The organism is Gramella jeungdoensis, assembly GCF_023805255.1.
GTDB lineage: Bacteria > Bacteroidota > Bacteroidia > Flavobacteriales > Flavobacteriaceae > Christiangramia > Christiangramia jeungdoensis.
This window is the reverse complement of the sequence record NZ_JAMSCK010000001.1, coordinates 865,072-922,742: the sequence shown is the minus strand read 5'-3', so window position 1 is coordinate 922,742 and position 57,671 is coordinate 865,072. Positions and strand designations below refer to the sequence as shown.

Here is a 57,671-nt window from a genome sequence, read left to right as displayed (position 1 = left end):
TAAAATTTCAGATATCAAAATTCCCGTTCTCGTTATCCAGGGAGAGAAGGATTATTCAGTTGGAATTAATCAAGCAAAGTTAATGTACAAGGCATTAAATAAAGAATATAGCGAAAATAAACACTTGGAAATAATTAAAAACGCCGGGCATAGTACCACAGGTGAACAACCTGGAATAACAATTCCTATCATAAAACAGTTTTTAGATAATTACAACAAATAATAAAAAATACTAACAGCAGCGAATCTTCTCAAATTACAAGTATTGTAGAAAAAGTGTAATTTTAGAAACCAGGAAAAAAAGTTAATCCAACATCCCGATAGCTATCGGGACCGCATCCCATACTCCTGAAACTTGCGATAACCGTTGTGCTCAATTATTGTCAAATGCTTAAATATCAAAATTTCTTTTTTTATTAACCCAGTCATGTCTAAGCTTTTAACCTACAGAGAAAATTTAAATCTTACCCAAAAAGAATTATCTGAAAAATCAGGGCTATCCATTAGAACAATTCAGCGCATTGAATCTGGAACTGAGCCAAAAGGTCATACCCTGAAGGTTCTTCTGAATACATTGAATATTACCAAAGAAGAGTTTCTGGGTGAACCTAAGCCTAATATGAATAAGAATATTATTAAATGGATCAATTTTTCTTCTCTAATGTTCATAATCCCCTTGGCTAACATCCTTTTACCACTTCTAATAATGAAAAAGAAGAAACAGGTAAATTCTATTACCAAACAGATAATTTCCATTCAAATTCTGTGGACCCTTCTAACCATCGTATTTGTAGGAATTAGTCCTTTTTTCGTGAGATGGTTTGGAACAAGCAGGCAATTAACTTTAATACTTCTAGTAATCTCTATTCTCATAAACCTGTATATAATATTCAGAAATGCAATAGAAATCGAAAATAAGGACAGGTTATATATAAAACTGAAAAGCAGCATCATATAAGGATTGTCATCTTTTTGGCGTTTTTTTGGCGGGTGTTTTTTATGGCAGAATTGCTCAAATAACAGAATTTTGCCTACCTCAAAAACATTCTTCAATTAATATGAAATTTTATAAATCAATTTTTTATCTACTGTTCCTTATAGGTCTGAATTATTCCTATTCACAAACGCAATCTTATTCTGAATTGGAGGATAAGATTTTAAAAGCTGATAGCTTACTCTTCCAGGAGGGATTCAATAACTGTGATTTTTACGCCCTCTCAAAACTAACCGATGACAGCCTTAAATTCTACCATGATATTTCTGGAGTAATCACCGGAAACGAAGAATTTATCCAGAGTATAAAAAATAATATTTGTTCGATTGATTACCACCCGGTAAGAAAGTTACTTTCTGAAAATCATAGAATTTATCCTTTAAAACAAAATGGAGAAATCTATGGCGCTATTCAAATTGGAAAACATGAATTTTATGCCGTTGGAAAGGGCAAAAAAGAATATCTTACCAGTATTGCAGATTTTACCCATCTCTGGCTCAAAAAGGAAGGAAACTGGATACTTCAGAATGTTCTGAGCTATAATCATCAAAAGCCAGGGACATCGGTTCAGGCTACGAACGAAAAACGTAGCATTCAACAGCTATTAATTAAAAATAGAGTTCCGGCACTCGGCTTGGCACTTCTCGAGAAAGGAAAACTCACAAAACTGGAAATGTATGGAAATCTTTTTGATAAGCAGGTGGCACCCATCGACGCTGTTTTTAATGTAGCCTCCCTTACCAAGCCAATCGTTACGATGCTTACTCTAAAACTGGTAGAAAACGGCAACTGGGATCTGGATGAGCCGGTGTACCTGTATTGGACAGATCCGGATGTAAAGAATTTATCATACAGCAAACTACTTACAACCAGACATATACTTACCCATCAGAGCGGTTTCCCTAATTGGCGATGGGAAAATGAAGACAAGAAGTTAAAATTCAAATTCAAACCTGGCGAAGGATATGGTTACTCTGGAGAAGGTTATGAGTATTTAAAGAAAGCGTTAGAAACGAAATTTGAAAAACCGATTGAAAACCTGGCTGACTCTTTACTTTTTACCCCCCTTGGAATGGATAATACATTTTTTAAATGGAATGCTTCCATAGATGAAGATAAGTTTGCAAAGTGGCACGATTCAGAAGGCCAACTTTATAAGCAGGAATACAAAAATAAAAATGTAAGCGCTGCAGATAATCTATTAACCACAATTTATGACTATGGAAAGTTTGCTGAATATGTACTTGCAAAAGTTACCAGTGGCGATTCATTATACAAAAGAATGGTAACTCGGGGAAACGGAAAGGACAACCAAACTGTCATTGGTTTAGGTTGGGAACTTTTACCTGAACTTAAAAATGATGAATATGCCTTACTACATACCGGAGGAGATATTGGTGTTAACACTTTAATTATGTTTTTACCTAAAACCATGGAAGGCATCATCATATTTACCAATGGTGACAATGGTAACAAGCTGTTTTTCGATTTGATTGAAAGAAACCTTTCTTTAGGAAGCCTTATTAATAAAACAGCCCAATAATTAATTTGCTTTTATTCAATATCTTCAAAATTGATCTTCGCTAACAAATCAGGTATACGCCGACATCCCGATAGCTATTGGGACCGCATCCCATACTCCTGAAACTTGCAATAACCGAGACCGTTGGAGATAAAATCACAAAGTCTGTAACAAAAAATGAAAAATGGAATCTTTAAGGGAAATGAAAATATTTTATAATGAAAAAATTAACTTCCCTTATTGTGGTTTTAATCCTATTGACTTCTTGTAAAAAGCAAATAGATCAAACTGCTGAAAAAAATCAAGAAGCAGGAAAATTAAATAGGATAGCTGCCCCGAACCAATTCATCGGAAAAAATAAATCACAGGCCATGGTCCTAGGGGTTTTCCATTTTAGCAATGCTAGCATGGATAGTTACAAAAAAAAATTCTCATTCAATATCCTAGAAGAAAAGAGACAAGCGGAATTGGACACACTTATAGAAAAAATAGCCGCTTACCGTCCGACTAAAATACTCATTGAAGTTAACAGAGTTAAGTATGATAGCATTATCAACAGCCGTTTTGAACATTATTTAAGTAATTCTTACAGCATAGAAGACAAAAGTAACGAGGTTTATCAAATAGGATTTAAACTCGCTAAAAAACTTGGACATCATAAAGTCTATTGCTCAGATGCCACTGCGGAATGGTTTGGAGTGCAACTCGATTGGGATAATTATGATGGAGAAGAATATATGAAGTCACGAGGGCAATATTTAAAAGCAAATAGATATGACTATAATGCAATTTACAGGATGCACGATTCTTTAAAAACTCAACAAAGTTTAACAGATCATTTGATTATGTTGAACCATCCTGAAAGCAGATTAAAAGACCATCAAGCTTATTTGACTGGAACTATTCTGGCAGGTGCAGGCGACAATTATCTAGGTGCTGACTCGGTTGGTAAATGGTATCGACGTAATTTAAGAATTTTTGCAAATGCCTATGATTTAACCGATTTCGAAAATGAAGAAAGGCTCCTACTAATTTATGGTTCGGGACATGTATGGCAATTAAGGCAATTTTTTATGGATTCGCCAGATTATGATTATGTGGAGCCAAACGACTACCTTACGGAATAGGTAATGTTGTCAGCACCTATTAACATCCCAATATGTGATATTCCTGGAAAAAGAATAACTTAGAGTTCAGAACATTAAAACAATAAGCTGCCACCTCGATAGCTATCGGGACCATGCGCTGATTTCCATACACTGGGCGCTAATCGCAACCCCTGGTGTACATTTTGAGAACGGGAGACCTGATATAAACCAAATAAATACAAAATAATAATCGGGAACAATACAACGCACAAAAAAAGGACGACACTGAAAATTCAAACGAGTAGGAAATAAAAAGAATTAATATGTCAAATAACAGCCTAACATTACACAGAGTGCTTAAGGCAAGTCCCGAAAAGGTATTTCGTGCTTTTTCTGACCAGAAAGCCTTATCCTGGTGGATTCCACCTTATGGATTTTTATGTGAAGTACATCAAATGGAGTTTAAAGAAGGTGGCAGTTACAAAATGTCTTTTATAAATTTCTCAACCGGCAACGGACATTCCTTTGGCGGAAAATATTTAGAAATCAAACCGAACGAATTCATTAAAAACACTGATACTTTTGATGATCCAAACTTGCCAGGTGAAATGATCACTTATGTTTGGCTGAAAAAAGTTTCCTGTGGAACGGAAATTAAGATCACTCAGGAAGGCATTCCGTCTGCTATACCATCAGAAATGTGTTATTTAGGATGGCAGGAATCACTGGACAAATTGAAGAAATTAGTTGAACCGGAAATTCCTGATGCGTGATAAAAAAGATAAAAGTCATGAAAAAACTACAATTCAGGAAAGACATTAATGCTTCTGCCGAAAAGGTTTATAATACCATGCTCGGCATTGAGGATATTGAGACATACCAACAATGGACATCAGAATTTAATCCAACTTCAACCTATGAAGGAAGTTGGGAAAAAGGAGCCAAAATCTACTTTATCGGAACTGACGAAAATGGTAAACGTGGCGGGATGGTATCTGAAATTGCGGATAATATTCCATTTCGGTTTGTTTCCATACGCCACTACGGAATTTTAGATGGTGAAAAGGAAATTACAAAGGGTGCCGAAGTTGACAAATGGGCAGGTGGATTGGAAAACTATTCTTTTGAAGAAAACAACGGAGTGACAACCGTAACTATAGAGGTAGATGCAATGGAAGATTATATTGATTTTTTCAATAAGACTTTTCCAAAGGCTTTAGATAAGCTTAAAGAAATTGTTGAAAAATAGTACCAAAAAAACGACACACCAACAGCAATTAACGAGGCCTATATGCGGTTTTCCAGGACAAAGAATAACTTAGAACTTATCAAAAAGCCTACATCCCGATAGCTATCGGGACCACGTCCTTATTCCCGTAACTTGGGATAATCCTAACTGTAAAAACCAATTGACGTAAAAATGACGTTAACATGACGTAACTGGTAGATAAGTTTCCAATATACATTTGCTGAAACAATAAATAACATTAAAAATGGAAACAAAAAATTTGGCACAAAGCTTAAAAGAATTAAGAGCAAGAAGAGGAATGTCCCAAGAATATTTAGCCGACGAATCTAAAGTTAGTTTAAGAACAATTCAGCGGATTGAAAATAATGAATCAAATCCAACAGGTGAAACAATTAAAAGAATTGCAGTCGCCTTAGGTGTTGAATTAAATGAATTAATTGATTCAAACCTTACAAACCAAACAGATGATTTAAACGCTACAATAATTTTTCTCAAAAAACAGCTTTCTAAAACCGATAAAAAAACGGAAATTAAAACTTTCGAGAATTTTATAGCAATATTGCAAAGAATAAAAGAGAAAGAATTAACCACGGAGCAACTGGAAGGAGTTGAAAGTTACATTCAATATTTAGAACTTGAGAAAATACCATCATTTAGCAATGAAATTTTCAAACAAAAACTGATTAAATTCAAAAAATACCTGAAAAACAAATTAGGTTTGGTACCTCAATATCATTATACCACCTGGGCGGCTAGTTTCGGAATTGCATTTGCCATTGGATTTGCTCTTCAAAGTAATTTAGATACAATGATTGAGATAGGAGTCCTGTCAATTGTACTTTTAATGATTGGAGTAGGAATAATTATGGATCTAAGAATTAAAAAACAAGAACGTTCATTTCGTTTCTAAAAAACAAGTGGTTGCAAAATAGAATAAATTAATTGAGAAAATACATATTTTGTTTAATTTTCGCGAGGTCTATGTATTTCAGTGGCTAACCACTTAATAGTGGTTTCACCTACATTTTTTGCAGCATCCTTTAGAGGACCACTAACAAAACCTTCACCTGCTTTTAAATTCATTTCTACAGGCTCGGTACCATTAACATAAACCTGTAAAGTCCCTCCTTCGAGTACGTAGATAGTATGATCTAAATGTTGATGCAAACCTACAGAATCACCTGGCTTCATAGTAAACTCATACATTTGTACATTCAATGTATCTGCAAACACTTTAGAAAACTCCTTTCCAATCACTAAAGGATCTAAAGAGGGATCAAAAACTGGCATTGCTTCCATGCTATCAACATTTGTTTGCGGTACTGTTTTTTCTTCCATAGGGTTATTCTCCACAGGATTCTCTTTGGTTCCTTTCTCTTTACAACCAAAGGTTAACAGACTTACAAATACTATAAGGATTAGGCTTAGGATAATATTAGTTTTCATGATTAATTAGAATTAAAAAGAATCTTTTAATTTACTAAAAAATCACTAAACACTGATAATGAAACAGTTAACTAACAAAGACGACGTGCCAACAGCGGTTTATCTCAAATTACGGGTACAGTAGAATAAGTGTAATTTTAAAAACCGGGAAAGAAAATGGTTAATCCGACATCCCGATAGCTATCAGGCCACGTCCCTACTCTCGCTTCTTGTGTTAACCGAGACCGTTGGTAACAATTGCGCATATCAAAAACTATATTAATTTTTACTTCCCCTGACTAGAATAGAAAAAAAGCTTTAAATTAGAAACAACTTAATGTGCTGATATACAGGGATTAATGTTACCTAGACTAAAAACCAATCAAATTCTAAGATAATGTTTACAGTTTCTAATTTTAAAAAGTCATTTTTAATATTATCATTATTTCTAATTCCTTTGATAAGTTGTAAAAATGACAAAGAGGATAGTCAGAATCAAAAAGAGACTACTACTAAAACCAATAAAGCTAAAAAGGTTATTGAAGTAGTCACCAATGATATGGATTTCCAAATACCATCTCGCATTAAATCTGGATGGACAACTTTTAAATACAATAATAAATCTCCAGAAACTCATTTCTTCATTTTCGAAAAAATGCCAGAGGGTGTAACTATTGAGAATTATAATAATGAATTAGTCCCCCCCTTCAAAGCAGCTTTTAACCATTTATTAAACGATGAGATGGAAAAAGCAATGCAAGAATTTGAAAAGGTCCCTGCCTGGTGGAATGACGTAAAATTGGGTGGAGGTGTTGGTTTAATTTCTCCAAAAAGTGTAGCTGAATCCACGATTTACATGCACCCAGGAACCTATGTAATGGAATGTTATGTTAGAATGCCAAATGGTATGCCTCACGCATTTTATGGAATGTTAAAAGAAATTGAGGTAACTGAAGAAAAAAACGACAACAGGGAGCCCTCATATGACCACAAAATAAGTATCTCAAGTATAGAAGGAATTACATTTCAAGATTCAATTAAAGCAGGTGATTACCAGTTAGCTATTAACTTTAAGGACCAAAAACAATACGAAACACTTTTAGGCCATGATGTGAATTTAGTTAGACTTGACACTATTTCAAAACTGGATACATTAGGTAACTGGATTAATGCCGCTAATATTAAAGCTTTTAGAACACCAGTCCCGAAAGGTTTGAAATTTTTAGGGGGTGTAGAAGATTTAGAAGAAGGTGAAACAGGATATTTTAAAACTCAGCTTAAGAAAGGTACATATGTTCTAATCTCGGAAATCCCGAATGTTCTTGAAAGAAAAATGTATAAGACCTTTAAGGTCTATTAAAGCAACAGTTGCCTACATCGAGTAACATCCAATATGTGGTATTCCAGGAAAAAGAATAATTTAGGACTCCAAACAACCAATCAACAGGCCGACTACTCCGCGTGCTTAATTCCGCACACTGGCGTTAATCGCAACCCTCGGCATTCATTGTTTAATTAAACTGAGACCTTAGATGAAAAAACTAATAAACAATAGAAATCTGACTATAATAAATTTTACTATAGTATCCTATTTTCTATTAATTTGGTGGATTAATTTTTTGAAAACAGATTCATTATTGATTGGTTTTTTTCGAGAATTGCTAACAATACCATTTTTGATTGCTCAATTAGTTTTTCTATTTATTGGATTAAAGTTTTTAATTCATAATAAAAGAAAAGTCTATACAATAATAAGTTTAGTTGCATTAATTATTTGCTCAATCATAACAATTGGAAGCTTCTTTTAAATTTTATGAAAAATGGGCTTTGAATCTGCCAATTTAGCTTCAAAAAACCGCTTGCAGGCAATTTAAATAGCCTCCTATTATGAAAAGCCAGTTAAAAGATAAATGGAATGATGGTGACTCCTATGAACTCTTTATGGGAAGATGAAGTTCATTAATGGCTGTAAAATTTCTTCAGTGGCTCAACATGCCTTCAGGAAAGAACTGGCTTGATATAGGATGTGGAACAGGTGCGCTAAGCGAAGCAATCGAGAACCATATGAATCCCTCAAATTTATCGGGTATAGATACTTCAATGGGCTATATTGAAAGGGCTAAGCAACGAATTTCTATGAACCAGAATTTCAAAACCGGCAGTGTGGACAATTTGCCATTTGAGGAGAAATCATTTGATGTGGTGGTGTCTGGTCTGGCCCTCAATTTTTTTCCGAATACCGGGAATGCTTTATTGGAAATGAAACGAGTAACCAAACCTGAAGGTGTTATTGGAGCTTACGTTTGGGACTATTCTAAGAAAATGGAGTTCTTAAGGTACTTTTGGGATGCAGCTTACCAATTTGATTCATTTTCTAAAAATATCGACGAAGGGGTTAGATTCCCTATTTGTAATTCAGAAAATCTTTTGGAGGAGTTTGAGAAGGCTGGTTTGAAAGAAGTGGAATCTACTTTTCTTGATATTGAAACGCTGTTTAAGGATTTTGATGATTACTGGAGTCCTTTTTTAGGCGGACAGGGACCTGCACCCGGCTTTTTACAGTCTCTAAGTAAGACCTCTCAAAATAAGTTAAAAGACAAGATTCTGGAGCGGGTAAATTTTGAGTCTGATGGATCGATAAAGTTAATAGCCAGAGCTCTTGTGGTTAAAGCAAATAGATAAGTCCAAAACGCTTTAATACAAATAACCGCAAACCTTTGAAAGAAAATAACTAATTTTACAAAACGATCCATTTTTGGGTAAACATCCCTACGGTTACCCGCACCGCGTCCCCCCACTCCGCCCCTTCAATTAGCTAAAAGCATTGTGCATAATTTAGGATATGAAAATTTATAAGTGCCTAATATTGATACTTTTCATTGTAAGTTTAATTCCATTTAAAGCTACTGCCCAAATTGATCGGGTTTTGGAAACCGGAATTGTTGAATTTGAGGGTGAATATGCACTTCCGGCATCTGTTGGTCACGTAAATGATTTTGAAGGAATTTTAAGTTTCAACCAAATCATGGATCTTGAAAAGATTATATCAGATTATGAAAAGGAAACAACACGGGAGATTGCGGTTATTACGGTTGAATCTATAGGACCTTTTGACCATATCACAGAATATGCTTCCGATCGTTCAAAACATGGTCCAGTCGGTAATCCTGATGGGAATAACGGCCTAACTATCGTGATTAGCTGCACTCTTCAGAAAATAAGAATTTCAGCTGATTATGGTACTGAACAGGTTTTAACTAATGAAATCTGTAATCGAATTATTGATGATGTTATGATCCCTGAACTAAAAAAGGGAAATTATTATTCCGGAATTGAAAAAGGTGTATTGGAACTAATTAAGAATTGGGAATAATCTGCAAGATATGTCCTATCCTAAATTAATAATATAGAACTGATAATTCTATTTCTAACAAATTGAAATAATTCTAAAAAGAAAATAAGTAAATTGATCCACACACAAGAGCTAAAAGCGAAGAACAATTCAGATACATTCCACCACTCGCCCCCAAATGTTTAATCCATATGAATTCAAGAGCAAAAACTGATTACTATGAACTATTCAGGGGTTTAGCAGATTTTTTTCCTAAACAAACCGACTGGTTTTTCCCTGCTTTAAAAAATCTAATAGAAGGATACGGGGAATAAGAGATCAGGCAATTATTGACCAGGGAGATCACTTATATATACAATACCCAGTTCGTAAAAGCTGGTTACAGGTGCTTAAATGAAGATATATTATTAAATTTCATGAAGAGTGATAATGAAGATAAAGTATATGACGCCGCGGTTTGCCTGGCATTATATGGAGGAAATGAAACCGGATCCAGGACATTGGAGCAATTTGCGAAAATGAATTATCCCCTTTCCGAAAATATTATTCCGGCAATTGACATTCTCCCGGACCTTGACTTTATAGGCAGAAAAAGAGAGGAAAATATTGCCCGGAACATTCAATCTTAATATTGTAGTTCATATTTTGGAAAGGCTATAGATATTAACAACAACCAACCATAATACCATTCAGATAAACGTTTTATAAATGCAAAAATCAGTATTCGAAATCCCAAAAATGGATTGCCCTTCAGAAGAAAATCTTATACGGATGAAATTAGATGAGATTTCAAGCATTAAAAATCTTGATTTCGACATTCCCAACAGAAAATTGAGCGTATTCCATAATGGCGATACCTCTACAATTGAAGAATCCATACTTGGGCTGAACCTGGGAGGTAAAAGACTTACCACCGAGGAAACCGAGCAAACTGAATTCAAGGAAGACTCAAATCAAAAAAAATTACTCTGGTCTGTACTGGCAATAAATTTCGCTTTTTTCATTATTGAAATGACTACCGGCCTTATCGCAAAATCAATGGGACTGGTGGCAGACAGCCTGGATATGCTGGCCGATTCGTTTGTATATGGAATAAGTCTTTTTGCAGTTGGAGGATCTGTAACACGCAAGAAGAAGATTGCGAACCTGGCCGGGTATTTCCAGATTCTATTGGCAGTGATTGGTTTTGCAGAGGTGCTAAGGAGGTTTTTCGGAAATGAGAAAATGCCTGATTTTACCACGATGATCATAATTTCCATCTTCGCACTGATTGCGAATGGAATTTGTTTATATCTGCTTCAAAAATCAAAAAGTAAAAAGGAAGCTCATATGAAAGCCAGCATGATCTTCACGTCTAATGATGTGATCATAAATCTGGGTGTAATAATTGCCGGGCTTCTTGTTAACTGGTTAAATTCAAGTAAACCAGACCTGATAATTGGATCCATCGTATTTATCCTTGTGATCCAGGGAGCCGTAAGAATCCTGAGGATTGGAAAATAGTTTTATCTGCAGGTCAACCTGAGTATTTCATCATTTCACCGGTTACATAGGTGAGCGCCTTCTCCCAGGCCATTAGTAGTTTTGGCGTGGAATTCTCTCCCAGCTGTTCTTCAATAGTTTCCATCATAGAACTTAGAACCACTGGGTAATGATCTTTGGTCACTCCATAGCGCGAATGACTTTTTCCCAGAAATTCCAGGCCAGTCTTTAAATTTTCCGGCCTGCTTAATGAATAGACTATACTACCCAGCATATGAGTTAATAACCTTCCCTGGTCCCTCATATTTTTTTTGAAAAGCTCCCTAGCCTCAGGGGCTTTTGTAAAGACCCGAGCATAAAATTTCTCGGCAAATTCATCTTTATTGGTGAACAGAAAATCCATAGAGCTTTGCAGCTCTAGTTGTATATCCAGCTCTTTAAATCCCTTAAGCTCATAAAGTGTACTTTCATGTTCGTGCCCGGCAAATTTGGTTTTGAATTCTTTCCCCAGATCAAAAGTATCTTCAGGAACACTTCGCAAAACCGATTGTGAGATAAGGATTCTGGTATCCACATCCTTATTATATGATTGTATACGGCTTGCCGTATTTATAGGATCACCAACCACTGCCAATTGTTTGTGTTTTGGATGGCCAAGGTGACCTATAAAAGCCTTTCCAAAATTGATCCCTATTCCTGTTTTAATTTTAAGATCAAAATCTACCAATTCCATCTGGTTCAAATGTTCAATAGCATAATTCATTCCCAAAGCAGCCCTGGCAGCATCCCGGCAGTTCTTTTCTCTTGTTCCCCCAGCCACACCAAATAATCCGATGATCTCATCTCCTATGTACTGATATATCACTCCATTATTAAATAAAATAGGATCGCCAATAGTAGTGTAAAACCTATTAAGAATATGCGCCATATCGAAGGTGTTGTTTTCAAAAGCCATTTTTGTGAAGTTCCTTATGTCACAGAAAAGTATGGCTATAGCCCTTTCTTCTGCCATTCCCTCGGGAACCGTCTCCAGCTGAAGTTTATTGATCTCGGCACTGGTCCATACCAGTCTCTGGATAGCTATATCCCCTTTTACATAACATTGGCAAGCCAGCCTAACAGAGGGGTCCCATCTTCTAACCTGAGCCATCTCCCGCTCCTTCATGGTGGGTGGCGATATATTCTTACTACCCTGCAACACCCTAATTCTACAGGTAGAACAACGACCATTTCCTCCACATTCATGTAAATGAGGAATTTGATGACTTATAGAACATTCTAAAAGTGTAGAATCGGGATCATCATACGGAACCTTTTGGTTGATGCCCGTGTACTGTATCACTGGAAAGTTTTCCTCTGCCATTTTTATGTTTCTTTCAGTTATTATAATATCCTCAGCTTTAAGTTGAATCCACTAAATCAGGTTCAATTAGGAAAGTCTGAAAGAAAATGGGGAAGGAAAGGCAGCTCAAAAATTTAGATAAGCCGCTATTCTTAAAATACCGGGATGTATGAGTGACTACTCCATTTCGATATTCACCTTTACCGGATTTCTCAACATATCCAGAACAGGTGAAGTCTTTTGTACATAATCACAAAGTTCTACAAGTTTTTCGCGTGGGGCATCTGCTTTAACTTTATATTTCACGTCAATATTTTCATAGCCAGGCCTTTTTTTATCTGAAAGACCAAGGAAAGCATGCAGGTCTATATTTCCTTTCATATCAAAAGAAAGTGACTCAACATTGATCTCTCTTGCCGCAGCATTATAAATGAAGCCCACTGTTAGGCATGAAGCCAGTGCATGTAAAATGGCTTCTACCGCATTTGCTCCATGATTTTCCCCTAATAGGACAGGGGGCTCATCCCCTTCCATAATTATTGGAGTTGTTCTGGAAGTATTTTCCTCTTTAGCTCCATAAAAATTCTGTATAGTGGTACGCACATGGCCACCCCCTAACCAGTCGGTTTTCGCTCTGAACTCAAAATTGGCTATTTCAGGTTCCTTTTTTACAGCATCAATTGTCCCCATCAATTGTTCAACACTAATACCGTTTCTTTCATTAACTACATTTTGCATTTCTTCAAGTTTTAAAAACTGATCATCAGCACAATCACACCCCGGTTTAAAACACTGATTATCAATAACCTAATTTAAAGTATATTTTTCTAACCCTGAAGAATTTTTAATGGTATTTAAAGTTTAATTACCGAAAATTTTATCCGGGTTAAAAGCGTACAACTACTATTTAAATTATTAAATTGAAGAATATAATTTTAATAGCGTATGGCCAAATATATAGCTATCCTAAGAGGAATAAATGTGGGTGGTAAAAAGAAAGTTCTCATGAAAGACCTGAAAGAAACCTTCAGGGAACTTGGCTTTTCTAATATACAGACCTATGTTCAAAGCGGAAACGTTGTTTTTGATACCCCAAAGGATATCAGTGACAGAAAACTTGAAAAGAATATTGAAAATGCTATTCAAAAAGCTTTTGATTTTGAAGTCCCCGTGATCGTTAGGACTCCTCCCCGACTAAAAAAGGTCATTTCCAGCAATCCTTTCAAGCCGGATAACGGGGATATCAAAAAATATTACCTGGTATTTTTAAAAGAGAATCCACAGGCTGAAGGTATTCGTAAACTGGAAGAGGCTAACACTCCCGACGAGTTCAAAATAGACGATGACCATATTTATATTAAATACTCCAGTAAGTACAGTGATTCTAAATTAAACAACAATTTCTTTGAAAATAAGCTTGGAGTTACGGCATCCACCCGAAACTGGAAAACCATCATGAAACTTCATGAAATTGCGGGAACCTCCCCTGTCTAAAATTTCCCCGGTTTAATTAAAAAATCAGGCTCTTTCTATCACCAAATTTATTATTTTTCCGCGCCATAATTAAAGGGATACACTAAGAGCCTTATGATCACTCAAAAGAAAAGGAAACAACAGGCAAAGACCTTAAGAATATTTAGAAAAGTACACCGCTATACAGGAGCTCTGCTATTTATATTTTTCTTTGTGATTTCCGTTTCAGGGCTTTTGTTAGGCTGGAAAAAAGACAGCAAAGGTGTAATACTTCCTCCCTCCTATGAAGGAACATCAACAGAACTTAAAGACTGGTTGCCACTGGATAGCCTGCACCAGAAGGCAGTTTTTATTCTGCATGATTCTGTTTCACCTTCGCTATCGGCCAGGATAGACCGCATTGACGTGCGAAAAGAAAAAGGAATGGTGAAATTCATTTTTGAAGATCATTACTACGGCATTCAGTTAGATGGTGCTACGGGAAACCTACTTAATATTGGAAAAAGACATTCCGATCTTATTGAGAATATTCATGATGGTTCTGTACTGGATGCTTATTTAGGAACCTCGGGATCAATTAAACTCGCTTACACCAGTATTATGGGTGTTGCCTTACTTGTTTTTACTGTCACCGGCTTCTGGCTATGGTATGGGCCTAAACGAATGCGGAAGGCAAAACAGCAATAGAAGCTTCAGGTTTTAACTAAAAATAGCTATCTTCAATATTGATTTTAAAAATCAAACAGCGATGAAGGTTCGAACTATCGGGATCCCGGTTCTTGATCAGGAAAAAGCTTTAAAATTCTATACCGAAAAATTGGGTTTCTTGAAACATAAGGATATCCCAGTGGGAGAAAATCACCGATGGCTAACCGTGGTATCTAAAGAGGACCCTAAAGGCCCTGAAGTATTGCTGGAACCTTCTCCAAATAACATTGTTCCGGCGAAAGAATATCAGAAGGCACTGTTCAGAGCTGGTATTCCCTACACCCAGTTCAATGTTGATGATATTAAAGGCGAATATGAAAGACTGATGGAAGAAGGTGTGAATTTTAGTATGAAACCTACAGATGTGGGAAGCGCTCTTATAGCCATCCTGGATGATACCTGCGGGAATCATATCCAGCTGGTACAGATGAAAAATTAATTTATTTTACCAACCCAAAATGACAACCGAAAATCATAATCTGAATGTATTCAAGGTACTTTTTTTAATTAAAGGGATCTTTACCATACTTATTTCATTTTTCCCCTTGATCTATATATTTATGGGGATGTTCATATTCAATAATGAAATGCAGGACCATGATCATTTTGGATTAACAGGATTAGTATTTATGGTGGTTGGCACCGTAATTTTTCTATTCCTCATGGCGCTGGGAATAGTGACCATCCTGGCCGGAAAATTCATAGGGGAGCGAAGACGATATGATTTTATATTCGTAATAGCCGTTCTCAATTGTTTTACCGGTATCCTGGGGATTTTACTTGGTATTTTCACTATAATTGAACTCGTTAAACCACAGGTGAAGCAGCTTTTCGGCAAACCTGTCTAATAGTTTCTATCCTGCCAGTATAGCTTGCCATTCACGGCTGGTTCATATTTATACCTTCTTACGCCTAATTTGCGGACGATTATTGATCAATAGAACAAATCTGCAATTGAATTTTATCAAATTAATTTAACCTAAAATTCTTATAATTAAGTGATTAAGATCATACTTTCTTTCAGCTTAAATTCTTAACTTCAAGACAGATTCGTGGCGGCGTAATGTCATGAAAAAAAGACCCTGCTGGCTTCCTGGCCGGATTTAAGAAAAGCTGCCTTTTTAGGCAATTCCCAACAGTTAATTTTCAAATAATTTTAAAATTTCATCATGAAAACCAAGGTATCCAACAGTTATGGATGGGAGAGGCCAGATTTAATGCATAAGAATTCTATGATGTGGCACTCCAGATTAAGTTTTATTCTAAAGGAATTGCAGTTCCTCAACAATCTGCTTAATGAAAATGTATTTCCCATTGTGGAATCACATATGGTCCCAAAGGCTGAAAGCTTAAAAGTAAAATTAGTCGATCTTAAAATCGAAGTCACCGATCTATTAACCAAAATAAACAATCATAAGAACGGATTGAAGATATTATTCAATGATATAGAACAATTCGAAAAAGAATGGGATTATAAACATCAGCATCGCAAAATAATGATCAAAGTGCACGAGTTTGATAGTAAGTACCAGAATGTCAAAAATGAGATATTCAGAATGGTTAGCCAGTCCATTAAACACAATAAGCAAAAACGAATTTCTGCAGAATAGAATTCTCAAATCAGGATATTTAAAGCTCCAGGCTTATTCCCCCCAATTTATCCTGTTTCTCTTTATCCTGTTTCTCTTTTTTAATTTCTACACCTCTAAAACCTGGATAAAAAATGATCTTTCTCATAGCCGGAAAGTCAGTCCTTTTGTATCTTAACACTATTCTGATCTTTCACTGATGCAAAACACTGAGCTTGATATTATTAAATCTTCCGGAGAAAAGGTAAAATTCTCATTTTCCAAGCTCAGGAACTCCTTATTAAAAAGTGGTGCCGATAAGAAAACCATGAAATATGTACTTGATGAGATGCGCAATGAACTCTATCAGGGAATTTCCACACGGGAGATCTACAACCGGGCATTTGCTCTGTTAAAGCAGGTCAAATCGGTATACGCTTCAAAATATAAATTGAAGAATGCCATATATGAATTAGGCCCTACGGGATTTCCATTTGAAAAATATGTTGGCAGGATCCTGACTTCACAAGGTTATGAAGTTTCGTTTAATCAAACAGTGTTGGGAAAATGTGTAAAACACGAGATCGATGTGATAGCGATTAAGAATAATACTCGAAATCTTATTGAATGTAAATTCCACAGTGAAGAAGGTCGCAATTGCGATGTAAAGGTACCCCTGTATATTCATGCCAGGTTCAACGACATCAAAAATCAAAAAAAGACATCTTATCATGAATCGGGCTGGGTAGTCACCAACACCCGTTTCACTGAAGATGCGGTGCAGTATGCCCGGTGTGTTGGGCTAAAATTGATAAGCTGGAACTATCCGGAAGATAACAGCCTGAAACATTTAATAGATAAATCGCAGCTCTATCCCCTCACGGTTTCGACTCTGCTTTCTAATAAAGAAAAAGAATTCCTGTTGAAAAGAGAGATCGTTCTGGGAAGTGATCTTCTTAAGAATGAATATCTACTGGATCATCTGGGGATTTCCGATTCAAGAAAATCGCGAATACTTTCAGAATTCAAAATACTCTGTACTATAACAAAGGTCGATGGCAACTAAAATAAAAGTTCAGTTCTTAGGGGCTGCAGGTACGGTAACAGGCTCTAAATACTACATAGAAACAAGGGATTTCAGGCTCCTTGTAGATTGTGGTTTATTCCAGGGTTTGAAAGAACTCAGACAGGCCAATTGGGAAGATCTGACAATACCGGTGGAAAAACTGGACTATGTACTGCTTACCCATGGACATCTGGATCATACCGGCTATCTTCCAAGGCTTGTTCAACAGGGTTTTAAAGGTGACATCCTGGGCACTTCCCCCAGCCTTGCCATAGCCAGGATCATACTGATGGATACTGCAAAGATCCAGGAAGAAGAGGCAGAGGAAGCCAACCGTGAGCATTATTCTAAACATGATCCTGCCCTCCCACTTTACACTGAAAAAGATGCGCAAAAAGCCATTGAACTTTTTAAAAGTGTGCAGGAGGACGAATGGATTCAACTTGCTGAAAATATCAGGTTCAGATTAAAATCTGCAGGGCATATTCTGGGTGCCTGTTTCATCGAACTCGAAATTAACGAAAAGACCTTATTGTTTTCGGGAGACCTGGGAAGAAAAGATGACCTACTGCTGTCACCACCTCAAAATCCCCAATGGGCAGATTACCTTTTCCTTGAAAGTACCTATGGCAATAAACTGCATCCCAAAGAAGAGGTAGAAGAAATCCTGGTACGTAATATCAAAGAGATTATAGACAATCGTGGAATCCTTCTTATGGCATCCTTTGCCGTGGAAAGGCTTCAATTGCTCAGTTACATACTCTGGAAGCTCTTTAAAAAGAACAGGATCCCGGATATCCCCGTGTATATTGATAGCCCTATGGGAATAGATGTCACCAGGCTTTTTGAAAAATTTCCTGGCTCTCATATGATCCCGCTTACAGAGTTGAAAGCCATAAAAAACCACTTTGAACTGGTATCCTCATATAGAAGAACCTGGGAGATCATCGATGAACAACGACCAAGAATTGTGATAGCCGGTAGCGGAATGCTTACCGGAGGCAGGATATTGACCTATCTAAAACAATTCATAGACATTCCCTCCACAAGAATAATCCTTACCGGCTTCCAGGCTGAAGGAACCCGTGGAAGACAACTGGAAGAAGGGGCATATGAAATAAAAATCAGGGACAAATATTATCCCGTAAATGCTAAAATAGAAAAGATCGAAAGCCTTTCAGCCCATGCGGATCAAGCCGAACTTATTGAATGGTGCCGCAACATCAAGAATATCCCTGAAGAAGTGTTCCTTATTCACGGAGAAAGGCAGGTAACAGATGCATTCAGGGTCAAACTGGAATCTGAGTTCAACTGGAATATCAAAATTCCCTCATTAAAGGATATAGTAGAACTCTGAATGAATCAGAAAATTTAAATCAAAACATTTCTCAGGGAATCCTTATCTTTAGTTAATGATCTATTATACAAGATCCCATAACCAGTAAATCTGAAATAAAATGGATACTACAGTAAATATCTATCTCACCTTCAACGGAGACTGTAAAGAGGCCTTTGATTTTTACAAATCGGTATTTGGTGGGGAGTATACTAACATATCAACCTTTGGTGATATGCCTCCTCAGGAAGACATGCCGCCGATCTCTAATGAAGATAAAGACAAGATCATGCATGTATCCCTACCTATAAGTAAAGAAACCATGCTAATGGGAAGTGATACCGGTGGAGAGTGGGCTAAAAATTTTAAGAAAGGAAATAATTTTTCCATCTCGGTGAATACCGCCAGCAAGCAGGATGCCGACCGTATATTCAATAAACTATCAGACGGGGGTAAAATAACAATGCCAATGGATAATACTTTCTGGGGTTCCTATTTTGGTATGTTCAGTGATAAATTTGGCATTAACTGGATGGTAAGCTTTGAGCTGGCCGGACAATCCTAAAAACTGAAATAAGAAAAATCATAATAAATATCTTTAATAATCAAATACCTTAAACCATGGAGAGATTAATCCTGCCTGTTTTCCTTTTTGTCAGCCTAACAGCCTGTTCCCAATCGAATATCCTGCCTGCTGAGATACAAATCAAAACTGCACTGCTTGCTGCGCCCGAAGAAGAACGCAGTGGAGCAAAGGTCTATGGCTATGCTGAAAATGGAAAGATGATGGTGCTAAAGGAAGGTACTAATAACATGATCTGTATTGCCGACAACCCGGATTTCGAAGGAATTCAGGTGGCATGTTATTCTAAAAAACTGGAACCTTTTATGGCGCGAGGAAGGGAACTCTCTGCCGAAGGTAAATCGGAAATGGAAAAGAGGAAGATCCGTAAAGAGGAAGTGGAATCAGGAAAACTGAAAATGCCTGATGCTCCCAGTACTTTATACGTATTTTCCGGTTCTGACGAAAACTACAATAAAGAAACCGGAGAGCTTAAGGATGGGAAATTCAGATATGTGATTTATATACCTTATGCCACAACCGAGTCTACCGGTCTACCGGCTAAACCTGAAGCTCCAGGAATGCCATGGCTCATGGATCCTGGAACACACAGAGCGCATATCATGATAAGTCCCGCAAACAATTAAAGAGAATTCTTCTATAAGACTATAAGAAGTTCAGTTTAAACTGAACTTCTTATACGTTCTCTACAACCTTAAGTAATTTCTTTGCGATCTCCTTTGCAATATCAACCAATTCCTCATTCTCCACCGCCTGCATAGAGGCTACAGGATTTACTGCGGCAATCTCAACTTTCCCATCGTCAAGCTGCTGAAGTATCACATTACACGGCAACATGGTACCTATTTTATCTTCAGCTGTCAGGGCTTTATGTGCATAAGGTGCATTACATGCGCCCAAAATCTGGTATCTACGGAAATCTACATCGAGTTTCTTTTTAAAGGTTTCGTTCACATTGATCTCAGTGAGAACACCGAAACCTTCACTTTCCAGTTCATTTATAACTCTTTCCTGAACGGTATCAAAATCACCTTCTACTGTTTTATGAAAATAATAATTCATGGCCATAATTTTTATTCTGTTAAAGTTAGAAAATCATAGCTAAGGCGTAAGTAACCAGGGTTACAAATCTTTAAAAAAAATTCAATTAAAAAATGATGGATGTCATACTTTTTGAAATTTATAGGGCGTAAATTCAAGGTGAATTGAATCATTAATTTAAAAAGTTGGCCATGTCTTTAGTTAAAACCAAAAAACAAAGATTTCCCTGGATGAATGGTGGTTTAGCCAAATCATTTGGACTAGATGATCTCTTTGAAGATGATTTCTTTACTTCAGAAAGGAAACTTCCTGCGATGAATGTAAAAGAACATGAAGATGACTTTGAAATTGAGTTTGCCGTTCCAGGCTTCTCAAAAGAGGATTTTGAAGTTGATATGGAAAACGATCTTTTATATGTTTCTGCCGAAAAAAGTGCTGAAAATGTAGAAGATGAAGACGATTATACCCGTAAAGAGTTTAGTTATTCAAGTTTTCACAGAACCCTTCAACTACCCAATAGTGTTGACGTATCAAAAGATGTAAAGGCAAAATACAAAGACGGTATTCTAAAACTTCAGTTATTCAAAAACAAAGAAGCAGGTAAGACAAAACGTAAACGAATTGATATTTCTTAGTTTAAATAATTCGCTTACAAAAAAAGGGATGCAAAAGCATCCCTTATTATTTGAGAAAAACGAAAAGTATTTCAAAATTACTTCAGGTTAATGGGTAGCCTGTTATATTTGCAAGTATCTGTTCAAATAAACAGGATTAAATTAAGAAAGCAATATGATTTTTTCTCAAAAGCACAATTTTCAAACATTTAAACTCCTAGTATTCGCTCTAAGCTTCCTATTTATCCAATGTAAAGAGAATCAGAAGAATGCAGAAGAAACGAAAAAAGAAAATGTAAGTGAAAATCTTGAACTAAAGACTACATACTCCGATAATATAAATGTCCCCGAGGGTATGGTATGGATTCCTGGAGGTAAATTTATTCAGGGAGCCGTGGAAGGAGATGAGATGGCTTTAAGTCATGAAAAGCCTGCCCATAAGGTAGCTGTTGATGGCTTCTTTATGGATGAAACTGAAGTTACAAATGCCGAATTTAAAGAATTTGTGGAGGCTACAGGTTATAAAACAGTGGCAGAAAGAGATATCATCTGGGAAGATATAAAGAAACAGCTTCCACCGGGAACTCCAAAACCTCCTGATTCCGTTCTACAACCTGGCTCGCTTATTTTCCGCAAGACCGAAAGTAGCGTTCCCAACCTGTATGATTATACTCAGTGGTGGGAATGGAAAGTAGGAGCCAACTGGAAACATCCTCAGGGACCTGGTAGCAGTATTGAAGGAAAAGAAGATTATCCTGTTGTCCATATTGCCTATGAAGATGCCGCAGCTTACTGCGAATGGGCCGGAAGAAGACTCCCTACAGAAGCTGAATGGGAATATGCCGCAAGAGGCGGAATGGACACGAAATTCGCATGGGGTGATGATGCTTCAAAACTTTCGGAACATGCAAATACCTGGGAAGGTGAATTTCCTACCGAAAATACCAAAACTGATGGCTATGAAAATAAGGCTCCAGTAAAATCATATCCACCTAATGAATTTGGGTTGTATGACACCACAGGAAATGTTTGGGAATATACCCAGGACTGGTATAATACCGGATATTACAGTAAATTAAAGGATGAAGGACTTGCCATTAACCCCCAGGGTCCTGATAAACCATATAATCCTAATAATCCTCAAATCCCAGAGAAGGTAATTAAAGGGGGCTCTTTTTTATGTGCAGCATCCTATTGTGCGAGTTACAGGCCATCTGCGAGAATGGCAAACGCCATGGACTCGTCTCAGGAACATCTGGGTTTTAGAACGGTGGTAACTGAAGAAATGCTAAAAGAGCAGCAAATGAAAAAATAATCGAATTAAAAACCGGGAGAAATACTCCCGGTTTTTTTATATAACAGTAGGGGGTATTTCTTACGAAAAAAGTATTCTTCAATGTTCCATTCATGAGGAGCTTTGAAGAATTTTCATTCCTTATCAAAAGGAGAAACTTAAATTCATTCAAGACATTTCAATCAAGATTAGGAGATTGAGCATTTACATCTTTTTTCCAATCAAGTAGTTTTTGGTACAAATAGTCTGTTTTCTCAGGCATTTGCTCAATTAAATTATTGGTTTCACCAGGATCGGCTTCAAGGTTGTAAAGTTCTTTCCGGCCGTCTATATAGAACTCAATAAGTTTATAATTGCCTTCCCTGATAGCACTGCTCATTTTATTTTTAGCATTTGCAGTCTCAGAAGGGTAATGCCAGTATAGAGGTCTCGTTTCAGGAGACTTTTGCTCTGTGAACAATGGGAGAAGACTTATACCATCCAGTTTCTGTTCCCCATGGCTCACCTGCGCTAACTGTAAAAATGTAGGATAGAAATCAATACTGGAAACAGGCTCATGAGTGACCAATCCAGGTTTAACCTTACCTGGCCACCTAATTATCAAAGGTTCCCTGATACCTCCTTCATATAGCAAAGTTTTGAAACCTCGTAAATAAGAGTTATTTCCAGAGTTGGGAGCACCACCGTTATCAGAGAAAAAAATCAAAACAGTATTTTCGGCCAATCCAGTACTTTCAAGTTTTTCCATAATCTCACCTACACCAGCGTCTATTCTTTCGAGCATTGCAGCTAAATATGGATTATCTATATGATTCGCCAGGTGTCTCCCTCGTTTCTGCCCATCATATAGCTTTTCGGCCATTCCGTCTCCGTACTTATCATTAAATTTTTTCTTGTATTTAATAACCAGATTTTCAGGTGCATCCAGAATAGTATGAACACTATAATGAGAAAGATATAAAAAGAAGGGCTGCTCCTTATTCCTTTCAATAAAATCTATTGCCTCATCCACCAGCCTATCTGTAAGAAATTCTCCTTCTTCCCCCTTCTCATTTAGAGTAGCTGCTTTATCGTAAGGAAAGAAATAATCCCCGCCTGCAATATATTTGGTCTCACTTCCTATCACTTCATCAAAATGATGGTCTCGAGGACCTCCCTGAATATTCCCGAAATGAGTATCAAGATGCCATTTTCCGATAATTCCGGTATGATAACCTGCCTGGGAAAGCGCCTCATTGATCGTAACATGGTCTTCAGGTCTCAGGTATACTTCCGATCGTGGAGCCAGAAAGTCGGTAATGCCAACTCTTGCAGGATACTGACCGGTAACGATGCTCGCCCTTGTTGGAGAACATACAGGTGCGGCCGCATAAGCATGAGTAAATCTCATTCCCTGGGAAGCTAGTTTATTAAGATTAGGGGTTTCATTAAAATTATTTCCGTAGCTATTCAATTCTCCCCATCCCAGATCATCGGCCATTATAAAGACAATATTGGGAAGATCGATATTGGAATCATTTTGCCCGATCACAGGCGCAGACAATATTAGAGAGAGAATTAAAAAAGAAAACGACCTTATATCTTTCATTTTTAAAGCTTAATTTTAAACGTAAGATTTACATTTAAAATTACAAAAAAATTATTCTCATAAGGAAAACCATTTATTTTATTTCATAAAACCCGGAATTAACTAGATGAAATCTGTAATGGACAATTAAATCTCGAAATTAAAACCTTCTTCCAGAAGCTTATGATAGTTCTTATAATCAAATTTATACAGGAAAGCTCCTCTTCTGGAGGTAGTTTTATCCTTTTCATTAAGTTTAATTAAAACGTTTAAGGATAAAACTTTTTTCCGGAAGTTTCTTGAATCTAGTTCTTTACGATATACGGCCTCATAAAGTCTTTGAAGTTGAGGAATAGTAAATTTTTCAGGTAAAAGTTCAAATCCTATTGGTTTATACCTGGCTTTTCTTTTAATTCTATCAAGAGCATCCTTAACCATCTGATTATGATCAAGTACAAGTTCAGGCACTTCGTCAATATCATACCAGTCGGCACCATGCCTTTTCACCAGTTCCTTATCATACTCGCCAATACGGATAAGGGCATACTGAGCAATTGAAATACATCTATATCCGGGATCCCTGTCTGTCTTGCCATAGGATTTTAGTTCTTCCATAAAGACACCCTCCAGACCTGTGATCTCTTTTAAAACTCTCTTGGCCGCATCCTGGACATCCTCATCGATTCTAACAAAACTTCCAATCAATGACCAGGCTCCCACCAAGGGTTTCACCCTTCTTTTAAAAATAAGTAGTTTTAAATTTCCTTCGTCGAATCCAAAAATCACACAGTCGGTTGCAACATACATCTTGTCCTCCTGTGTGTAAAAGTCTTTTTCTTTACTCATGAACGGGTTGGTAGTTTCGAAACTAAATATATAATTATTTTAACAAAACTATCTATTTACGAAACACCGGAAGAAAAAAAACAATACATTCCATTACTTGAAAATACCTTAATAAAGCTATACTATCAACTGATATTCTCAGGTTACATCATCATAACCATTTAATTAGGTTATATCTCTACCTTACCATTTTTACCAGGGTAGCCCAATAGACCCATTTCATATCACGGGTTTCAAGACCTTTTGCCATTTTATTCTCTAAATCGGGCGTCATACCTCCATCAAAGCTCATAGATTTGAGATACTGTTCCCAATTATCAAACATATTAACCGTCATATGTGATGTATACACCTCGGTTCCCTGTGGCATTAGGACTCTTAATAACTGCCAGTTACCCTTTACTCCCCCATCAACATATTTTTGATGCCAGGGCTTGAAGGTGGTACTTTCAGCATTTTCGTAGGCTTCATACTGGCCTTCTCTAATTTTCATTAGATCGAGGGAAGCTATCATTCCCGGCTTCATTTCAAAATCATCTTCAGTACTGTCTATTACCTCCATGAAAAGTCTTACCGCAAGATCACGTGATCCTCCTGCCATATTCAAACGATTATCCAATTCTTCGTCACTTAAATCGGGATAGGCCATTCGTGCGCTTTCCATAATTCCGTCACCTGCTCTCATCATCTTTAACGGATCGTCAAATACCGTCACTGTTAAGTACTGATAGCCCTGATCTTCACCTCCGGGCAATAATTGCCAGAGGTCCCAGCCTACAATATCTCCACTATTAACACGCTGTTCATGGATCTTTTCCCAAAATTCCTCGGTTTCATAATAAAATGCTTCCTGATCGTTATCTACCTCCATGAATTCAAAAATGAGGTAGGTTTGTGTTTCTTCCTGAGCTAAACTGATGCTCCCCATTAGCACCGCACAAATTAAAATAAATAATCGTTTCATAATCTTCTGGTTTAGTTACATATAAATATACCAAAAAAATCACATTAGATTATTGAAAAACAGATATATACGATCTAAACTCAAAAACCTCGATTGATCAAAGAATATTCAAAATGTGTTGAAATGATCATCATTTTTTAATTTATACAAACTTGATTGATAATTGCAGATAGTAAACCTTACTCATAAAATAGTAGCATATAATGCTTACAATCTTTCTAAATTTAAGCATCAGGTTTGGTATATTTGCCTAGCGGGAATCTTCAACCATCCTGATTAAGGTTTCAAATTTAAAATATGGCCTTCCTTTATTCCCGCGGCGACTAAACATCTTTATTAACATTATTTATTTCAAATTATTTGCTTAAAAACCCTGGCAGTACTTTGAAAAGTAACCTGTTTTTATAATAAAATGTATAGGAGCCATATAAAATTATCTCTAATTGTTGGCATAGGATTAAAAATCTTCTTTCGCAAAATTCCCCCTTTTTTCTTTCTGTTAGTATTTTCTCTATTAGGGTGTAAGAATGATAAAAAAGATGTTTACATAAGTCCCACCAAAGCTGAAGTTCATAATGGCAATTTTGTAGGGTCTAAGTCCTGTATGGATTGCCATCAGAAAGAATATAAGAGCTGGGAAGGCTCTCATCATGATCTGGCAATGAAGATTGCAGATACCAACACAGTGCTTGGAGATTTCAATGATGTTGAATTTGTCCATAAAGGAATTTCCACCCGCTTTTTTAAAAATGGAAAGGATTTTATGGTGAACACTGAAGGCCCTGATGATAAATATCATGATTATAAAGTTGAATATACTTTTGGCGTGGAGCCGCTTCAGCAATAACTGGTGAAATTTCCGAAAGGTCAGTATCAGGTTTTGCTTACTGCATGGGATTCCAAGAAAAAGAAATGGTTCGCACTTCAGGAAGAACTGGATATCAGGCATACTGAATGGATGCACTGGAGCAGAGGTGCCATGAGATGGAATACTATGTGTGCAGATTGCCATTCCACCAATCTTCGGAAAAATTTTGATACTGAAAAGGAAATTTACAACACCGAGTTCAGTGAAATAAATGTGAGTTGCGAAGCCTGTCATGGACCCGCAAGCCTCCATGTAGATTTCTACAAAAATCCTGAAGCTGGCTTGGCTCCTCCCCCACTTTATATGGAAACTGATATGTCTTCAAAAGAAGTGGTAGATAAGTGTGCCCGTTGCCATTCAAGAAGATCCCAGATCACTAAATATTTTGATTACCAGGATCATTTTCTGGATCATTATGATCCTGAGTTATTGGTATATCCCACTTATGAAAGAGATGGCCAGATCAAGGATGAAGACTATGTATATGCTTCTTTCATGCAAAGTAAGATGTATCACTCCGGAGTATCCTGCATTGATTGTCACGATGTTCATACCACGAAAACAAGAAAAACAGGAAATGATCTCTGTTTAAAATGTCATGAAAGCAGTTACGATTATTCTTCACATCATTTCCATAAAGAAGAATCTGAAGCTTCTCTATGCATTAACTGCCATATGACCGGGAAGACATATATGGGCAATGATTTTCGCAGAGATCATAGTTTCAGGATTCCAAGACCGGATCAAACAGTAAAGTACGGAACGCCCAATGCTTGTAATTCCTGTCATGATGATAAAACCGCCGAATGGGCGAGTGAGATTGTTGCCGGAAAATTCGGAGCAGAGCGCCCTGAACATTTTTCAGATTATTTAATCCCTGGACAGCTTGGAGATTATAAGGCATTGGAATATTTAATAAGTAATAAACATTTTCCTGCAATTGTCAGGGCTACAGCAATACGGGAATTCTCCAACAGACCACTTTCTCCTGGAGAACTTAAACTTCTCCAAAAACAACAAAATGACTCTTCAGCGCTTGTTAGAAATGAAGTGGTGAGAGCATTAACCAATATGTCACAGCCTGAACTTTCACAATATATCGATGAATTATTAAATGATACTGTACGCCTGGTAAGGATTAATGCTGCCAGATATTTTACCCTCGCCGATAATCAAACAGCCCGGGATGTTGAAGCCTTTAAAAATGCCAAAGAGGAATATCTGAATTATCTTGAGATGAATGCTGATTTTCCCTCGGGACAGCATCAAATAGGAGTTTATCATGAAGCCAAAGGAGATATTGAAAAGGCAATAAAAGCATATCAAAAGGCTATAGAAATCGACGATCTTAACAATCGATCCAGGATGAATCTGGCACTTCTCCTGTATAAGCAGGATAAGGCCGCAGAAGCAGAAGATCTTTACCTCAAAGTGATCGAACAGGAACCGCAATTTGCCGAAAGCTATTACATGCTTGGGCTTTTATATAATGAAACAGGGCGGCCTGAAAAAGCAATTAATTATCTTTCACAGGCATGTAGGCTGGATACACCGTTAATGAGGGCCTGTTATAATTATGCCTTGCTATTACAACAAAATGGTAAGCATGCTGAATCGGTAACCGTTTTAGAAAAGGCTTTAGATTCTTTTCCTGGAAATGAAAATCTGCTTTACGTTAAATTACTTGGAGAGCTTAAAAGCGGTAAGAATAATGCTGCATTAAAAACAGTAAATTAACTTCTGATAATTTCACCGAATAACATTAATTATCAGGAGATTGAAAAGAATCTTCAAATGAAAACCAGAAGTCCATTGAGAAATTAAAGAAAGCATATTGAAGAAGTTAAATGGTTAAAAAGGGGATAATCCCCCTTCTGTTTAAATCATATTTACGATATTTTGCATTGCAAAATCCCCCCTATGACACCCAACAGATTAATTAATCACCCTGATGTACAACAACTTGCCGAAGAAGCTGTTTCTATTAAGGTAAAAGGAACAGTATATTCTGATATCGTAGACGAGAATGGTAACCAGTATGTAGACCTTGTTCAGGAAGGCGGCGGGGTACTGGGTATTGCCCTGGTTGGTTATACCTATATTCTTGAAAAAGCCGGCATAAGATTTTACAGTCTTGCGGGAACCTCTGCAGGTTCTATCAATGCTCTACTTATGGCTGCACTTGGAAAACCGGGCGAAGCCACTTCCGAAAAAATAATCGATATCATAGGAAATAAGAACTTCTTCGATTTTGTTGATGGGCCTTCGGGTATTAAAAGATTGATTCAGAAAAAAATCGAGAATAAAGGCAGTATTTTCTGGAATATCGTATTCAATGCCTATAAGATCTTTCAGCTATTGAAAAATAAGCTTGGAATTAATCCGGGAGAGAATTTTGAAAACTGGCTTAGTAATATTTTAGAATCCAACGGTATACAAAATCTCAAAGCGCTAAAAGAAAACAGAGAGAAAATTCCGGGCATTACACACCGAAATGACGCTGAATACAAAGCTACTCCACCCAAACTTTCAATTATAACCTCAGAAATCACAACACATTCCAAAGTAGAATTCCCTGTAATGGCTGATTTATACTGGCATAATGCCGAATCTATAGATCCTGCCAAATTCATAAGAACCTCAATGTCTATTCCCTTTTTCTTCTATCCTTACGAAGTTAAAAATATACCCAATGCGGGAAAAATAGGTGATATGAAATGGGATGAATATGTAAGCTATAACGGAAAGGTACCGGATAGTGTGAAATTCGTAGACGGAGGTATGCTGTCTAACTTTCCAATTAATACTTTTCATATTAGAGGGGTTCCTTCCCGCCCTACCTTTGGGGTTCGGTTAAGTACCTACCGGGAAAAATACTCTGATACCGATAAATTTTTCAGTTTTTGTGGATCAATGATCAGTACCATGAGACAAATCCATGATTATGATTTTATTCTGAAAAATCCCGATTATAAAAAGCTTATCTGTAAAATTGATGCTGACGAGAAATATAACTGGTTAAACTTTGGGATGTCGGAAGAAAGACAACAACAGTTATTTCTACTGGGAGCCCAGAAAGCATTAAAGTTCCTTTATGACTTCAACTGGGAAGAATACAAAGAGATCAGAAAGGAATGCTAGATTTCCTTGAAACCAATTTTATTCGTTCTCTTTAAATTGTTTTAAACGATTCTGGTAGATTTTAAGAAAAAGATGAGTTGACATTTTTCTTGCATTATTTTTAGCCCGTTCAGCCAGTTCTCCTTCAAACTTTTCATTGATAGTTTCAAACCAGAGATTTAACCATATTCCAAAATGATACTCGCTTAATTTATTATCATTTTCAGCATCGGTTTTTACATGTGCGTGTATAGGGTTTCCCGAGTAGGAACCAGAAAAAAAGAGGTTGCTCTCCCAGAAATCAGTAAGTTTTTCAATATGAGCATCCCAATCCTGAATACTGTTATTAAAGAAAAAACCAATTTCCTTATTCTTCCTAACCTTGGAATAAAAATCTGAAATTAAAGACTGAACATCCGTCCGGTCTTTTATATTATGCTTCATCTTTTAAATAAGATTGACAATAATTAAAATAGTACTTACAAGGATACTCAGAATAAATGAATTAAGTACGAATTTAGCTTTTAGTTGAGCCAGGAAAGAAGCATTATACCACATACACACAACTACTACGGCACCTAACTGAATCATTTCTATCAATCCATGACCAGTCATTAATATCAACATCGCTGCAATAGATCCAAGACAACTTGAAACAATAATACCGGTTGTTCCGCCTGCATAATAATCCTCCTCAAATTCTGCCAATGATTTCTGATAAAAGTTCAAAACCTATGAATTTAAAATTAAGGTGTAAAACTACGTTTTGAGGCGGGCCTATAATATGACGAAAATCAGTAAAAAGTAGATTGAAATAGGATAGCTTTTTTTATTCCTGAATCTTATGATGGCGAATAATAATGAAAAAACCTCTGGCAAACCAGAGGTTTTTAGATTGATAATGACTGGACGCCAATGAATCTCTTTCACCCCTAGTATTTATTAGGCTTAACGTAATTCTTGATTTTTTGAACTCACGTTTTATTCAAAAAATAAATAGAATGTATTAATATAATTTAATATTTCAACACCTACCAAAACTAATCAATTTTCTCAAAAACATTACATGTAGAAATGAAAAGAGAAGTAATAATTTAAGTATCTAAAAGATAGTCCAGTTTCAAATTCAATCCTCCTTATTTTCCCTGATAAATTTTTCGGCTATCTCAACTATTTCTGAGTTTCCACAAATAAAGGGAGCTCTTTCATGAAGTTCTGAAGGCTGGATATCCAGAATTCTTTTTTCTCCATCACTGGCTTTTCCTCCGGCCTGTTCGGTTAAAAAAGCCATCGGATTGCATTCATACAATAGTCTTAATTTTCCTTTAGGTGAGGTACTCCCTTGCGGATAAAGGTATATACCCCCCATTAACATATTCCGATGAAAGTCGGCTACAAGAGAGCCGGTATATCTTGCTGTATAAGGTCGTCTTTCCTTCTTGTCTAGCTCTTGCATCCATTTAATTAGCTTTTTAATGCCCTTCGGAAAATGAATATAATTTCCCTCATTAACTGAGTAGATAGATCCTTCTTTTGGAAATTTAATATCCGGATGCGAAAGAAAAAAAGAACCGATGCCAGGGTCAAAGGTGAAACCATTCACTCCATTACCTGTGGTATAAACTAATATTGTAGAAGTGCCATAAATTAAATAACCTGCAGCAACCTGATTTTTACCAGGCTGTAAAAAATCTTCTTCGGTAACTTTTGTACCCTCCGGAGAGATTCGATGATAGATACTAAAAATAGTCCCCACTGTAATATCCACATCTATATTAGAAGAGCCATCTAAAGGATCCATCAGCACGACATATTTAGCTTCTTTATTGATATCATCCTCAAAAGAAATATAGTCCTCCAATTCTTCCGAAGCCAGACCACAAATTTCTCCCCTGTTCTTCAGAGTACTTATAAAAATATCATTGGCTAGAATATCCAGTTTCGCCTGAGTCTCTCCCTGAATATTTTCAGTACCCACTTTACCCAAAATCTGGGCTAAGCCTGCTTTATTAATTTTTTGATTAACCATTTTACCTGCTAGCTTTATAGAACTAAGCAAGGCTGTTAATTCTCCTTTTGCATAAGGGAAATCCTTTTGATTTTCCACTATAAACTCTCCAAGTGTAATTGGTCTTTCCATAATATTTAAGTGTTAGTGGACCTGAGTCTCCCTGACCTCTTTTTTACTGAAAATCAAAAACAAAATACCACAAGTGATCCATGCAGGTAAAATAACAAAAGATAGGAATACATTAAAGTAAATTGAAATAAAATAAAATACTCCAAAGCTTAACAACCATGCCCAAAAAACGGCATTATTGAAATTACTTCCAGAGTTTTCAGCATAGAATTTCTGAATTCCGAATTTCTTTCCGAAGAAATATTCAAAAACAATAATAGCTCCTACAGGTGCCAGAATAAATCCGTACAGAGCCACAAAACCTAAAAGCTTCATAGCGAATGCCGGAAATAGGCCTGCGATAGTCGCTACCGTTCCCGCTAAAATTGTGACCCAAAAGGTTGATAATTTGGGCATAATTGCCTGAAAAGCAAGACCGGCCCTGTATATGGTTGGATTTGCAGTTGTCCAACCTGCAAGAATTACCGCAACAATCCCAAATACCCCAATGGCGTTATATGCCAGGGGTCCGGGAGCCACATCAGGTGCAGTACCGGCCTGTAATAATGTCTGGGCTTCTGGAGATTTCAAATAGACAGCATACAAAAGAGCGGCGGCGATCCATGCCATGTAATGACCTACATACATACCTGCGGCGGTGGTCCATCCCGATGATGCTTTCTTCGCAAATCGAAACACTGACAAATCTGACATCCCTACATGCATGGCCGCATTCGCAAACCATGACCAGATGACCACATGCCAGAAACCATATTTTATTTGCCCCGGGAAAGGCTCAGATCCTTCTCCCCAAATGGCCCAGAATTCTGAAAAACTGGAAACATCCAGCTGGGTTAAAGCAACGATCCCACAAGCAATAAAGGCTATAACGATAATTGGTGACATCCAGTTAGCTGCTTTTGATACGGTTTCATAACCTTTTGCAGCGATGAGGGATATTATTGCTCCTATAACCAATACAACGATGACCCACACAGAACTGTTAGGAAGTGTATCGGTGAGTTTAGGCATTGGCATATCAAATGGTATTCCCACCGCCGTAGCCGATACAGTTATCATGGCTCCTGCGAGAAAACAGAAAAGCACTCCATTGGCCAGATTATAAAAAGTAACCAGCTTCTTGCCACAAATTCTTTCAAGATGATAATAAAGTGTAAGTCGATATTTTACCGCAATTTCAGCTGTTAGAAACCTCCATGAGAGTACAGCCAGTAAATTCCCAACCAGTAAGCCAACTATCAGATCAAAAGCACTAACTCCTGTAGTTAGAAACAGAGGACCAATCACGAATTCAGTTCCGGCGGCATGCTCACCTGCATACATTCCTAAAAAACTTGTCCAACTTTTCAATTTGGATTGCGGTACCGGCTGGCGTTCGAATTCCCCTCCGGCTGTTTCCTCTATTACTTCTTCTTCTGTACTATATAGCGTCATATATTATATTGGCTTTATTGAGAGACAAGGTGTTTGGGCAAGTCTTCTATCCTATTGCAGCATAACTGGTCCATTACCTGCTTAAACTGAGTTTTGAGAATACTTATGGTATGATCTCCCCCTTTGTTTCCAAGAGCTGCAGCACCATACATAAAGGACCTCCCCATAAATGTAAATTTTGCTCCGGAAGCAATTGCTCTTGCAATATCTGGTCCCGATCTCAAGCCACTATCCATCATTATTTCTATTTGATCACTATATTTTTCAGTGATATGCTGAAGGGAGTGGATGGTAGACTCTCCTGCATCTAATTGCCTTCCTCCGTGGTTAGAAATTATGATCCCGTCAAAACCCATTCTAATGGCATCTTCGGTATCCTGCACTGAAGCAACTCCTTTTAAAACAAGTTTCCCCTTCCATTTATCGCGGATAGGTTTGATAAGCTCTTCATTGAGTCTGCCCGAAAAAGTCCTGTCCATAAACTGTCCCAGTTGCTTCAAATTCAAACCTTCAGGCGTATAGGGTTTAAGGTTTTCAAAAGTAGGTTGCCCATATTTAAGTGTATTAATTGCCCAGGCGGGTTTTCCCAGGATCTGAAGTATATTCCTTAATGACATCTTTGGCGGGAGTGCCAGTCCATTCCTAATATCTCTTGGACGATATCCAAACGTTGGCACATCGCAAAGCAATACCAGGACGGGGCAGCCTGCATCTGCAGCCCTATCCAGAATATCATTCCTAACTGAATCTTCTACTGGATTATATAGCTGGAACCAGGCCCGGCCATCGGTTAGTCTACTAGCCTCTTCTATATCCATAGTAGTCACTGTGCTTAACACAAAAGGAATGTTGTGCTCATTTGCTGCTTTAGCAAGTATCTGTGGAGAATTTGGCCACATTAACCCCTGTAAACCTACAGGTGCAATTCCAAAAGGAGCATCAAATTCCATCCCCAAAACTTTTGTTTTGGTGGAACTTTCTCCATAGTTCTGCAGGTATCTTGGTTCGAGCTGGACATCCCTGATTTCTGCCGTATTCCGATAAATATTTACATCATCATTGCATCCCCCGTCCAGATATTCAAACGCAAATGCAGGTAAGCGCTTTTTCGCTTTTTCCCTTAGATCGTCTACCGATGGATACTGTGAATTAACCGCCATATTATTTGATTATAAAAGGAACATGCTTTTTAAGTGAGTAATTCTTTTTCAGGAATTTGGAATTCAGTTTTTTATCTGAAATAGCTATGGCAGCACCAAGGGCAGAGCCCAGCGACGACTTGGTAGTGCGAAGGGTCATATTGCGAAGGTAATGAGACAGTAATTGTATATAGACATTATTGTCTGTAAAACCTCCGTCTACAAAAAGTTTATAGACCTTATTGTCACCGGCCACTGTTTTTATACTATCAATCTGGATAAGTACCAGCTCAACCATTAACTGGTGATATGCATGCTCTATTTTATCAAAATTTAAGGAAGTCTTTGCTGGCATATTTTCTGTTTGGAAATTGAACCATTTGAATTGCGGCTCAAAATCCTTAATCAGCTCATAATATACATCGTAGTTAAAATCAATCTTTTTATGAAAGTCCTTTGGAGCCTTATAGTAGTCGGCCAGAAATTCAACCTGTTTCCTGTATTCGTTCCCAAGAAATATCCTGGAAGCTTTAACGGCCTTTCCGTTAATACGCATGTAATTTATGCAACCTTTTTCAACCTCTTCCGGTGTAAGTTTTGAATCGGAAAAAGGATTGAAAGAAATACTCCATGTACCTGTAGATACAAGGATAAAGGATTTCTTTACACTGCGCACATAAGGTAGCAGAGCTGATGAACTATCATGAATACCCACACCAATTTTTATACGATAGCCATTATAGTTCATATTGAAACTGGTTTCTGTAGAAACTATCGGAGGCAATATAAGGTGTATCTTTTCATGGTAAACCCAATCATGGTAATCCCTTTTTTCATAATCCCAGAGAGAAGTATGACAACCTATACTGGTAAATTCGGTCACCGGAACACCTGTAAAAATATAACTAAGATATTGCGGAAGGTGAAGGGAGTATCTTATCTTCTTAAAAACCTCGGGTTTTGTCATTTTGATCCAATACAACTGCATGCCAGAGTTTAGCATTCCGGCCCTGGGAGAGCCGGTCTTTTTCGAAAAATCTTCCTGAGGTCCATACTTCTTATAAAAGTCCTCAATTACAGACTCATCAATCTCCTTGGTATAATTATATAGATAGGTAAGAGGATTACCATTTTCATCCAGATGTACCAGGCTGGCACCATACGTTGAAAAATTGATTGCCTTTACGTTATACTTTTCCGATTTCAGAATGTTATTAAACACGTCCTTTAACCATGATTTCAAAGCTTCCAGGTCTTCAGTAGGATAGCCGTCTTCGTCCCTTATCTCAGGAATCTTTGTGTAATCCCGGTATATCTCCTGAAAATCATCATCAAAAAGAAAAAATTTCTTATTAGTCTTTCCTATATCAAAAACAGCTGTAACTTTCTCACTCATCTTAATAATTTTTCTAAAGGCCGGAAGCTCTGGAAGAGGTTCCTCTTTCTTCTATAAGTTGTTTTCGCACCTTAAAACTACGGTATGCCTCTAGAGGATTTATCGCTGCATTCGTCTCCTTTCTAGCAGCTTTTAAAAGAGATCTAACATCCGTTCTATAAGCATCTTGCAGTAATTCCTGGCATTTTACCACATCACTCTCCTGTTGGGCCTCATATAAAGCTTTGCGGTCTACTAAAAGTGCCTGAGCATAGGCTATGAGAATGGCTTCCAGAGATTGGATCAGGTCTTCCAAAGGATCTTTTGTATTATGGCTTGCATCGATCATCCAGGCAAGATCCGGATTTTGAGAATTATTCTCCATTCCATAGACCAATTCATTAAAGATTAGAAATAGAGAATAAGGCTTTATCGATCCTACCGTAAGATCATCATCCCCATATTTACTATCATTAAAATGGAAACCTCCCAGTTTTCCCTTTAGCATTAAAGTAGCTACAATCTGTTCAATATTAGTATTGGGTAAATGATGCCCAAGGTCTACCAGGGTCATTGCTTTTTCACCACAGGCATTTGCCAGCATAAAAGAGGTCCCCCAGTCCTGGATGGTCGTACTGTAAAAGTTTGGTTCATATGGTTTATATTCTATAAACATTCTCCAATCTTCGGGAAGATCGCTGTATATTTTCTTCAAGCTATCCTCTGTATTTTGAAGAGCGGTCTGAAAATTCAACTGGCCTGGAAAATTGGCCCCGTCGGCCAACCAAACCGTAAGAGATTTAGAACCCAACTCTTTTCCGATTCTAATCACCTCCTTGTTATGCTCAACAGCCTGTTCTCTTGCATTTTTGTGTACGCTGTTTAAAGAACCAAATTTATAAGTATGTTCTAAATGAGGCTGATCCTGAAAAGTATTGGAATTCATGGCATCGAAAAGTATTCTGTGACTCTCAGCCTTTTCTTTAATAGCATTGACATCAGAAGGAATATCCCACGGAATATGGAGCGATACAGCTCCTGCCGTCTTGGTAAGGCTATTCAAAATACCAATATCATCCAGTTTCTGTTCCAGGGAACTTGGCTCTCCTCCATAGGAGAACCTGCCAAACCTGGTACCTCCAGCTCCCAGTGCCCAACTTGGAATAGCCACATTAAAGGAACCCAGCTTTTTAATTATTTCATCTACCGAAATGCCTTTTTTTGAAAATTTATTATTCAAATAGTCAATTTCCGATTCATACGAATCATCCTCGTGTTTATTAAAATCGAATATCTGATTGGTAGTTAATTTCATGCTTAAAATTTGAATAAATAATTAGTTCCTTTTAACTAAATTAGGAGAATCTCGGGTATTTTTTATTGTAAAAGGAAATATAAAGGGGAGAAAGTTCATAATTAAGAACATTCTCTCTGCTCTCTATCGTGGGAATGCATTTGCCATTCCTCCATCAACATTTATTATGTTTCCTGTACTTTTTTCAAGGATCCCAACACAGGCAAAAACTCCGTTGGCAATATCTTCAGGAAGAATGATCTCCTTTAGAAGGTTACGCTTGGCATAATGTGCTGGTAGATCTTTCACATCAATTCCATAAGCTTTTGCACGACCTTCAGCCCATTCTCCTTCCCAGATGCGGCTCCCTACGATCACTCCATCCGGATTCACCGTGTTAACCCTTATATGATCTTCGCCGAGCTCTGCAGCAAGCAACCTTGTCATATGTTGCTGGGCAGCTTTAGCCGTTCCGTAACCTACATTGTTAGGACCCGAAACCAGTCCATTTTTACTGGCAATATTTACAATATCACCACCAAGCCCTTGCTTTTTCATTATTTCAACACCTTTTTTAGCCATGAGGAACTGACCTTTCACAAGCACATCCTGAAGTAGCTCCCAGTCAGACAGCTCGGTATCTTCCAACGATTTAGAAATTGCCAGACCTGCTGAGTGTATTACCATATCCACTCCTCCAAAGGCCAGAACTGCCTCCTCATAGGCTTTCTGTATTGAATCGGCTTTAGTCACATCACAAATGGCAGTTGCCACTTCATCTCTATTATAGGTTTCAAGTGCTTCCTTAAGATTATCCTTACTTATATCGGTTAAAACCACATTGGCTCCTTCGGCTACCAGCTTATCTGCAATTGCTTTTCCAATTCCTCCTGCACCGCCGGTTACAATAGCAACTCTTCTTGAAAGAGGTTTTTCTTTAGGCATTCTCTGGAGTTTTGCTTCTTCCAGTAACCAGTACTCAATATCAAAAGCTTCCTGTCTTGGCAATGATGTATATGCCGAAATAGACTCGGCACCTCGCATTACATTGATAGCATTTACATAGAACTCGCTGGCTACACGTGCTGTTTGTTTATTTTTTGCAAAACTAAACATTCCGACTCCCGGATAAATAATGATCACCGGATTAGGGTCACGCATAGCGGGACTATTGTCGTGCTTATGCTTTTCGTAATATTCTTTATATTCTTCCCTGTATTTTCCGAATAAAGGCTCCAGTTTCCCCTTGATCTCCTCAGTATTTGACAGATCTTCATTAGAATCTAAAGTAAGAATCAATGGCTGGATCTTCGTTCTTAGAAAATGATCAGGACAGGAAGTCCCCATAGGTGCCAGTCTTTCAAGGTCAGTACTGTTAATATATTCAAGAACTGTATCACTATCGGTAAAGTGACCTATCATCTGATTTTCTGAAGATGCCATGCCTCTTAACAGAGGCATTAATTGTGCAGCTTTCTTTTTACGCTCTTCTGCGGGAAGACTTTCTACTTTCTGACCGCCAAAAACCTCTCCATTTTCCGTTACTTTTTTAGCTATATATTCAGAAGCCCGTTCTATCACTTCCAGGCTGTTCATATAGCATTCATAAGAGGTATCACCCCAAGTGAATAACCCATGACTCCCAAGAACAATCCCTCTTATATCGGGGTTTTCTTCAAGACATTTTTCGAGTTGAAGCCCAAGATCAAATCCCGGACGTTGCCAAGGCACCCAGCCCATACTATCTCCCCAAATTTCCTTTGTAACGGCTTCACTGTCTTTTGCAGCAGCCACAGCTATAAGTGCATCGGGATGTAAATGATCTATATGTTTAAATGGCAATAGACCATGTAACGGAGTATCTATGGAAGGTGCTTTACTGTCAAGATCGTAAATACAATGATTGAAAAGACCTACCATGCGGTCTTCATCTTCAATTCCCTGATATACTTTCTTTAAATTACGAAGTCTTTCAGTATATAATCCGGCTATCCCAGATCGCGTTAAGGTGCCTATATCTCCACCTGAACCCTTAACCCACATCACTTCAACCTCTTCATTGGTTAGAGGATCCTTTTCTATTGTTTTACAGCTCGTATTTCCGCCACCATAATTAGTAATTCTTAAATCCTGTCCTAAAATATTAGATCGGTAGAGAAATAGTGCTACCTGATCATCTCCAAGAGATTTTGCCTTCTTTTCATCCCATAGATAATCAACATACTGAAAAGCTTTTTCCATCTTATTTTTAATTTCTTTTATGTATTACGCTCATTTCAAAAATAATTTTATCATAACTTGGTTCCATCCTGTAGTGTACTGCAATAAATAATAGATGTGCAGTATTTTCTTTTTAATTGTATTATTTGTTTAATTTTAACACCATTGTCCAAACATTACTTTTAATGGAAAAAGGTTTCGATATTCAGGTTAATGATTCATCGCGTATTCCTAAATACAAACAAATTGTAGATTCTTTTATAAATGAGATTGCCAGAGGAAAGCTTAAAATAGGTCAAAAAGTTCCATCCATCAATGAATTAAGTGAAGAGCTCTACCTTTCACGGGATACCGTTGAAAAGGCCTATAAACAGCTAAAGGAGCAGAAGGTTATTCTTTCGGTTAAAGGAAAAGGCTATTATATTGCCAAAAACGACCTGATCTCAAAGGTAAATGTATTTTTCCTTATAAATAAACCCAGTTCCTATAAGATGCGTATATATCATTCCTTTGTAAATACTCTTGGAGTGAACGGGCATGTGAACCTTTATATTTATCATTGTGATGAATCTCTTTTTGTAAGAGCCATTGAAAAGAACCTAGGTGCTTTTGATTATTATGTGATAATGCCACATTTTAAGGATGAAAACCTTAACCACGCCAGTTATACTCCTGAGGTATTGAAAGCATTGGAATCCATACCAAAAGATCGTCTTGTGCTAATAGATAACGCCAAACCTAATATTGAAGGAGATTATGGAAGTATTTACCAGGACTTTAGGGAAGACATCTATAACGCCTTGAATGAGGGACTTCAAAAACTAAAAAAATATGATAAGATAATCCTAGTTTATCCAAGTAAATCTGTATTTCCATATCCAAAAAGAATTTTACATGGATTCAGACAATTTTGTATTGAGCATAATTTTGATTTTGAGATTCTCGATGAAATATATGAAGATATGGAACTGCAGAAACGCGATGTTTATATCACCATTGAAGAAATGGATCTGGTAAACCTTGTAAAACAAATGCGAGAGAGAAATATGAAACCTGGTGAAGATATAGGTGTCATCTCATATAATGAAACCCCTTTAAAAGAGCTTCTGGGAATAACAGTAATAACCACCGACTTTAAAGCTATGGGTGAAACTGCCGCCTATATGGTGCTTAAGAATAAAAAGGAAAAGGTTAAAAATGTTTTTAAGTATATTGAAAGAAATTCAGTCTAACCGTCGGCTTATACTTTTACCATAAATAAATACTACAAAAAAACATAAAAGCGGCAACACAAAAGAGAAGTTCACTTCTGGTACTCCTAATATCAGGGTATCAGTATAACCTGTTCCTCCCCAGTCTAAAATAATTCCCTGTAGTGGAGGCATTAGCGCTCCACCTACAATAGCCATAACAAGAAAGGCTGCTCCAAACTTGGCGTCCCGGTCCAGGCCTTCCAGTGCAACACCGTAGATTGTGGGGAACATGATCGACATAAAAAAGGAGATAGTGACAAGAGCATAAAGCCCTATCATACCAGGTACGAAAATCGTTACCAATGTGCAAACTGAAGCCCCTACACCAAAATAGAATAACAAATCTCCAGAGTTGAGATACTTTAATAAGGCTGTTCCAATCCATCTTCCAGTAAGAAAAACTACCAAAGCTGCAATTCCATAATTCACGGCTGTTGCATTATCAATTCCAATAGATTCGGCGTACTGATAGAGATAGGTCCATACCATTATCTGGGCTCCAACATAGAACATCTGTGCGACCACTCCCCAGGCAAATTTTCCGTTTTTAAATAATCTTGAAATAGAATTCCTGATATTGGCTTTGGCCTCCTGATCTTTATTTTGAGGCATATTGGTAAAAAGTATAATCATAAAAAAAGCTATCACTACCAAACCAAGTATCACGTAAGGATCTCGTATTACAGAAAGATCGGAAGTTCTTATAGTACTTCTCTGACTTTCATCAAGGGTTTCATATAACAGTTGTCCTGAGGGAGTAAGATCATCTGACTGCAATGCACTTAAAATATAATTCTGAGCGACTATAAGTCCTGCAAGGGCTCCCATTGGATTGAATGCCTGCGCAAGATTCAATCGCCGTGTGGCGGTTCTGGGATCACCCATCGCCAATATGTAAGGATTGGCTGTTGTCTCCAGAAAGGCAAGACCAAAGGTTAAAATATATAATGCCGTCAGGAAAAAATAAAATTCTTCATAGGCTGCAGCAGGATAGAATAACAAAGCCCCAACAGCATATAAAGCCAAACCTAATAAGACTCCTTTTTTATAGGAATATTTGTTGACAAATATCGCAGCAGGTAATGCCATTGTAAAGTAACCTCCGTAAAAGGCCAACTGGACCAGTGAAGCCTTAAAATTATCAAGTTCCAGTACCTTTTTAAATGCTGAAACCATTGGATTGGTTATATCGTTCGCGAAACCCCATAACGCAAATAATGATGTAACCAGAATAAAAGGAAGTAATACTTTTTTTGAAACTACCGGAGCTTTCTTATCCATTCTCTTGATTAATTATTTAATAATGCACGGTCTAGATGTACATAACCTCCATCCACAAATATATACTGACCGGTGGTGTGACTTGATCTTTCAGATATTAAAAACAAAGCCATGTCAGCAATTTCTTTTGGGGTGGTCATTCTGTTTTCTAACGGAATCTTATCCTCTATCGTTTTTTTCTTTTCAGCACCATCCTCAAGGGTATCCAGCCAGTTCTGATAAGCTGGTGTCATACTTTCAGCAATTATAAGGGCATTACACCTTATCTTATCTTTTATAAGATCTACTGCCCATTCCCGGGTCAATCCCAGTACCCCTCCTTTTGAAGCCGCATAACCTGAAGTTCCACCCTGACCTGTGAGCGCCACCTTGGATCCTATATTCAGAATATTAGCTCCCGGATTTTTCAAGAGGGGTAAAGCATATTTTACAGTTGCAAAATAACTGATAAGGTTTAAATGCAGGGAATATAAAAAGTCATCCATTGAAGAACCCAGGCCAGCCCCATCGTTCACCCCTACATTATTAATGATAACATCTATTGAAGAAAATTCTTCTGAGATCTTACCTATCGATTTTTTTATTTCTTCAGGTTTTGAAAGATCGGTTTGAAAGAATCTAGCTTTTGGCGTTTTCTCCTGAAGTCGTTTTTCATAATCGAAGCCTCTGGGATTACGGTCCATAATCAGTGGAATGGCTCCTTCTGCTGCCAGTGCGAAGACCATGGTTTGACCAATACTGCCTTCAATTCCCGCTCCTCCGGTGATGAGAATCACCTTGTCTTTCAGTTTTAAATCCATAATTAGAGATTATAAAATTCCATTGCATTCTGCCCCCAGAACGCCTTTTGTTCTGATGGGCTGAAACCCGAAACTGCTTTTTCAGCAATTTCTTTGACCTGGTAGTATTCTCCAGCAACCAGGCATACCGGCCAGTCTGATCCAAACATCAGTTTTTTTGGACCAAAATATTCTATCACCGCTTCAATATGGGGTTTTAGCAGTTCATAGGTCCAGGTTCTATAATCGGCTTCTGTGATCATCCCTGAAAGTTTGCAATAGACATTCTCATACTTAGCTATTTCTTTCATCATCACTTTCCAGCCTTCACTAAAACCATCTTTTATATAAGGCTTTGCAATATGATCTATTACAAATTTCTGATTGGGAAATCTCTTCACGAACTCCAGCACCGCGCCTAACTGATGTGGAAATACCAGAATTTCATAAACAAAACCATACTTTTCAAGTCTGGATATCCCATTTAGAAAATCAGGTCGCAGCAAAAAATTATGATCCGGTTCTCCCTGAACTATATGGCGAAAGCCTTTTATTTTCTCAATTTCTGAATAATAACCGAGCTTTTGATTAATTTCTTGAGATCTGAAATCCACCCAGCCGATTATTCCCTTTATGAATTCGTTCTTTCCAGCGAGACCGAGAAGAAATTCATTTTCGGCTTCTGTTTGATCGGCCTGAACCGCAATACAGGCATCGACCTCATTCTTATCCAGGACCGGCTTTAGATCTTCAGGAAGGAAGTCTTTTCGAATTCTTTTCATATCGTCATCAATCCAGGCGTGACGATTTTGATCATAGATCCAGAAATGCTGATGCGTATCTATTACCATACTTCTAATCCCTTAGTCAAAATTTACCATGGCCTTGATCACTCCGGTTTGCGGATTCAGCCACGAATCGAAATTGCTGATCATTTCAGAGAAATGAACTTCATGGGTTATAAAAGAGTCAGTTGGAAAATATTTTAAATGATCTATCACGAACTGAAAATCTTCCATGGTAGCATTGCGGCTACACATAAGACTGGTCTCTTTTGCATGGATCTTTGGATGAAGGTAAGTTAGCTCCCCATTTGAAAGTCCCACAAGAACAAATCTTCCTCCATGTGACATATACTCCACACCGTTTTCAAGAGCCTTTTTATTCCCAGTGGCATCAAAAACAGCGGTCGCCATATCACCCCGGGTTACTTCAGCTATCCTTTCAACAGGGTCCTGCAATACATTAAAAGCATGCTCCACCCCAATTTCATTTACAGCATATTCAAGCCTGTCATTATTCATATCCAGCGCAATGACTTCTGCTCCTGCTATCTGGGCAAGCTTCATTAAACCAATGCCTATAGGTCCGCAGCCTATCACCACGACGGTCTCTCCTTTCTGAAGCTGAGCACGTCTAATCGCATGTGCGCCAATCGCAAGAGGTTCTACTATGGCCATTTCATTAAAAGTGAGATCATTTGCCGGAATCAATAAATCGTTGCGCACGCTTATCACTTCCTGCATTCCACCATCAGCATGTACTCCCAAGACCTGGATATTAGCACAACAATTGGTTTTTCCATTTCTGCAGGCAACACATTTTCCGCAGCTCACATAAGGCATGATAATTATATTATCACCCTTCTTTAAACCCTGTTCATTTTCTCCAATTTCAAGAATTTCGGCGGCCAGTTCATGTCCAAGGATCCTGGGATACTGGAAAAATGCCTGATTTCCCGCATAGGCATGCAAATCGGTTCCACAGATTCCTACCCTGTGTACTTTAAGCAAAGCTTCACCTTCTTTAGCCACTGGAGCTTCCTTTTCCTGTAATTTGAAATTATTTGGCTCTTCACATACTATATATTTCATCATCTTGCTTTTATTTATTAATTGGAATGCTAATACTTTCAGATTGCAGTCCTTCTGAAGTAGCAGTAAGTTCTACTACCTCATTTTTAGAATTGGATTGAATAATCACCAGGCATTTACCATTGAATGCCTTTCGCTGTTCTGCTTTAAATGACTCAAGGCTAGCCTGGTAGCCGTTATCCACTCCTACAATCTTTCCTCCTCCTGAAACCTGAAATTTCACCAGGTTATCTGCCCGTGGTGCAAGGATGCCCTCTTCATCAAGAATATTCACCGTAACGAAGATCATATCATTCCCATCTGCTTTAAGCTCTGTTTTATTCGGTTCTAATTCTAATTTGGCGGGCTCTCCGGCAGTTTTAATTGTTCTTTCCAGAACCTTTTTCCCATCCTTTCTTGAAACTGCCCGCAAAGTTCCGGGCTCATATTCCACCCTCCATAATACGTGCAGATCGTCTCCTTCCTTGGACCTGGTTCCCAGAGATTCTCCATTAAGGAAAAGTTCCACTTCATCGGCATTATTATAGTAGGCCCATACATCAACAGTCTTACCTTCCTCCCAGTTCCAATGGGGAAAAACATGTAGCACATCCTTATCTGTCCACTCGCTCTGGTACATGTAATAAACATCCTTTGGAAATCCGGCCAGATCTATGATTCCAAAATATGAACTCCTTGCGGGATATGGATATGGAATTGGTTCACCCAGGTAATCAAAACCTGTCCAAACGAACATCCCCGCCATAAAGTCAAGTTTCTTCACCGTCTTCCAGGTTGCCTCATGAGTGGAACCCCAATAAGCCGAAACCTGGTCGTAAGCTGAAACGGTATAATCGTCATTCCCGTCAAATTCCGCATTATGTGCCGGTGGCCAGTTTCTGCGCTCATCTGAAGGCATATCATAATGTCCCCGCGTCATCAAACCCGATACACTTTCTGAAGAAAGGAATTTTTGATCTGGAAAGCGATTAGGTAGATCTTCATAGGCTTCGTGCTTATAATTAAAGCCAAGAAGGTCTAGTGCACCCGACTGCCAGATGTAATTTTTCTCCGGGATATTTTCCGTAAGTGCGATTGTTACCGGGCGAGTGGTATCAATAGATTTCACAATATCAACCAGTTCTCTGGTCAATTCCACCCCTGTACTATCAAATTGTTCCCGGATTTCATTCCCAATACTCCACATCATTATGGAAGGATGATTCCGGTCACGATATAACATTGCTTTTAAATCCTTTTCATGCCAATCGTCCCAGCTGGTTTGATAGTCTTCATCTACCTTTCCCTTTTTCCAGACATCAAAGGCTTCATCCTGAACTATAAAACCCATCCTATCTGTTAACTCCAGCATTTCAGGAGATGGAGGATTATGCGCCATTCGAATGGCATTCGTGCCCATTTCCTTCAGGAGCTTCAGTTTTCTTGCCAGAGCATGAATATTTATTGCAGCTCCAAGTGCTCCATTATCATGATGCAAACAAACTCCATGAATCTTTGTATGTTCTCCATTAAGAAAAAATCCTTTTTCAGCATCAAAATGGAATTCTCTTATTCCAAGCGGGATTTCAGAATTATCCATTAAAGTATCTCCGTTAAACACCGAAGTTCTCACCTTATACAAATAAGGATTTTCAGTATCCCACAGATTTGGATTCGATATTGTGAAATTCTGATTGACTACTACAGAATCACCGGCTGAAACCTGGATTTCCTCTTCCTGAAAAGCAACCTGATTATTGTTTTTATCGAAAATCCTGCTTTCTGTTCGTATATTTTTTACATCATCTACACTGTTCTTGATTCTGACTTTTAGATCCACCTTTGCACTATCCTTACTTACAAAGGGAGTTGTAACAAAACTTCCCCAATGATCTATATAAATTTTCTCTTTTGCGATGAGATATACATTCCGGTAGATACCCGAGCCTGTATACCATCGCGAATTGGGCTGAGCAGAGTTATCAACTTTTACTGCAATAATATTGGATTCTCCGAATTTAAGATGTGGTGTAAGATCATACTGAAAAGAAATATATCCGAAAGGCCGTTTTCCCAGATATTCTCCGTTTATCCAAACCTCACTATTGCGATAAACACCATCAAAGGAAATAAAGACTTTCCGGTCCTTCCAATCTTCAGGGATCTCAAACGATTTACGGTACCACCCAATTCCCGCCGGCAAAGCACCACCTTCGGGTTCTGTTGCATGTTTTTCACTGAATTCACCTTCAATACTCCAGTCATGCGGCACATTCAAAACTCTCCAATCAGAAATATCAAATGAATCACTTTTGGCTTCTGGATGTTGTCCCAACTTAAAATTCCAGTCATTATTAAAGTTTCGGACAATTCTACCCTGCCCCAATTGTTCCTTTTCCTCTTCGCAGGAAATTATACCTGAAATAAAAATGCAGATAAGAAATAACCTAATGCTGTTTTGTTGATATATCTTCATGTTTATTGAAATTCAAAGGATTCTAACCTTAAACCTTTCAGATCTTCGCCTGAGATCCTGATCTTGTACTTCCCGGCATTGATATAACCTCCGGTGGTGGTATTCAGTATTTTCCATTTTTCATTACGAACGGGAAAGGTTATAATATCATTTCTTACCACTGTCCCATTCACTGCTATTATTTCAAGCTTGACATCGAGGGGTTCATCATTCATATTCATGTACCTGAATCTTAAAAGATGAATACCAGCCAGACCGGGATTTACCTCCCATTCGATACTGGCCGGGCTTTTACTCCCAAAATCCACATAACCATCATCCTTAAAGTTCCCTGTTTTCTCAGCTGTATAAAGGGCCTCTTCCGCTTCAAATTTGATGCTCGGACGGGATTCTTCACCTTCTCCCATCTGATAAATCGGCACCACTGCTATGGAGAAGTCCTGTTTCGCATTGCTATTTCCAAATCTGAAAGTTTTATTCTTCTGAATGGTATCCAGATATACATAATATTCTTGATTTTCAGAGTTCATTGCCTTGCCAGCTACCTTTTTGAAATCTTGCATCCATTCCGGTTTGTTCAGGGAATCTGTACCGGTAAGAACATACACCGAGGAATTTTCCCTTAAACTAAAAGAACCTGAAGTCTTGTGATCTTTAGAAAAGCTAAGCCATTCTGCTCCGAAAACCTGGTAAGGCAACTCTGTCCATTCTTCTTTGGAATTCAGATATTGTTTCTGTCCCAGATCAAGCCAGGATCTCTTCTGAACATCCCCTGCAGACAAAAGATCCTGTATATTTCCCGGGGACGGCCTTGCCGCAGTTTGCTGCTTTCCTTTTATTGCAATTGCCGAGATCACACCTTGGCCTGAAGTGATCTTCGGAAAGAAAATCTTGATCATCCCATCCTTTGCCTGTACCTTAAAAGTCTTTTTAATAGCGGTATCATGACCGGCTTCTTTCCATATATCGAAATCCCTGAGTACAGTCTTTTCATTAATGGCGATATCAAAATTCCTCCAGTTGATGCAATCAAGACCACCGCCGGTACCATACCAGGGCTCTATAAAATAAAGTTCTACTTCATACTCTCCATCTTTTACAGGGAACTCGTATTTAAGTTTATCCATACCAAACCGGAATGTCTGGAACAGATCCCAGTTTTCGGTATTCTGAATTGGGTCCCAGGTCCTTCGCTGGCTTGCATAAAATGCGGGCAGGTTCTCGAATTCATCTGTCCAGGAAAGTGAACCCCAGGTATCTTCAGAAGTTTTCTGCACATCGGCCAGCCATACATTTCCGAAGCTATCGATGTATTGCGGACCTCCGGCATTGACCCTGTATATATAATTCTCATTTGGTTCAGGTCTCAGCACTTCTTTTTCTGAAGATTTTAATTCCTGAAAACCAGGAGATTCCGGCAGGTTATTTAAAAGCACTACATCGGTCGCTACTTCTTTACCATCAACGAAGCCTTTTGCCTTCAATACATTATAACCGATCTTTACATCCTTCCATTGAAAGTGGTTGCCAATACCCGGATTGTTCTTTCTTCCGAGACTGGATCCATCAAGATCATTGAAAAGTTCCACCTCATCACAATTTGAATATACCACGATGCTGTCTTTTACTCCCGGGTCCATCCAACGGTTAGGCCAGGAATGAGAAACTATGTAAACCATGGGATCTGTCTTTTTGGAAGCATAATTGCCGCGATACATATAATAGGCATCCAAAGGCTCACCCCATGCAGTAAAGAGTCCCTTATAATTAACTGGTCCTATCCTGTCAATATCCCTGTATGCTTCACCATTCTGAATACGCCCGGGATTCTCATGCGAACTGAACAGCCAGTGGTACTGACCAACCACACTATCCTTCACCTTTTCAGCCTCACGTACTTTGATCTCCATCAATTGAGAAAACCGGTTCTCACTATATTTTCCATCCTGATCAAAAGGCCCTTCGGTATGCATATCTGTAGTTCTCCATGCTCCATATTCCCCATTCAACAGATCTTGTTTTAACTCATTCCCGTAATTATAAGGATCGCCCCCATAGGTTCCTGACCAGTTCTGGATCACATTCCAATCGGTTCCTTCGCCACCATTACAAGTAGTGACCAGTCGCTGTCCTGAAGAAGTGGGATCCATTTCGCGGATTATTTCGGTGCATTCCCTTGCAAAAGCTTTGGGAATTGTGCTTTCATTCTGAAGTCCCCACATGATAATGGAAGGACTGTTCCTCCTTTCCTTGATCCAGTCTCGTAGTAATTTTTTAAAATTCTCTTTGAACTCTGGCGTGTCATACCAGATATGTGCCGAAAACTGGCTCCAGAACATTATTCCCTTTTCATCCCAATGATGCTGATATCGCAAATTATGGGGCTGGTGAGATTCGCGAAAAGCATTAAAACCTCCGGCGAGCATTTGCTCCACCCTTGCACCAACCATCTCTTCTGTGAACGAATGGCTTTTTCCCATCATATGTTCATATTCACAGGTCCCATTGATAAAGTATGGCTTCCCGTTTAGAAAAAACCGCTGATCCCCATCCTGACGGTTATGCGGATAGCTGATCCACCGGATTCCATAGGGAGTTTCAATCTTGTCTATTATCTTCTCATCTTTCTTAATGATAGTGACGAGATTATACAGGTAAGGATCTTCAGGTGACCATAGATTCGGATTCTCTATCAAGGGCAATTCCTGTTTTAAAACTTCCGGATTTCCCTTTTGAAGATTAAGGCTATTTAATGTTTCTGCCACCGAAATTCCGTTTTTATCATAAAGCTGATTGACAACTTCAATTTCCTCTGCAGAATTTCCGTAATTTTTTATTTCTGTTTCCACATAGAGCTGAGCTCTTTCTGCGGAAATATCCTGGTCATTCCAGATATGCACCCCAAAAGGCTCAATTTTGATATTATTGGTAAGAATTAGAGATACCGGTCTGAAAATCCCCATAGGCTGTGAACCTTCAGAAAAACCCCATTCCCCCGAACAGCCTCCGCATACCCACGGAAGATCTGCAATAAACGGCGGATGAGCTGCCTTCACAATGATTGTATTTTGACCTTCAAAATCAACCGCTTCCGTAATATCCAGGGTAAAACTGGTTCTTCCTCCTTTATGACCGCCAACTTTTTTACCATTTACCCAAACTGTTGCATAAGAACCAACTCCCTCAAAGAATAGAAAATGTCTCTTTCCCTTGTTATTTGAATCTAATTCAAGTTCTTTTCTGTACCAGGCAGTTCCGTGAAGATTACCATGTTTCATTCTCCGATAACCATAATACTGATCCCAGTTATGTGGTACTTCTACCGTTTCCCAGGAGGTATCATCAAAATTTGAATTTTCGATATTGGTCGTATCGGTAAGTAAATCGGAATCTTCCCTGATGGTTTTCCAATCTTCGTTTAATGCAATAAGCTGCCTTGGAACATCAGCTGTTTCCTGCTGATTTTCACCATTTGTGGCAGCCCTTTGACCTTCCCCTGTTTTACAAGAAGAAACCAGAACTGAAATAAAAAATACTATGAATAGTCTTTTTCTCATATAATCAATAAAATTCAGTGGATACAGATAATACTATTCCTGTTCTTTTTCTTGAAAAATTTCCTTTAAATACTTTACGTTAGCTCCATAATTGGCTTTTACATCGTGAACCATTGAGGTGTCCCTGGAGCGTTCCACGATTAACCAGCCTTTCCAATACATGTTATCCAAAGTTTCTTTGATCCTAGGAAGGTCGATATCTTCATTGTTTTCTAGCCAAACCCCATCGGTGGTTGAAGCATGAATCTGCGCAATATTATCCCTACCCAGTGTTCTTAATTCCTTGGAAATATCCCAGCCATTTTCAACAGCTTTTGAAAAATTAAAAGATATTTTAATGTTCTTATTACCAATTTCTTCAAGTAACTCTTTCTCCTCGGAAGCACTTAAAGAAGTTTCAATGGCTATCACTCCATCAATATCATTAACCTGTTCCCCTGCCCAGCGAAGCCTCTCCACAATGGCAGGTCGCAATTCCGGATATTTCTTGAGGTCATTGGTAACGCCAAGTGGCAAATAGGCTACAGGCACGTTCATATTTTTCATTGTTTCGATACAATCGCCCACCATTTGTTTTACAGTAGGTCGCTCGGCAAAGGATTGCGCATAAAAACCTGACATCGCGATCGAAGAAATTTCCACCCCGGTAGAATCAGATTTACTTAAAAATTTTGCACGCTCTTCAGAATCATCCAGCTTGCTCTCAAAAGTATCACGATCGCCCAGGCTTCCCATATCGAGTTCTATCCCATCTGCATTAATCTCTTCGGCAAGTTCAAAAGCACTGAGTTTCTGCCTTTTTAGGATCATCCAGTCGCATACCCCAATTTTATAGCGTTCCTGGACAGGACCGGGCCATTCTCCATTTTTAATGGGAAAAGTAACCAGTTTTTCAGGATCGATTTTAACATATTTTATACGTTGTCTCCTCCATGTATATACGGCATGAAGCATCCCGTCAGACCCCTGTATGATTGCAGGATAAGAATACTGACTAATTTTGGAATCCTCCAAAACCAGGGCTGCCTCCCAGTTAATACCGTCTTCTGAGATCGCCAAGTTGAGCGGAGAGCGTTTATCTTTATAATTATCGCCGGCAGGAAGTACATGGTTGTAAATAAGTGCATGCTTGCCATTTTCCATTGTTACTGCATCTGTTCCCGAGTTATTATTAGGAATTGAAAGTAAATCGACTCCTGACCAGGTTTCACCATTATCCTCAGACCAGGTTGTGAAAAGTGCACGGTTTTTTGTACGGCCTATCGCTTGTAGTTTACCGTCTTCATGAACCAGAATACTTGGCTGTATTGCTTGAATATCTTTTTCTCCACTTGGAATAGTGTCTGTAGTATTCCAGGTTTTACCGAAGTCTGGAGTGGATTCCATTCGTAAATTCCAGCCGTTGCCTTCCACACTCGATGGAAGGATGAGTTTTCCGTTGTTCAGAAGGACCGGTTTGTTTTTGATAGGACCCAAATAGCCTTCCGGAAGTTCCTCGGCTTCAGACCAGGTTTCCCCACCATCAGATGAGCGCTTTAACATTCCCCACCATGTTGAAGGATGCGGGCCCACTTTATAGAATAACAATAATTCTCCATCGGGCACCTGATAAAGCACCGGATTCCAGCTGGGATAGCGCAAAGTATCGTTAATCACCCCATTGGCGACTTCGACACCTTCTGTCCAGCCGTCATCAGTACGCTTGCTAACCCAAATCCCCACATCAGGATTACGCTCATGCGTTCCACCAAACCAGGATGCAATCAAGTCTCCCGAAGTAGTTTCCTCAATGGTCGCAGCATGAGCCGAAGGATAAGGTGCCGTTTTATAAATGTATTCTTCAGTAACAATGCCTTCTTTCCAGGTTTTGTCCTCAAGGGAAATTTCCTTACTCCTAGCCTGATTTTCTTTATTGTTTTGGCAGGATGCCATAAGGATCAAAAAAAGCAGACTACCTAATTTTTGGTATGTTTTCATATCTTTTCTACAGAAATTCTTTTAGTTTGTTTTAATTGTATAATCACCCGATAACAGTTCAAAAACCAGCTGACCATCTTCAACCGAAATTTCTTCGGCCAAATCATCAACCGGTTGACCGTTGACTTTTACTTCAGAAGCTTTTGAAACAGGCAGATAGATTTTGGCAGAAGTATTTGGTGGAAGCATCACTTCCCAATTCAGGTTTTTACCTTTTTTCCTCCAATGACTTTTTATTTCCCCATAGCTGGAATCGTAGGCGGCATTCACATAATTCAGTCCGGTATCAAAATGGGGCTGCATCAGGATTTTTTTGAAACCCGGATGCTTAGGATCAGATTTAATTCCCGCCATATCTTCAAAATACCAGATCATTAAATCGCCAAGTAACATTACGTGATTCTGAGAATTCATTTCCGGGTCTGCAGTGTTTCCGTTCCACAATTCCCAGATGGTAGTTGCTCCGTTTTCCACCATATAACCCCAACTGGGATATGTTCGGTTTGATGCCAGTTTAAAGGCGAGATCAGGTCGACCAAAATCCGTTAGGGTTCGCATTAAAAATTGTGTACCCACCACTCCGGTACTGATATGACCGTCTTTGTTGACTTCAATCTCATGGGTCATATTTTCAAAAACCTGTTGCTCATATTCCTTTGGCACCATTCCAAACGCCAATGGAAGTACGTTAGCTGTCACAGTATTATTTGCATAGACCAGTTTGGACTTATCAAGATATTTTTCATTAAAAGCTTTTTTCACCCGAGCAGAAAGATCCTGATAATAAGCTATGTCCTGTTGTTCAGCATCGATGAGTCCGGCAAATTTTTCCATTAAATTCAGTAGATAATAGTAAAAGGCGCTGGCGAGTACTTCTCCATCGGTCAACAGTTCAGGGTCCTGGGCACGGATTATTTCCAGAGATTCTGGCGGCACACACCAATCCCCGTATTTATCCTTGGTCATCAGGTTATCTTTCAGGTAATTATCCTCCATATATTTGACCCATTTTTTCATATAGGGATAATGCTTCCTAATTCCGGAAACATCGCCATACTGCCGGTATAACATATCTGCTACCGTAATATAGGCGCCCTGCCAGGTTACGCCGTCACCATAATAACGCCAAAATGCCGGAGCCACATCTGGAATACCACCGTCTAACGTCTGGGAGTATTTGATATCGTCCAGCCATTTGGAATACAGCGTCTGGTTGTCAAACAAAAAACTTTCCCCATAGGCTCCGGTCGTTCGGTCACCCAACCATGGTTGGCGTTCGTTACGCTGTGGGCAATCTATGGGCATGCCTTTATAGTTACCGCGTATTCCCCAAAAAGCGTTTTCAAAAATTTGATTCATTGTTTCATTAGACGATTCAAAAGAACCTACCGTTTCCATATCGTCATACACGACCTTACCAATAAAATCCTCGACTTTAGGTTCATATTGCAGGCCCGTAATTTTTACAAAACGGAAGCCGTGGTATACAAATTTAGGTTCCCAGACTTCGGTGCCGCTTCCGTTCAGAATATACCGATCGGTCACCCTTGCATCCCGAAGGTTGGCCGTATATAAGGAACCATCCTCTTTCAAAGATTCGGCAAATTTCATTTTAATTGTATCGCCACGTTTACCATTAACTTTAATCTGCAACCAGCCTACCATGTTCTGGCCCATATCCAAGATATAGCCATCATCTTTCGTAGCTATGGTAACAGGCATCACCGTATCCTTGACTTTCATATTAGGAGTCATCTGTCCCTCATAAAAACCTCCCGGCTCCTGAACCCACATCAAATTCATCCAGTCTGAATCGTCAAAACCAACCCTGTTCCATCCAGAGATTTCCATACGTGCGTCGTAAGTTTCCCCATCATATTCATTATTGGCTCGAATAGGACCGTTCGCAGTAAACTTCCAGCTTTCATCAGTTTTGATGGTTTCAGAAGTGCCATCTTCATATTTTACAACCAGTTGCAAAGCCATTTTCGGAAATCCAAAACTCTTAATTTTATAGGGTTTGTATTCCTGCCGCATCGCAAAATAGCGTCCATTTCCAAGAATAGTACCTATAACATTTTTCCCTTCAGAAAGTTCTTCGGTAACATCAAAAACATTGTACTTTACGTTTTTGGTATAATCTGTTGGAACTGGTGCCAAAACCTGATCGCCAATCTGGTTCCCATTGATGTATAGTTCATATAGCCCCATTCCCAACAGGTAAATCTTGGCTTCTTTTACCGGTTTTTCCAGATCAATATTTTTCCTGACATAGCGGGCAGACAACCTTGAAAACTGGCTTACGCTTTCACCGGGAAAAAGTTGATTGTAACCAATCCATCGGGTGGATTTCCATTCAGCATAAGTAAGGATCCCCATGGTCCAGTACGCCGTTTCACTCCATTCGGTTTCGCCTTTATTAGTCCAGACCTTTACCTTCCAGAAAGCTTTATCCTTACTGTCGAGCTCCTTCCCTTTATACTTAATATTAATTGACTGATCGCTGGTTACCTTTCCTGTATCCCATAAATCTGCATTATTATTATTCAGTTTTTCCAGACTGGAAGCAACCATAATGTGATAAGCCTCCTGCATCACCCGGGATTTTTCGGTTTTGATTTTCCAACCTAAACGTGGCTGTACCACGTCTATACCTAACGGGTTTTCGAGCATTTCACATTCCAGCTCCTGTAATTTTATCCCACTTTGTGCGAAAACCAGTCCTGAACTGAAAACGGCCATTATTACTATTAAAATCCTTTTCATGCTCTCTCTTATTTACTCAGCAATTATTCTTTCCAGCTTTTCAGATGAAGCGACCTCTTCACCATTTCTAAAGATTCTCAAACCTTTACCTTTATTATACTTTTCACCAGTTTTATCCCAGATAATGGTGAGGATATCCCCATGATATAACACATTGTCCAGGCAGAAATATTCCCACTGATCTTGCGGGATAAGAGGATTAACTTCTATTTTTTCATCGGCTCTAGGTCTTAGACCAACAAGCCCAGTGATCACAAGGTCATTAAAAGTTGAGTGATTATAATAGCGGCTTCTTTCCCTGTCACCCATCAGCCAGTAACCGGTAGACTCGTCCAGATACTCACCAATGTATGGCCTGCCGCGGTAATACTGAGATTCAACGTACAAATCCATAAGCTGATAATAGTCTTTTTTCTGAACAATCTCCTGATCGTAATTATTCATGAAATTGGCCAGTGCAGTCATCGTTTGCGAAGTAGCAAACGGCCAGACGGCTCCATCCCATTCACATGTACCAGTGCCGTGGGTTCGAAAACGCGGACTCCTTCTTTCCGCGGTAGTTAAACCAAAAGGTGCCAGAAATCCTTCTTCATTCTTCACCTGTTTCCAGGCTTCATTATATTTCGCATTTTCATCGGGGAGATTAAAATACCATGGGATATAACCAATGGCTTCGCGAACATTTGCGCAGGTATCATTTTCAGTAAAAGTTTCAAAGAACTGGTCTTTAGGATTCCATAACTTTTCCTCCACCAGTTTTTTCAGGGTATCGGCTTTTGCATCAAATTTAGCCGCAAGTTCTCGATCTCCTTTCATACGTGCCATTTCCGCAAGGGCTTTGGCATTTCCATACATATAACTGTTTATGGTAGGGCGTGCATTCTTTACGTGACGGCCACCACTAAGCGATTCTTCCATCCCGTCTTTTACGTCATATTGCCAGAAAAGTCCGTCGTCTCTTCTTCGATCGCCTTCCCAGGCCTCATACTCTTCCACGAGATCTGGAAACATATCCAGCAAATATTCCTCGTTCTTATCTACCAGGTATTTATCATATAAACTGGAGGCCGTCCAGCTACTAAAGGATCTCAGTTTCTCCATGTTTTCCCCCTCATTCCCGCGGAACCAGACATGAACATTCTGGTTGATATAATCTTTATTATGAAGCCAGCGGAATTCATGAATGTGATGGCTTAAAGCACAACTTATCAGATTATATTTATCTGCATAAGATCTTTCTACCAGAAACTCGGTGATCGCATAACCTTCAGGGGTTTCCTTAATATGCTTTCTGGCGGTCCACCAACGGTAATAATACATTTCCTCAAAAGTTTTCTGAGAAGTTTCAAATAAAGGAATATTCTTCTTCATCCAGTTCCAGGAACTGTCATTTGGAATGGCCTGGACGATGTTCTCGTCTTCCATATTGTTGAACTTGTCAACATATTCCTTAAAATTTTCAGCTTTAAGAATAAAGGATTTTGAAGCCTCGGAATTTTCCTGATCGCTATTATCCTGAGAATCACAGGAAATATTGATCGTGCAGATGGCAATTAGTATATATATTTTCAGATAATTCAGATTCATAAAAATTTACTTTGAATAAAATGTATAGGTTTTACCTTTTTCGGTTTTAATATCGTATTCGTAATATTTTGGAAGTTCTGGCCGGGTTGTTTTCGACTTATCTTTTACAATAGGGTCCTGGATAGGATAGATCTTGAAAAAGGGATTAGGATTCTCTCCCCTGGCTATGTCTAAATTTTTCAGGTCCAGTTTTGAGGCAGTACGTAGCCGAAGATTTCCTCCGAGATTTGATTTAATGGTCACCTCCTGAATTTCATTGTTTTTCCATTCCAGGTTTTCAATAGTGAATCCACCTCTCGCCCTAATGCCTTTTATGGACCCATGCTCCCAGGCATCTGGCAATGCAGGTAAAAGATGAATGGCTCCTTCATGGCTTTGCATGAGCATTTCGGCAATTCCAGCCGTAACTCCAAAATTCCCGTCGATCTGGAACGGCGGGTGAGCATCAAGCATATTCGGGTAACTTCCTCCTCCATCGCTGCCTACCAGACTTAACTGATCCTGCAGCAATTTATAGGCGCGATCCCCCTCCAGTAATCTGGCCCATAGATTCACTTTCCAGCCCATAGACCATCCCGTTGATTTATCCCCGCGATGCTCCAGAACTACTTTTGTTGATTCGAATAATTCAGGATTCCTGAAAGGTGAAATCTGGTTACTCGGGAATAAACCATATAAATGAGAAATATGGCGGTGATCGTCATCTGGATCGTCCCAGTCTTTTAACCATTCCTGAAGCTGGCCATAACGGCCAATCTGCATTGGCGCGAGTTTTTCTTTAGCTGAATTCAGTTTCTGAACAAAATCCTCGTCAGTATCCAGAATTTCTGCAGCTTCCGCAGTATGCGTAAACAGGTCGAACATCAATTGCTGATCCATCGTGGCACCGGCTGTGATCGATGCATTGCCTTCACCACCGCCATGAGAGTTTTCTGGAGAATTGGAGGGGACCACAACCATATAACCAAACTCCGGATGCGGGATCATAAAATCCAGAAAGAATTCAGCCGATCCCTTCATAATTGGATAGATCTCACT

The 57,671-nt window shown here is 38.5% G+C and carries 52 protein-coding genes (2 of these 52 only partly in view); 27 read left to right on the top strand and 25 right to left on the bottom strand.

The annotated features are described in order from the left end of the window. The 7 genes from NE848_RS04105 to NE848_RS04075 form a co-directional block, all read left to right on the top strand. On the top strand, positions 1-223 hold the final stretch of the coding sequence (locus tag NE848_RS04105; RefSeq protein ID WP_252110941.1) for an alpha/beta fold hydrolase. 845 nt of this gene lie to the left of the window's left edge; only the last 223 of its 1,068 coding nucleotides appear in the window; its start codon lies off the left edge, out of view; it ends in the stop codon at positions 221-223. 204 nt (positions 224-427) lie between these two features. After that, the gene (locus NE848_RS04100) at positions 428-958 is read left to right on the top strand and encodes a helix-turn-helix domain-containing protein (protein ID WP_252110940.1); all 531 of its coding nucleotides are present in this window, start codon (positions 428-430) and stop codon (positions 956-958) included. A gap of 100 nt (positions 959-1,058) precedes the next feature. Next, positions 1,059-2,537 carry a serine hydrolase domain-containing protein gene (locus tag NE848_RS04095; protein ID WP_252110939.1) on the top strand — a complete coding sequence of 493 codons (1,479 nt, stop codon included), beginning with the start codon at positions 1,059-1,061 and terminating at the stop codon, positions 2,535-2,537. 197 nt (positions 2,538-2,734) lie between these two features. Beyond that, positions 2,735-3,643: a DUF5694 domain-containing protein gene (locus NE848_RS04090; protein WP_252110938.1), complete on the top strand. Its 909-nt coding sequence runs from the start codon at positions 2,735-2,737 to the stop codon at positions 3,641-3,643. A 284-nt stretch (positions 3,644-3,927) separates the two neighbouring features. After that, on the top strand, positions 3,928-4,377 hold the full coding sequence (locus NE848_RS04085; protein WP_252110937.1) for an SRPBCC family protein: 450 nt from the start codon (positions 3,928-3,930) through the stop codon (positions 4,375-4,377). Positions 4,378-4,394: 17 nt separating this feature from the next. Next, positions 4,395-4,853, top strand: coding sequence for an SRPBCC family protein (locus NE848_RS04080; protein ID WP_252110936.1), 459 nt, complete (start codon positions 4,395-4,397; stop codon positions 4,851-4,853). Positions 4,854-5,097: 244 nt separating this feature from the next. Then, positions 5,098-5,763 carry a helix-turn-helix domain-containing protein gene (locus tag NE848_RS04075; RefSeq protein ID WP_252110935.1) on the top strand — a complete coding sequence of 222 codons (666 nt, stop codon included), beginning with the start codon at positions 5,098-5,100 and terminating at the stop codon, positions 5,761-5,763. 53 nt (positions 5,764-5,816) lie between these two features. Here the strand turns inward: NE848_RS04075 and NE848_RS04070 are convergent, their stop codons facing one another. Beyond that, entirely contained in the window at positions 5,817-6,299 is a 483-nt protein-coding gene (locus tag NE848_RS04070; protein WP_252110934.1) for a cupin domain-containing protein, read from the bottom strand. A 376-nt stretch (positions 6,300-6,675) separates the two neighbouring features. Here NE848_RS04070 and NE848_RS04065 point away from each other — a divergent pair, with 376 nt between their 5' ends. The 5 genes from NE848_RS04065 (at position 6,676) to NE848_RS04045 (ending at position 11,133) form a co-directional block, all read left to right on the top strand. Continuing rightward, positions 6,676-7,638 (top strand): hypothetical protein, encoded by a 963-nt coding sequence (locus NE848_RS04065; protein WP_252110933.1) that lies wholly within the window; start codon positions 6,676-6,678, stop codon positions 7,636-7,638. Between the two features lie 602 nt (positions 7,639-8,240). Further along, entirely contained in the window at positions 8,241-8,960 is a 720-nt protein-coding gene (locus tag NE848_RS04060) for a class I SAM-dependent methyltransferase (protein WP_252110932.1), read from the top strand. Positions 8,961-9,120: 160 nt separating this feature from the next. Beyond that, positions 9,121-9,651 (top strand): TPM domain-containing protein, encoded by a 531-nt coding sequence (locus tag NE848_RS04055; protein WP_252110931.1) that lies wholly within the window; start codon positions 9,121-9,123, stop codon positions 9,649-9,651. 395 nt (positions 9,652-10,046) lie between these two features. After that, entirely contained in the window at positions 10,047-10,259 is a 213-nt protein-coding gene (locus NE848_RS04050) for a hypothetical protein (protein ID WP_252110930.1), read from the top strand. Positions 10,260-10,338: 79 nt separating this feature from the next. Continuing rightward, on the top strand, positions 10,339-11,133 hold the full coding sequence (locus NE848_RS04045; protein WP_252110929.1) for a cation efflux transmembrane domain-containing protein: 795 nt from the start codon (positions 10,339-10,341) through the stop codon (positions 11,131-11,133). A 13-nt stretch (positions 11,134-11,146) separates the two neighbouring features. Here NE848_RS04045 and NE848_RS04040 read toward each other — a convergent pair whose 3' ends face one another. Then, a complete protein-coding gene (locus NE848_RS04040; RefSeq protein WP_252110928.1) occupies positions 11,147-12,475 on the bottom strand; it encodes an adenylate/guanylate cyclase domain-containing protein in 1,329 nt (442 codons plus the stop codon). A gap of 156 nt (positions 12,476-12,631) precedes the next feature. Then, the gene (locus NE848_RS04035; protein ID WP_252110927.1) at positions 12,632-13,192 is read right to left on the bottom strand and encodes an OsmC family protein; all 561 of its coding nucleotides are present in this window, start codon (positions 13,190-13,192) and stop codon (positions 12,632-12,634) included. Between the two features lie 207 nt (positions 13,193-13,399). Between NE848_RS04035 and NE848_RS04030 the strand changes: the two genes are divergently transcribed. The 9 genes from NE848_RS04030 (at position 13,400) to NE848_RS03990 (ending at position 19,814) form a co-directional block, all read left to right on the top strand. Further along, entirely contained in the window at positions 13,400-13,948 is a 549-nt protein-coding gene (locus NE848_RS04030) for a DUF1697 domain-containing protein (protein ID WP_252110926.1), read from the top strand. A 93-nt stretch (positions 13,949-14,041) separates the two neighbouring features. Beyond that, on the top strand, positions 14,042-14,614 hold the full coding sequence (locus NE848_RS04025; protein ID WP_252110925.1) for a PepSY-associated TM helix domain-containing protein: 573 nt from the start codon (positions 14,042-14,044) through the stop codon (positions 14,612-14,614). 61 nt (positions 14,615-14,675) lie between these two features. After that, on the top strand, positions 14,676-15,074 hold the full coding sequence (locus NE848_RS04020) for a VOC family protein (protein WP_252110924.1): 399 nt from the start codon (positions 14,676-14,678) through the stop codon (positions 15,072-15,074). A 19-nt stretch (positions 15,075-15,093) separates the two neighbouring features. Then, positions 15,094-15,483: a hypothetical protein gene (locus tag NE848_RS04015; protein WP_252110923.1), complete on the top strand. Its 390-nt coding sequence runs from the start codon at positions 15,094-15,096 to the stop codon at positions 15,481-15,483. Between the two features lie 321 nt (positions 15,484-15,804). Beyond that, the gene (locus NE848_RS04010) at positions 15,805-16,245 is read left to right on the top strand and encodes a hypothetical protein (protein ID WP_252110922.1); all 441 of its coding nucleotides are present in this window, start codon (positions 15,805-15,807) and stop codon (positions 16,243-16,245) included. 178 nt (positions 16,246-16,423) lie between these two features. Continuing rightward, on the top strand, positions 16,424-17,269 hold the full coding sequence (locus NE848_RS04005) for a restriction endonuclease (protein WP_252110921.1): 846 nt from the start codon (positions 16,424-16,426) through the stop codon (positions 17,267-17,269). Further along, the gene (locus NE848_RS04000; RefSeq protein WP_252110920.1) at positions 17,259-18,626 is read left to right on the top strand and encodes an MBL fold metallo-hydrolase RNA specificity domain-containing protein; all 1,368 of its coding nucleotides are present in this window, start codon (positions 17,259-17,261) and stop codon (positions 18,624-18,626) included. The genes NE848_RS04005 and NE848_RS04000 overlap by 11 nt, the downstream gene beginning before the upstream one ends. A 100-nt stretch (positions 18,627-18,726) precedes the next feature. After that, on the top strand, positions 18,727-19,170 hold the full coding sequence (locus NE848_RS03995; protein WP_252110919.1) for a VOC family protein: 444 nt from the start codon (positions 18,727-18,729) through the stop codon (positions 19,168-19,170). Positions 19,171-19,226: 56 nt separating this feature from the next. Beyond that, positions 19,227-19,814 (top strand): hypothetical protein, encoded by a 588-nt coding sequence (locus NE848_RS03990; RefSeq protein WP_252110918.1) that lies wholly within the window; start codon positions 19,227-19,229, stop codon positions 19,812-19,814. Positions 19,815-19,863: 49 nt separating this feature from the next. Here NE848_RS03990 and NE848_RS03985 read toward each other — a convergent pair whose 3' ends face one another. Then, the gene (locus NE848_RS03985; protein ID WP_252110917.1) at positions 19,864-20,250 is read right to left on the bottom strand and encodes a DUF302 domain-containing protein; all 387 of its coding nucleotides are present in this window, start codon (positions 20,248-20,250) and stop codon (positions 19,864-19,866) included. 170 nt (positions 20,251-20,420) lie between these two features. On the opposite strand from NE848_RS03985, the gene NE848_RS03980 reads away from it, so the two are divergent. Together NE848_RS03980 and NE848_RS03975 are read left to right on the top strand one after the other, a co-directional pair. Continuing rightward, a complete protein-coding gene (locus NE848_RS03980) occupies positions 20,421-20,864 on the top strand; it encodes an Hsp20/alpha crystallin family protein (protein ID WP_252110916.1) in 444 nt (147 codons plus the stop codon). 154 nt (positions 20,865-21,018) lie between these two features. After that, positions 21,019-22,158, top strand: coding sequence for a formylglycine-generating enzyme family protein (locus NE848_RS03975; protein ID WP_252110915.1), 1,140 nt, complete (start codon positions 21,019-21,021; stop codon positions 22,156-22,158). 157 nt (positions 22,159-22,315) lie between these two features. Here the strand turns inward: NE848_RS03975 and NE848_RS03970 are convergent, their stop codons facing one another. From NE848_RS03970 to NE848_RS03960, 3 genes are all read right to left on the bottom strand, one after another. Beyond that, a complete protein-coding gene (locus NE848_RS03970) occupies positions 22,316-23,725 on the bottom strand; it encodes a sulfatase (protein WP_252110914.1) in 1,410 nt (469 codons plus the stop codon). Between the two features lie 126 nt (positions 23,726-23,851). Then, the gene (locus NE848_RS03965; protein WP_252110913.1) at positions 23,852-24,550 is read right to left on the bottom strand and encodes an NUDIX hydrolase; all 699 of its coding nucleotides are present in this window, start codon (positions 24,548-24,550) and stop codon (positions 23,852-23,854) included. Between the two features lie 178 nt (positions 24,551-24,728). Continuing rightward, positions 24,729-25,514: a hypothetical protein gene (locus tag NE848_RS03960; protein WP_252110912.1), complete on the bottom strand. Its 786-nt coding sequence runs from the start codon at positions 25,512-25,514 to the stop codon at positions 24,729-24,731. Positions 25,515-26,118: 604 nt separating this feature from the next. Between NE848_RS03960 and NE848_RS03955 the strand changes: the two genes are divergently transcribed. From NE848_RS03955 to NE848_RS03945, 3 genes are all read left to right on the top strand, one after another. Further along, complete coding sequence (locus NE848_RS03955; RefSeq protein WP_252110911.1) at positions 26,119-26,361, top strand: hypothetical protein; 243 nt, start codon at positions 26,119-26,121, stop codon at positions 26,359-26,361. A 3-nt stretch (positions 26,362-26,364) separates the two neighbouring features. Continuing rightward, on the top strand, positions 26,365-28,119 hold the full coding sequence (locus NE848_RS03950; RefSeq protein WP_252110910.1) for a tetratricopeptide repeat protein: 1,755 nt from the start codon (positions 26,365-26,367) through the stop codon (positions 28,117-28,119). A gap of 183 nt (positions 28,120-28,302) precedes the next feature. Beyond that, positions 28,303-29,523: a patatin-like phospholipase family protein gene (locus NE848_RS03945; RefSeq protein ID WP_252110909.1), complete on the top strand. Its 1,221-nt coding sequence runs from the start codon at positions 28,303-28,305 to the stop codon at positions 29,521-29,523. Positions 29,524-29,541: 18 nt separating this feature from the next. On the opposite strand, the gene NE848_RS03940 is transcribed toward NE848_RS03945, so the two are convergent. The 8 genes from NE848_RS03940 to NE848_RS03905 all read right to left on the bottom strand — a co-directional run bounded on the left by NE848_RS03940 (position 29,542) and on the right by NE848_RS03905 (position 39,125). Further along, positions 29,542-29,946 carry a group III truncated hemoglobin gene (locus NE848_RS03940; protein WP_252110908.1) on the bottom strand — a complete coding sequence of 135 codons (405 nt, stop codon included), beginning with the start codon at positions 29,944-29,946 and terminating at the stop codon, positions 29,542-29,544. Between the two features lie 3 nt (positions 29,947-29,949). Then, the gene (locus NE848_RS03935; RefSeq protein ID WP_252110907.1) at positions 29,950-30,231 is read right to left on the bottom strand and encodes a hypothetical protein; all 282 of its coding nucleotides are present in this window, start codon (positions 30,229-30,231) and stop codon (positions 29,950-29,952) included. A gap of 397 nt (positions 30,232-30,628) precedes the next feature. Beyond that, positions 30,629-31,642 (bottom strand): class 1 fructose-bisphosphatase, encoded by a 1,014-nt coding sequence (fbp, locus tag NE848_RS03930; RefSeq protein WP_252110906.1) that lies wholly within the window; start codon positions 31,640-31,642, stop codon positions 30,629-30,631. Positions 31,643-31,654: 12 nt separating this feature from the next. Then, the gene (locus NE848_RS03925; protein ID WP_252110905.1) at positions 31,655-33,076 is read right to left on the bottom strand and encodes a purine-cytosine permease family protein; all 1,422 of its coding nucleotides are present in this window, start codon (positions 33,074-33,076) and stop codon (positions 31,655-31,657) included. A gap of 14 nt (positions 33,077-33,090) precedes the next feature. Continuing rightward, the gene (locus NE848_RS03920) at positions 33,091-34,236 is read right to left on the bottom strand and encodes an alpha-hydroxy acid oxidase (protein WP_252110904.1); all 1,146 of its coding nucleotides are present in this window, start codon (positions 34,234-34,236) and stop codon (positions 33,091-33,093) included. 1 nt (position 34,237) lies between these two features. Beyond that, positions 34,238-35,611, bottom strand: coding sequence for an FGGY-family carbohydrate kinase (locus NE848_RS03915; RefSeq protein ID WP_252110903.1), 1,374 nt, complete (start codon positions 35,609-35,611; stop codon positions 34,238-34,240). Positions 35,612-35,624: 13 nt separating this feature from the next. After that, the gene (locus tag NE848_RS03910) at positions 35,625-36,905 is read right to left on the bottom strand and encodes a sugar isomerase (protein WP_252110902.1); all 1,281 of its coding nucleotides are present in this window, start codon (positions 36,903-36,905) and stop codon (positions 35,625-35,627) included. Between the two features lie 123 nt (positions 36,906-37,028). Continuing rightward, complete coding sequence (locus NE848_RS03905; protein WP_252110901.1) at positions 37,029-39,125, bottom strand: bifunctional aldolase/short-chain dehydrogenase; 2,097 nt, start codon at positions 39,123-39,125, stop codon at positions 37,029-37,031. Positions 39,126-39,289: 164 nt separating this feature from the next. On the opposite strand from NE848_RS03905, the gene NE848_RS03900 reads away from it, so the two are divergent. Next, positions 39,290-40,336, top strand: a complete 1,047-nt coding sequence (locus NE848_RS03900) for a GntR family transcriptional regulator (protein ID WP_252110900.1) — start codon at positions 39,290-39,292, stop codon at positions 40,334-40,336. Here NE848_RS03900 and fucP read toward each other — a convergent pair. The 10 genes in view from fucP to NE848_RS03850 are tightly spaced (at most 33 nt apart) and all read right to left on the bottom strand, a layout consistent with a single transcriptional unit that may run on beyond the window. Continuing rightward, positions 40,328-41,638, bottom strand: a complete 1,311-nt coding sequence (gene fucP / locus NE848_RS03895) for an L-fucose:H+ symporter permease (RefSeq protein WP_252110899.1) — start codon at positions 41,636-41,638, stop codon at positions 40,328-40,330. The genes NE848_RS03900 and fucP overlap by 9 nt on opposite strands. An 8-nt stretch (positions 41,639-41,646) precedes the next feature. Continuing rightward, positions 41,647-42,438: an SDR family oxidoreductase gene (locus NE848_RS03890; RefSeq protein ID WP_252110898.1), complete on the bottom strand. Its 792-nt coding sequence runs from the start codon at positions 42,436-42,438 to the stop codon at positions 41,647-41,649. A gap of 2 nt (positions 42,439-42,440) precedes the next feature. After that, positions 42,441-43,268, bottom strand: coding sequence for an amidohydrolase family protein (locus tag NE848_RS03885; RefSeq protein WP_252110897.1), 828 nt, complete (start codon positions 43,266-43,268; stop codon positions 42,441-42,443). 12 nt (positions 43,269-43,280) lie between these two features. Continuing rightward, positions 43,281-44,291, bottom strand: coding sequence for a zinc-binding alcohol dehydrogenase family protein (locus tag NE848_RS03880; protein ID WP_252110959.1), 1,011 nt, complete (start codon positions 44,289-44,291; stop codon positions 43,281-43,283). Between the two features lie 10 nt (positions 44,292-44,301). Further along, positions 44,302-46,746, bottom strand: a complete 2,445-nt coding sequence (galB, locus tag NE848_RS03875) for a beta-galactosidase GalB (protein ID WP_252110896.1) — start codon at positions 46,744-46,746, stop codon at positions 44,302-44,304. Between the two features lie 2 nt (positions 46,747-46,748). Beyond that, the gene (locus tag NE848_RS03870; protein WP_252110895.1) at positions 46,749-50,303 is read right to left on the bottom strand and encodes a malectin domain-containing carbohydrate-binding protein; all 3,555 of its coding nucleotides are present in this window, start codon (positions 50,301-50,303) and stop codon (positions 46,749-46,751) included. A gap of 33 nt (positions 50,304-50,336) precedes the next feature. Next, positions 50,337-52,280: an exo-alpha-sialidase gene (locus NE848_RS03865; protein WP_252110894.1), complete on the bottom strand. Its 1,944-nt coding sequence runs from the start codon at positions 52,278-52,280 to the stop codon at positions 50,337-50,339. A gap of 21 nt (positions 52,281-52,301) precedes the next feature. Next, on the bottom strand, positions 52,302-55,046 hold the full coding sequence (locus NE848_RS03860) for a glycoside hydrolase family 78 protein (RefSeq protein ID WP_252110893.1): 2,745 nt from the start codon (positions 55,044-55,046) through the stop codon (positions 52,302-52,304). 12 nt (positions 55,047-55,058) lie between these two features. Continuing rightward, positions 55,059-56,633: an MGH1-like glycoside hydrolase domain-containing protein gene (locus NE848_RS03855; RefSeq protein WP_252110892.1), complete on the bottom strand. Its 1,575-nt coding sequence runs from the start codon at positions 56,631-56,633 to the stop codon at positions 55,059-55,061. A gap of 6 nt (positions 56,634-56,639) precedes the next feature. Beyond that, positions 56,640-57,671 carry the 3' end of a glycoside hydrolase family 95 protein gene (locus NE848_RS03850; RefSeq protein ID WP_252110891.1) on the bottom strand. It continues 1,425 nt past the right edge of the window, so the window shows 1,032 of its 2,457 coding nt (coding positions 1,426-2,457); the start codon falls outside the window, past its right edge; its stop codon occupies positions 56,640-56,642.

Excerpts from the sequence above, each read along its gene's own strand:
- NE848_RS03905 (WP_252110901.1), bottom strand. The coding sequence starts at position 39,125 with ATGGAAAAAGCTTTTCAGTATGTTGATTATCTATGGGATGAAAAGAAG.
- fbp (WP_252110906.1), bottom strand. The coding sequence starts at position 31,642 with ATGGAAAGACCAATTACACTTGGAGAGTTTATAGTGGAAAATCAAAAG.
- NE848_RS03975 (WP_252110915.1), top strand. The coding sequence starts at position 21,019 with ATGATTTTTTCTCAAAAGCACAATTTTCAAACATTTAAACTCCTAGTA.
- NE848_RS04005 (WP_252110921.1), top strand. The coding sequence starts at position 16,424 with ATGCAAAACACTGAGCTTGATATTATTAAATCTTCCGGAGAAAAGGTA.
- galB (WP_252110896.1), bottom strand. The coding sequence starts at position 46,746 with ATGAAGATATATCAACAAAACAGCATTAGGTTATTTCTTATCTGCATT.
- NE848_RS04095 (WP_252110939.1), top strand. The coding sequence starts at position 1,059 with ATGAAATTTTATAAATCAATTTTTTATCTACTGTTCCTTATAGGTCTG.
- NE848_RS04030 (WP_252110926.1), top strand. The coding sequence starts at position 13,400 with ATGGCCAAATATATAGCTATCCTAAGAGGAATAAATGTGGGTGGTAAA.
- NE848_RS03925 (WP_252110905.1), bottom strand. The coding sequence starts at position 33,076 with ATGACGCTATATAGTACAGAAGAAGAAGTAATAGAGGAAACAGCCGGA.
- NE848_RS03855 (WP_252110892.1), bottom strand. The coding sequence starts at position 56,633 with ATGAATCTGAATTATCTGAAAATATATATACTAATTGCCATCTGCACG.
- NE848_RS04045 (WP_252110929.1), top strand. The coding sequence starts at position 10,339 with ATGCAAAAATCAGTATTCGAAATCCCAAAAATGGATTGCCCTTCAGAA.
- NE848_RS03920 (WP_252110904.1), bottom strand. The coding sequence starts at position 34,236 with ATGGCGGTTAATTCACAGTATCCATCGGTAGACGATCTAAGGGAAAAA.
- NE848_RS03940 (WP_252110908.1), bottom strand. The coding sequence starts at position 29,946 with ATGAAGCATAATATAAAAGACCGGACGGATGTTCAGTCTTTAATTTCA.
- NE848_RS03900 (WP_252110900.1), top strand. The coding sequence starts at position 39,290 with ATGGAAAAAGGTTTCGATATTCAGGTTAATGATTCATCGCGTATTCCT.
- NE848_RS03915 (WP_252110903.1), bottom strand. The coding sequence starts at position 35,611 with ATGAGTGAGAAAGTTACAGCTGTTTTTGATATAGGAAAGACTAATAAG.
- NE848_RS04035 (WP_252110927.1), bottom strand. The coding sequence starts at position 13,192 with ATGCAAAATGTAGTTAATGAAAGAAACGGTATTAGTGTTGAACAATTG.
- NE848_RS03890 (WP_252110898.1), bottom strand. The coding sequence starts at position 42,438 with ATGGATTTAAAACTGAAAGACAAGGTGATTCTCATCACCGGAGGAGCG.
- NE848_RS04080 (WP_252110936.1), top strand. The coding sequence starts at position 4,395 with ATGAAAAAACTACAATTCAGGAAAGACATTAATGCTTCTGCCGAAAAG.
- NE848_RS04025 (WP_252110925.1), top strand. The coding sequence starts at position 14,042 with ATGATCACTCAAAAGAAAAGGAAACAACAGGCAAAGACCTTAAGAATA.
- NE848_RS04020 (WP_252110924.1), top strand. The coding sequence starts at position 14,676 with ATGAAGGTTCGAACTATCGGGATCCCGGTTCTTGATCAGGAAAAAGCT.
- NE848_RS04075 (WP_252110935.1), top strand. The coding sequence starts at position 5,098 with ATGGAAACAAAAAATTTGGCACAAAGCTTAAAAGAATTAAGAGCAAGA.
- NE848_RS03945 (WP_252110909.1), top strand. The coding sequence starts at position 28,303 with ATGACACCCAACAGATTAATTAATCACCCTGATGTACAACAACTTGCC.
- NE848_RS03860 (WP_252110893.1), bottom strand. The coding sequence starts at position 55,046 with ATGAAAAGGATTTTAATAGTAATAATGGCCGTTTTCAGTTCAGGACTG.
- NE848_RS03980 (WP_252110916.1), top strand. The coding sequence starts at position 20,421 with ATGTCTTTAGTTAAAACCAAAAAACAAAGATTTCCCTGGATGAATGGT.
- NE848_RS03995 (WP_252110919.1), top strand. The coding sequence starts at position 18,727 with ATGGATACTACAGTAAATATCTATCTCACCTTCAACGGAGACTGTAAA.
- NE848_RS04015 (WP_252110923.1), top strand. The coding sequence starts at position 15,094 with ATGACAACCGAAAATCATAATCTGAATGTATTCAAGGTACTTTTTTTA.
- NE848_RS03970 (WP_252110914.1), bottom strand. The coding sequence starts at position 23,725 with ATGAAAGATATAAGGTCGTTTTCTTTTTTAATTCTCTCTCTAATATTG.
- NE848_RS03880 (WP_252110959.1), bottom strand. The coding sequence starts at position 44,291 with ATGAAATATATAGTATGTGAAGAGCCAAATAATTTCAAATTACAGGAA.
- NE848_RS04065 (WP_252110933.1), top strand. The coding sequence starts at position 6,676 with ATGTTTACAGTTTCTAATTTTAAAAAGTCATTTTTAATATTATCATTA.
- NE848_RS04085 (WP_252110937.1), top strand. The coding sequence starts at position 3,928 with ATGTCAAATAACAGCCTAACATTACACAGAGTGCTTAAGGCAAGTCCC.
- NE848_RS04100 (WP_252110940.1), top strand. The coding sequence starts at position 428 with ATGTCTAAGCTTTTAACCTACAGAGAAAATTTAAATCTTACCCAAAAA.
- NE848_RS04010 (WP_252110922.1), top strand. The coding sequence starts at position 15,805 with ATGAAAACCAAGGTATCCAACAGTTATGGATGGGAGAGGCCAGATTTA.
- NE848_RS04050 (WP_252110930.1), top strand. The coding sequence starts at position 10,047 with ATGAAGAGTGATAATGAAGATAAAGTATATGACGCCGCGGTTTGCCTG.
- NE848_RS04055 (WP_252110931.1), top strand. The coding sequence starts at position 9,121 with ATGAAAATTTATAAGTGCCTAATATTGATACTTTTCATTGTAAGTTTA.
- NE848_RS04070 (WP_252110934.1), bottom strand. The coding sequence starts at position 6,299 with ATGAAAACTAATATTATCCTAAGCCTAATCCTTATAGTATTTGTAAGT.
- NE848_RS03885 (WP_252110897.1), bottom strand. The coding sequence starts at position 43,268 with ATGGTAATAGATACGCATCAGCATTTCTGGATCTATGATCAAAATCGT.
- NE848_RS03910 (WP_252110902.1), bottom strand. The coding sequence starts at position 36,905 with ATGAAATTAACTACCAATCAGATATTCGATTTTAATAAACACGAGGAT.
- NE848_RS03990 (WP_252110918.1), top strand. The coding sequence starts at position 19,227 with ATGGAGAGATTAATCCTGCCTGTTTTCCTTTTTGTCAGCCTAACAGCC.
- fucP (WP_252110899.1), bottom strand. The coding sequence starts at position 41,638 with ATGGATAAGAAAGCTCCGGTAGTTTCAAAAAAAGTATTACTTCCTTTT.
- NE848_RS03965 (WP_252110913.1), bottom strand. The coding sequence starts at position 24,550 with ATGAGTAAAGAAAAAGACTTTTACACACAGGAGGACAAGATGTATGTT.
- NE848_RS04090 (WP_252110938.1), top strand. The coding sequence starts at position 2,735 with ATGAAAAAATTAACTTCCCTTATTGTGGTTTTAATCCTATTGACTTCT.
- NE848_RS04060 (WP_252110932.1), top strand. The coding sequence starts at position 8,241 with ATGGCTGTAAAATTTCTTCAGTGGCTCAACATGCCTTCAGGAAAGAAC.
- NE848_RS03955 (WP_252110911.1), top strand. The coding sequence starts at position 26,119 with ATGGATTGCCATCAGAAAGAATATAAGAGCTGGGAAGGCTCTCATCAT.
- NE848_RS03870 (WP_252110895.1), bottom strand. The coding sequence starts at position 50,303 with ATGAGAAAAAGACTATTCATAGTATTTTTTATTTCAGTTCTGGTTTCT.
- NE848_RS04040 (WP_252110928.1), bottom strand. The coding sequence starts at position 12,475 with ATGGCAGAGGAAAACTTTCCAGTGATACAGTACACGGGCATCAACCAA.
- NE848_RS03985 (WP_252110917.1), bottom strand. The coding sequence starts at position 20,250 with ATGAATTATTATTTTCATAAAACAGTAGAAGGTGATTTTGATACCGTT.
- NE848_RS04000 (WP_252110920.1), top strand. The coding sequence starts at position 17,259 with ATGGCAACTAAAATAAAAGTTCAGTTCTTAGGGGCTGCAGGTACGGTA.
- NE848_RS03960 (WP_252110912.1), bottom strand. The coding sequence starts at position 25,514 with ATGAAACGATTATTTATTTTAATTTGTGCGGTGCTAATGGGGAGCATC.
- NE848_RS03865 (WP_252110894.1), bottom strand. The coding sequence starts at position 52,280 with ATGAAAACATACCAAAAATTAGGTAGTCTGCTTTTTTTGATCCTTATG.